Here is a 45913-nt window from a genome sequence, read left to right as displayed (position 1 = left end):
CCCAATACCTTTCTGGTGCACAAAACACCAAGGTGGTTCCATTCCTCCCTGGTGCACAAACCACCAAGGTGGTTCCATACCTCCCTGGCGCTCAAAACACCGAGGTGGTTCCTTACGGCTGGGAGCCCACCACCTAACGAACCCCGCCCCAAACACACGAAAAACCCCGCTCCCTAACAGGAGCGGGGCTTCTACAGCGAGCCTCTACTTCGGCTTGTCAGCCCAAACAGTAGTGCCGTCCGGCGCCTGCAGCACCTGCAGCAGCTCCAGGCCGGTCACAGCCATCACCGGCCCGCCGATGGCGATCATGCCGATGATGCCGCCCGCTGCCGCGCCGACCGTCAGGCCGGGCAGGCAGCCGAGCGGAATGGTGACGACGCAACCGATAACGGCGCCGATGGCGGTGCCGACGAAGGTGCCGATGGCGGTGCCGATGCTGAACTTCGAGGAGAAGTCGTTGATCGCCTTCTGGTTCTCCTGGGCGGAGGCGATCTCCTGGCCCTGCAGGACCGGCTTGACCGCGACCGGCTGGGCCGCGATTTCGACGCCCTGGGGACGCTCCGGCGTCAGTTCGAGCACCGTGGAGTCCTTGACGACCTCAGCCTTGGTCGGGATCTCCGTGCCGGAGATCGAGAAGGCGATCGGCATGGCCATCACGACAGCGCCGGTGCTGTCCTTGATCTCGGCAACCTGGGTCTTCGGCGCTTCGGGAGTCTCCCCCTCCTGCTCCACCAGCGAGAAGGTCCCGTTCTTCACGGTGGCGACCACGGTCTTGTCGACCAGCTTCACCGAGTACTTGATGCCCTCGGGCGCCACGGGCTCAGCATGCGACGTCCCAGCGGCCACCGTCATGGCCCCGATAACCAAGGCGGCACCCGCAACGGTTTTACGGATGTTCATTGAAGTTCCTATCCATCAGGTGTGGTGCGGCGTGCGATCAAGCGACACGCGAGACTCGTCAAGCGGACGCACCCTTGTGAGATGCTCCCAACTTCTCCCCGAGCAGTGTGAAGACCGGCACAGCAGACAGAACGTCTGGAGCCTAGTAGACCGAAACCCCTGATGCCAGCACAGTTTCCAGGGGCATGGGTGAGGCTGCCCTAACCCATGCCGCCGACAGACGAGGTTTCCCATGCTCAATCACAAACACGACCCAACCGGGGCAAACATGTCAGTGACATACATCACATAATCATCGGTACGTACGGCCGTTCAGGGACCGCCCCGGCAACCTGCCCGCAAGGAAATCGACGGCGAATCCGAGCACGCCGATCACCAGGATGATGGCGACCACCTGATCGTAGGCGAGCTGGTCACGGGCATTGAGGATCTGGTACCCGAGTCCCGATCGCACACCGAGCATCTCGGCGGGCACGAGCACGATCCAGGCCGTGCCGAGCCCGAGCCGCAGCCCGGTGCGGATGTGGTCGCGCACCGCCGGAATGATGACAACGCGCAGCTGCTCGGCCCGGGTCGCGTGGAACGAGCGCGCCACGTCGAGGAAGCCGCGGTCGATGGCGTGCACCCCCGCTACCGTGTTCAGCATGATCGGCCACACGGCCGCCGCGGCGACGAGGAAGTACACCGGCTGGTTGCCGATGCCGAACACGGCGATGGCGATCGGGGTCCACGACAGCGGCGAGATCATCCGCAGGAACTGCACCACCGGCGAGGCGGCCTGTTCGATCCGCGTGCTGAGCCCGATCAGCAACCCGATCGGCACACCGAGCACGGTGGCGATCGCGAGCCCGATCAGCAATCGCCACAGGCTGATTCCCGCGTCGGAGACGAGCACACCACGTTCGTGCAGATCGGCGATGGCGGGCAGCACGTGCTGGGGCGCGGTGCGGCGCAGCAGCGAGTGTTCCGGCGAGAGCACCGTGGTCGCCGTCCACCACAGCCCGACGGTGACGAGCACGGCGAGCACCGGCGGCCACACCCTGGCCAGGACCGTGCGCGAGACGGTCGAGCCGGTTTTCGGTGGGGCTTGGGTCGTTGTAGTCACAGCATGTGCACCTGTTCAGTTCGGTCGAGGCCGGTCAGCCCGAACGCTTGTCGTCCACCCTGTGCGGCAAGGGAATTCAGCACGAAGGTGTCGTCGACGAGCTCGCTGTGCGCGCGGGCCGGGTCGAGGGTGTCGAGGAAGCCGCGGTCGCCGTCGACGACGGTCTCGTGCATCTCCTCGACCAGCCGCCGGGTGAAGCTCGGGTACGGGTAGGGCTGGAATCCCACCAGCTGCGGCGACCAGTCGGGCCGCTGGAACTGGTAGGGCGGGTTGGGGTAGGCGAGCGCGGTCCGCACCGCGGGCAAGGGTTGCGGCAGGTAGCTGCCGGTGGTGAGCGCTTCGGCGGCGCGCGGCCGGTCGGTGCCGATGCGCAGCTGCGCCGCGACCACCGCGTCGGTCACGGCCTGGACGGCGTGCGGTCGTTCGGCGATCACGTCGTCGCGGGTCACCAGCACGCAGCAGGCGTGTTCACGCCACACGTCACCGAGGAACACGTGGATGCGCCCGATCTTCTTGATCTGGGCGATGGCGTTGAACGGGTCGGCGACCACATAGCCGGAGATGGACCTGTTGGCGAGGGCGGGAACCATGTCCGACGGACTCATCACGATGAGCTCGACGGTCCGTTTTGCACGCGACGCTGTCCGGCGCACCACAGGTGTGATGTCGTGGGCGCGCAGGAGTTTCTGCAGCACGATGTTGTGGATCGACCACCAGAACGGAATGGCCACCTGGGTGCCGATCAGCTGTTCCAGCTCGGTGATGTCGGGTGCGACGGTGAGCGCCGACCCGTTGGTGTGGTTCCACCCGAGCACCCGCACGTTCGCCCCGAGCACCTGCCGCAGCTGAATCGCCATGGGCATCAACAGGTGCGCCACATCCACCTGACGGGAGACGAACGCTTCCGCCAGCCCCGACCAGCTGCGGAACATCACCGGTTTGGCGCTGCTCACCGACCCCGCGGGGTAGAGGTGTGCCGAGTGCGCGATCAGCAGCGGTGCCGCGTCGGTGATCGGCAGGTACCCGATGCGCAGCGCCTGTTCGCGCCGTTGCCCGGCGCCTGCCGCGCTGCGGACCAGGTCGGCCGAGCCGTAGAGCCCGGCGGCCGCGGTGAGCCCGGCCGCCCCGGCGAGCAGGTGCCGTCGTGAAAGCCCGCTCACGACACCACTACTTCGTCCGGGTGGTACTGCCCGAGGATATCGGCGCGCAACGCGTCGCCGCCGTCGCGCACCTCGGTCCATTCGCGCCGGATGCGGCCCTTGTCGAGCAGCACGATGCGGTCGGCCAGATCCATCGCCTCGTCCACGTCGTGGGTGATGAGCACGACCGTCGCCTCGATCTCGGTGACGAGTTCGGCCAGCCATTTCCGCAGGTCCAGGCGGGTTGCTGGGTCGAGGGCGCTGAACGGTTCGTCGAGCAGCAGCAGCCGGGGCCGGGTGGCGGCCGCACGCAGCACGGCGACGCGCTGCGCCTGCCCGCCCGACAGCTCACCGGGGTACCGCTGCGCCAGCGACCCCAAACCGAAACGGGCGAGCAGGATTTCGGGGTAGTCCTTGTCGAACTCGCGCCGGTGCGCGGCGAACCGGCCGGCGAGCGAGATGTTGTCGATGACGGTGAGCCAGGGCAGCAGCAGCGCCTGCTGGAAAACCACCCCGGTGCGCGGCCGGGCACCGTCGGTGCTCCAGCTGATGGTTCCGGTAGTCAGCTGTTCGAGTCCGGCCAGCACGCGCAGCAGCGTCGATTTGCCGCTGCCGCTCGGGCCGAGCACGGCGAGGAATTCACCGCGGTCCACGTGGAAGTCCACGTCGTCGAGCACGGTGCTTTCGCCGAATGTCTTGCCACCGCCGTCGACTTTCAGTTCCCAGATACTCAATTCGGCCGTCTCTCGAGAAAAGTGTCACCAAGGGCCGCGCGCACCGACGTCGACGCCGGTGCGCGCGGAGTGCCTACGCGCCTTTGACGCCGGTCAGGCGGGTGTACATGCCGCCGTGCAGGTAGTCGACGACCACATCGGTCAGCCGGTCACGGAAGACCTGCTCGAACGGGTGCAGCTCCCGGAAATGCGATCCGACTATGCCCGACTTCACGAAGTTGTAGCCGTTGATCGGGTACCGGCTCAGCCCCGACGTGCGCGGCAGCGCGTCGATGATGCGCACCTGGGTGCCCGGCGTGAGGTTGCCGAGCAGTTCGGCCAGCTTGTCCGACGGGTGCGGCACACAGCTGAACGCGATGCAGCTGAACAGGACGTCCACGTCCTGGTTCACGGGCAGCTCGGCGATGTCCTCGGTGAGCAGAGTGACGTTGGGCCAGTGGTTCTCCTCGACCCGCTTCTGCGCCTTGGCCAGGATGGCGGCGTTGTTGTCCACCCCGATCACGTGCCCGGTCGGCCCGACGGCGGAGAGCAGCGCGGGGAAGGCGAGACCGGTGCCGCACCCGAGGTCGGCCACCTTCTTACCGGTGAGGTCGAGTCCTTCGACCAGGCCCGGATGCAGTTTGTCGATGCCACCGAGGGACAGGAACCACGCCGTCCGGTCGTAGATGGGGGCCGCGATGTCGTACCGCTCTGCGAATTTCATGCGAATCTCTCAGATCTCTCGTCGGTGGGTTATCGGGGGGTGAGCCGGACGTTGAAGCCGCCCTTGATCATCGGCGCGAGGCCGGGGTCTTCCACGAGCTGCCAGTTCGGCGGGAGCTCGATTTTGTAGCGGCTGAAGATGAGCGCGACCAGGTACGGCGCGATGAGGTAACCGAGCTGTGCGCCGGTGCAGCGGTGCGGGCCCGCGCCCCAGGCCAGGTAGTGCAGGACGCGCGGCTGGTCGACCCGCTTGCTCTGGTCGTAGAAGCGTTCCGGGTCGAACACATCGGGGTCGGTCCACCAGCGTGGGTCGCGGTGGATCGTCGAGATCGGCACGCCGAGCATGGTGTTGGGCGCGATGTCGTAGCCCTGGTAGTTCGCGCCCCTGGCGGTGAATCGCAGCAGCAGCGGAAGGCCCTGCATGCGCATGCCTTCCTCGAAGCACGCCTTCACCCAGTGCATGCCGCGCACCGATTCGATGGTCGGCTTGGACAGGTCGACCGAACTCGCCTCTTCGACCAGCCGGTTCTTGGCTTCCTCGGCCAGGCAGGTGCGCACGACGGTCTGGGTGATGGCGCCCGCCGTCGTGCCGTAGGAGGCGCTGGTCATGGTCGCCACGTCGAAGCACAAGTCCCAGAACGTCATCGGGGTCTTGAGTTTCTTGTAGCCGGCGAGCATGCCGTCGAGCACGTCGTTGTAGGTGCCGAGCGACGGCGAGTTCTGCCGTTCGACCACCCGGTCGCGCACGATCTTGCCCGCCGAGTACACCGCCCACGGCCGGATCTTGTACCGCCCCCAGGGGCGAACCAGATTCGGCGGATCCGCGATCTTCAGCGTGGAACCGAGGAACTTCGTGAACGTCGACAGACCGTCGTGCAGATCGTGAATTTCCTTGGGCGTGAACGGTTCCGTGAAGGTCTGGGCCAGCACGCCGCGCAGCAGCGTCTGGAAGATCGCCTCCTGCAGGTCGGTCACCCCGTCGGCGTCGGTCGCGGCCGCGATATTCGACTCGAGGCTTGCCAGGTAGGCATCGGCATTGGCGTGGAAGGTGCTCTTGAGACCGTCGCGGGTCACCAGCGGGCTGACGATGCGGCGGCGCTCGCGGAACAATTCGCCCTCGATGAAGGACAATCCGTTCTGCCGCTTGGCGATCGCGGGATGGTAGTTGCCGAATTTGCTGTAGTCGCCGGAGGTGTCGCCCATCGCCGCGTGTGCGTCTTCGGGATTGGCGATCACCACCAGGTCGCGCAGCGGCAATTTGATCCGTACGACATCCCCGTACCGGCGCACCGCGTCCCGCAGGAATTTGTTGCGGTCCTTGGCGTATTCCGGATAGGAGCCCATGATCCGGTGGCCGGGCGGGCCGGGCAGGTGCCGGTTGGAGAGCCTGCGACTGGTGATTCCGGTGACGGATGGCACCTTCTCCGCCGTGGCGTGGGGACATTTTTCGGTCATCACAAACCTTTCCTCTTACGGAAGACGTGGGCACGGACCAGCCCGCCGAGGTGCCGGGCCGTGGATTCCAGTTCCAGGCCGGCGTTCTCGCAGCGCGCGAGGGTGTGTTCGACGCCGCGATCGAGTTCGACTTCCCTGGTCATGTGGGCAACGGAATCCATGCCCGCGATGGCGGCGACACCGCGGATGAGTCGCAGCCGCAGCTTCAGCAGGTTGCGCAGCAGCGGGCTGTCGGGCATGGCGAGTTCGATCAGCAGGAAGCGCCCGTCGGCGCGCAGCACGCGGACCGTTTCGGCGAGGGCGGCGGCGGGGTCGTCCATGTCGTCGAGCGCGAAACACATCACTGCGGCGTCGAAACTCGACGACGGGAAGTCGAGCGATTCCGCGCTGCCGAGGGCGAGCTGCCAGTCGTTGCTCGGCCGCTTGCGGCGCAGCCGGGCGAATTTCCGCTCGGCGACGGCGAGCATCTGCTCGTTGAGGTCGACGGCCACATACGACAGGCGCAGCGGGTACACCGCCGCCAGGGCAGCGCCGATCTCGGCCGTCCCGGCGGCGATATCGAGCACTTCCGCACCCGGCCGCAGGTCGAGCGCGCGGACGGCGCGGCGGCGCAACCGTTTGTCGCCGCCGAGGGTGAGCAGCGAGTTCACCGCGTCGTAGCGCGGTGCGATTCGGGTGAACATGGCCTGCGGGGTGGCAGGGCGTGTTCCGGCCATCGCGATCTCCTCGGGTTTCACCGGCGCGGGTCGGCGCGGCGCGCGACGCGCACCGCCTTCTCCGCGCCGAAGGCCAGCAGGGTGGACAGGGCGCCGGTGCGGGCGTTCTTGCCGTCGCGGGCCCACCCGGTGAGCAGGCCGGCGAATTGGCGGATGTGCGCGCGTCCGGCGAGTACGGGCGCTTCGGCGGCGGGGATTCTGGCGTCGATCAGCGTCGGTCCGTCGCCTGCGAGTGCGGTGCGGAAGGCGTTGCCGAACTCCTTGGCGCTGCGCACGGTTGTCGCGCGCACGCCGCAGTGCCTGGCGAACCCGGCGAAGTCGATTTCGTGGAAGCCCGACGCACGGTCGGGCCAGCCCATGATCCAGCTCTCGAATTTGATCGCGGCCAGGGCGTTGTTGTTGAACACCACGATCACCAGCGGCGAACGTACGTCGGCGGCGTTGCGCAGTTCGGCCAGGGTGATGCCGATGCCGCCGTCGCCGACGATCGCCACGGACACCTCGTCGGGGTGGCGCACGGCCACGTCGACGGCGGCGGGCACCGCGAATCCCATGGTCGCGAACGAGGCCGTCCACAGGTAGCGGTGGGCCGAGCGCACGTAGCGGTAGGCCCAGAGCGTGTTGATGCCGACGTCGACGCTCAAGGTGGACGGCTTGTCGAGGCCCGCCAGTTCGTTGTCGATGATCTGGGCCACCGTGGCGGCGCGGAGTTTGCGTGCACTCTCTCTCGGCTTGCGGCGCGGCCGTTCGGCGACCTCGGGTGCGTCGCGTTCCTCGCCGAGCAGGCCGACCAGAGCTTCGATGGTTTCCCGCGCGTCACCGAGCAGCCCGACCGAATCCGACGGCAGACGAAGGAAGGTGAGCGGATCGGTGTTCACCGAGATCACCGGATTGTGCCCGACCATCTCGAAAGCCGAACCGCGCCAAGACACTCCGACAACGATGACCAGCCCGCTACGCCGGACCCGCTGCATGGCGTCGTCGGTCCCGGAGGTGCCGACCAGTCCGGCGCAGTGTTCGCCGACCACGTCGGCCGCCAGCGCACCCATCGTGCAGTAAAGCGGACTGCCTGTGCGAGCGGCTAATTCGACGAGTTCGCGTCGCGCGCCCGCCGCCCCGCGCCCGACGATGATGGAGATGTCCTCGGCGGCGGCGATGAGTTCGGCGGCCCGCACGATGTCCTCGGGTGCGGCGGTCGCGCGGCCGGGCAGCCCGATCAACGACGGCGGGATCGCGAACGACCGCGCGCTGTCCACGAGGGCGGCGCTGGTGCGGGCGGCGATCGCGGTTCGTGTCACGTGGATGTGGGTGACGCCGCGGCCACCACCGGCGATGGTCGTGAAGGCGTCGCGCAGCCGGACCGCGTCCTGCGCACCACCGTCGAGAACCACCGAGACGGCGGCGATATCGGCGAGCACGTCGACGGGATCGAGCAACCAGGGTGTGGTCTCGACGGAGACCAGCACCACGGAGGCGTCGTCGAAGGCGGCGTCGTAGAGCCCGTTGAGCTGGCCGAGGAGTTCGGCCGGTGAGGTCACCACAGCGCAGGAGGTCGTTCCGTCGGCCTTGTACGCCGCAGTCGCCCGCATAGCCGCGGCCTGGACATCGGCGACGACATGCAGGTCCAGCTCAGCGGTGGCACCGAGCCGCGCACGGCTGTTCTTCGACAGGTACGCGGAGCCGATACCCCGGCGCGCGAGTGCCGCGAAGAGATCGGTGACGTAGTCGACGACATCCACATCCGGCGCCGGAGCGGGTCGGTCGTCCGTGAGCGCCGAGGTGAGGACGAGGGCCGGACCGTGCCGGTCCTCGCTCAGGCACGACCGCAGTTCGGTGGCGTCGCCGGCCCAGAACACCCCGATACCGAACGCCTTGGCCAGGTCGCTCACCGGCACACCGGGCTCGGCCCGGCACACCACGGTCACCGGCACGTCGTACCGTGCGGCAGTGGAGAATTCGGAGATGTACTGGTCGAGCGAGTCCAGGTCGGTGAGCGCGTAGGAGCGAGCGCCGTTCGCGAGGGCCAGACCGATGGCCAGCGGCAGCGCCGAACCCTCAGCCTCGAAATTCCAGGAACTGTGCAGGTGCGCGCGTTCGCCGAGATAGCGGCGGGCGAGTTCCCTCGTCGCCCCGGGGTCGACCGCCACCGACGCACCGGCGAGCGCGTCGGCGAGCACATCCCAGCCCTCGGGCGCGCTCGGATCTGTCGGCGCGACAGGGGCGCTCGCCGCGGCCGGGGTACCGCGCCTGCTCCACACGGCCGACACCAGCGCGTGCAAGATCTGCGGAACCTCCCCCGCGATCCCGATCCGCCGACTCTCCTCGTCGAACCCCGACGTGGCCACATCGGTGATCTCGAGCAGCAGCTCGAGCGACGGAAAGTGCCGTGCCACACCGGCGGTCGGCCTGCCGATCAACAGCACCTGCCGGGCGTCGGACTCCTCGACCGGCGGCACCGACCAGTCCGGAATCCCCGCTTCGGGCAGGGCGACGATCGGCACATCCAGCGCGTCCGCGAGCAGCAACGCACAGTCCGCGACCACCCGGCCGCCCGCGCCGAGCACGATGACACCCGGTGTGGAGCACAGGTATTCGGCCAGGTCTTCGACGCGCTTCTTGTCCACGTCGGGCGTTGTCCGTGCGCCGAACCGGTACGGGCTCTGTTGCTCGAGCCCCTCGAGGGGCGAGTTGAGCACGTCGGACGGCACGGCCAGGTGCGCTGAGGTCTGTTCGAGCCGCACCGACAGCACTGTCTGATCGAAGACGGCGAGCTGATCGGGCGAGACGATGTCGGTGGACCGCCACGTTCCGTCACGGAACAGTCGCGCCGAGTCGATCTCCTGGAACGATTTCGTGCCGATCTCGGCGCGCGCCACCTGGCCGGAGATCGCCAGCACCGGCACCCGGTCGTAGAGCCCGCCGTACACGCCGGGCAACAGGTGCGTGGCACCCGGTCCGGCGGTGCCGAAGCACACCCCGACGGTGCCCGACCCCTGCGCGTAACCGACCGCCATCCAGGCGGCCGCACTCTCGTGCCGCACCGCGATCAGCTCGATCTCCGACCGCCGTCCTACCGCGTCGACCAGGCAGTTCACCGATTCGGCAGGCATGCCGAACAGGTAGCGCACATCGTGGCCGATCAGCCGGTCGACCAGGGCGTCGGCGAACCGTGGCCGCCCGAGCACGTCGGCGCCCAGATTGGTGTTCATCTGCATGTCAGTGCCTCCACTCGTCTGTATCCCCGCGCGAGTACGTCGACGACGTCGGCGAGGTGCCCCCTGGCAGGAACCGTGATTCGGACGCCCGCGTCCGGGTAGCAGCGCACCGCGATGCCCGACTCGGCGAGGTGCGCCACGAGTGCCGCCGGGTTCGGCGTCGGCACCCAGACGAAGTTGCCGGACGAATCGGGCACGTCGATGCCGTGTCCACGGATGGCCGCGACGAAGTCCGTCCGCACCGCGATCACCGAATCGACCTGTGCCTCCAGCTCGTTCACCACGCCGAGCGAGGCGACAGCCGCGGCCACCGCGAGCCGGTTCACCCCGAACGGCATGGCCATCGACCGGCAGGCGCCGATCAGGTCACCGTGCCCGACCGCGTAACCGACCCGCAGCCCTGCCAGCCCGTACGCCTTCGAAAACGTGCGAAGCACAACCAGATTGGGGTGCTCCTCGGCCATTCGCAGGGCCGCCGACCGGTCGTTGTCCCGGTCGAATTCGATATACGCCTCATCCACCACGACGACCGTGTGGTCCGGCACTCGTGCCAGTACCTGCTCGATCTCCTCGGGCGTCACCTGTTCACCGGTCGGGTTGTGCGGTGAGCAGATCAGGAGCGCGGCCGCGTCGTCGCCCGCCGCGGCGACCATCTGCGTCAAGGGCTGCCATCGGTTCGGTGTCCCGATCACCGGCACCGCGATACCGCCCGCACCGAGGACCACCCGTTCGTAGGCGTCGAAGGCGGGCACCGCGTAGACGACCCGCCCACCGTGTCCGGCGACCCAGCGCAGCAGATAGGCGAGCACACCGACACTGCCCGGCCCGACCACGACTTGATCCGGTGTGCAGCTGGCGAATTCGGCGATGGCGCTGCGCAAATCGCCGTACGCGGCGGCAGGGTAGGCGGCCGCGTGTTCGACCTCGTCGGCGATCGCGGTGCGCACGCTCGGCAGGGGCGCGAACGGCAGCGCGTTGTTGGACAGGTCGAGCGCGGCCGCCGAGGTATCGGCCTCCTCACCGGATCGATATTCGTTCAGCAACACCGTTTCGCGCACCGCTGTCGTCCTTTCCGCCGTCACCCGATGTCTTCCTTTTTCCGGGTATCGAGTTTCAGCGCGTCCATAGCGAAAATAACCACCAAAGATCCGGCTACGACAAGCAGTGAAGTAATAGATGGATCCGCAAGCAAAACCCAGGTAGACAGATATGCTGTCGATACGATCATGTCGAATCGAAGCATGTTGTTCGCCGATTGATTGTCGTCGCGCAGGATCATCCGTGCGCCCTGCGCACATGCCACAGGGAACCAGGCCAGCGCGAACAAATACTTCGCTTCGAATTGCCCGGCGACCACCAGGAAAAGCGGACCGAGATAAACGAGAACTGTGGCGACGGCAGCAGCGACAGCCGCCTGCTGCCGTGTCGCGAATATGGTGGCGGAGGTCGACAATCCGGCTTCGCGGTCACCCTCGAAATCCGGCAGGTTCTTTACGAATCCCTTGGCGACGAACCAGAGCAACAAATACGCGGCCATGCTGAGGAAGGGCCAATTTCCCGAGATCGCCGGACCGTTCTCCACGACGGCGGGCGCCATCAGGAACGGCAATGCCACATCGAGCGCGAAGAAGACGAGCGAACCCATCGGCCGCGCCTTCATCCGCAGCGGCGGCAACGAGTACTGGTGGGCGATGAGCAGGCACAGGGCCGTGAGCAGCAGGAATGCCGGGCTCACCACGGCTGCTGCCACCAGCATCACCGCACCGGCGGCGTAGCTGCTCCGCAGCAGTCGCCGGCGACCGTACAGGCCGAGCAGGTACAGCCGGGCCGGGATGTTCTGGTTGTCCTCCGCGATATCGGAATAGGCATTGAACAGATTCGCCACGGCGCTGTAGAGGAATGTGACGAAGAAGCCGAGCAGAACGTCGATACCCATCGGCACGTTCAGCAGTACACAACCCAGATAAAACGCGAGCATGCCGGGCAGACAGGTGCGCGGCCGCGCGAACGAGAGAAACAGGCCGACCCGTTCCACCGTGCCCGTGGTGAACCCGTCGGACGAGTTCACCCAGTCGATTCTTTTCTCCGCCGATTTATGCAGGAATTCGTCAAGCGTCGGTTCAGGAATTGTTCCAGTCACAATCAAAGCCCACTCGTCACCCGTTTGCGGCCCGGCCGCGGAAGAGGCGGCTGGGGCGACCATACCCGAGTTCGGAAAAGAGCGGCAGTGTGTGCAACCGGCGCTTTCTCCGGTTGCACACACCGGTCGTTTCACAAATGGGGTATAGGTTTCCCTATGCTGATCGACTTCGTGCCCGACAAGAACCTCTATCCCTTCGAGTCACGCTGGTTCGACTCGTCCGCAGGCCGTGTCCACTACATCGATGAGGGATCGGGGCCGACAATTCTGTTCTGCCACGGCGTCCCCGCCTGGAGCTTCCTCTACCGCCACGTCATCGCCGAGCTGCGCACCAGGTACCGGTGCGTCGCCGTCGACTATCTCGGCTTCGGCTTGTCCGAGCGGCCCGAGGGTTTCGGCTACACCGTCGCCGAGCACACCGGCATCCTCGGCGAGCTCATCGACCACCTCGGCCTCGACGACTACGTGCTGATGGGGCACGACTGGGGTGGCCCGATCGGCTTGGGCGCCAGCATCCCCCGAGCGGACCGCCTACGCGGAATCGTGCTGGGCAACACCATCTTCTGGCCCATCGAGGCGATGGCGAACCGCCTCTTCGCCCAGGCCATCCGCACCGGACCGATGCAGCGGCGGGTACTCGAGCAGAACTTCCTCGTCGAGCGCGTGTTGCTGTCGGAGCTCGGTAAGACGTTGACCCCGGCCGAGATCGACCACTACCGGTTGGTGCAGCCGTCGCCGCAGGCCCGCAAGGGTCTCGCGGTGATCGCCAAGCAGATCGTCGACGCCCGACCACTGATGACTCAACTCGCCCGCGACGTGCCGGCGGTCCTCGCCGACAAGCCGACGCTGCTGGTCTGGGGCATGCGCGACATGGTGTACCGACCCAAGGCCCACATCCCCCGCATGGTGTCGACCTTCACCGACGTGGAGGTCGTCGAGCTGCCGCAGGCCCGCCAGTTCATCCAGGAACACGCGCCCGTCGAGATCGCCGAAGCCATCGCCAAACGGTTCCCCTAGGGCAGTGCGGTCGCGGCGACCGGCGCGGGCGCATCCGATACCGCGCGGGATCGCCGCGCCAGCAGGAACGCCGCGACCGCCGCCGGCCCGCCCATCACGATCCCGTAGGTGGCGGCGGGCACCGCCATCGCCTCGCTGCCGAGCGCCGACACCGCGACCGCGATGGCCAGCGTCGCGTTGTGGATGCCGATCTCCATGGACGAGGCGATGGCCTGCCGGATATCGACCCCGAACCAGCGGGGCACGTAATAGCCGACTGCCAGGCTCAGCACCGACAGCAGCACGGTGATCGCGCCGAGCTTGCCGAAGTTCGCACGCAGCGTGTCGAATTCGGACCCGACGGCCACGCCCACCGCCATGACCAGCACCACCATGGAACCGAGTTTCACCGGTTTACCCATCCGGTCGGCGAACGCGGGCCGTGCGTGCCTGATCCACATCCCGACGGCCACCGGCACCAGCACGATGACGATCACCTGTACCAGCTTGGCCGGTTGCAGCCCGACCGAGGCGTCACCGTCCATGAACGCCGCCACCGACAGGGTGATCACGATCGGCATGGTGAACGCCGCGATCACCGAGTTGATCGCGGTGAGCATGATGTTGAGCGCCACATCGCCACCGGCGAGGTGGCTGAACAGGTTGGCCGAGGTGCCGCCCGGCGAGGCGACGAGCAGCATCATGCCGACCGCGAGCACTCCGGTGAGCCCGAAGGCGAGCACGAGCAGCACACAGATCAGCGGCAGCACCACGAGCTGGCAGACGAGGGCGACGGCCGCCGCTTTCGGATGGCGGACCACCCGCCGGAAGTCGTCCGGTGTCAGGGTGAGTCCGAGGCCGAGCATCACCACCACGAGCGCGATCGGCAGCACCACCGCGAATTGCGAAGAACCCATCATCACTCCTGTTTCGCCCGGTCGGCCACCAGCAACTGCCCGAGGGCGATCCCACCGTCGTTCGGCGGAACCTGCCGATGGCTGTACACCGCCAGTCCGGCGCGTTCGAGCATCACCATGCAGTTGACCAGCAGGAACTCATTGAGGAACACGCCGCCGGAGAGCACCACCTGCCGAATACCGTTGGTGTCGGCCAGGTTCCGGCACTGCCGGACGACCATGGCGACGACTCCGCTGTGGAACCGCCTGCTGATCTGTTCGAGCGGGGCCCCCACGGCCAGGTCGGCCGCGATCGCACGGATGACCGGCCGGTGGTCGACTTCTCCTGCGGTATAGCCGAATTCGTATCCGTCGACGAGCGTGAGGTCGCGATCGAGCAGACCCTCGAGTTCGATCGGGCCCTGCGCCTCGTATTCGGCGCGCGAACACACGCCGAGCAGAGCCGCTACCGCGTCGAACAACCGACCCATACTCGTCACCTCGGGCGAGTTGATGCCACGGGCGCACATGGTCGCGTAGACATGTCTGCGGTCGTCATCGAGCGTTGCGAGCACCGAAAAGGCCTGCACCGCAGCATCGATGGACCCGAACGCGTCGACAGCGACAGCGACGCCCGTCCGGATCGGTTCGCGCACAGCCTGATCGCCACCGATCAGGGCCACCCGCCGCAGACGCGCTGCCCGTTCGACCTTGCCGTAGTCACCGACCAGGAACTCACCACCCCAGATGGTGCCGTCCGTGCCGTACCCGGCGCCGTCGAACACCACACCGATCGCGGGTCCGTCGAGCTTGTTCTCCGCCATGCAGGCCGCCATGTGCGCATGATGGTGCTGCACCGCGATCGGTTCACCTGTCTCACCGATACCGCTGTGGCCCATATTGATCCGGAAGTCCGGGTGCATGTCGTACACCCCGGCCTCGGGTCGCAGGTCGTACAGCGAGGCCAGGTGAGCAGCGGTGCGGCGGTGCGATTCGAACGTCTCGTCGTTCTTCAGATCACCGATGTGCTGGCTCAGATACACCCGCGGGCCGGCCGACAGCGCGACCGTCGTCTTGAGTTCGGCGCCATAGGCGACCAGCGGCCGCAGCGGACGACCCACCTCCACCGGGTACGGCGCGTACCCGCGCGCTCGGCGCAGGAAGGTCAGCAGTGGCCCGTCCAGATCCGGGTGGATCGATACCCGGACCACGGAATCGTCCACCCTGGACTCGATGTCGCGGTCGTGGTACAGAATCGCGTCCGCGATCTCGAACAGGTGCGCCAGCGCGTCCTCATTGCGGTGCACGATGGGGTATCCCGACACATTGCCGCTGGTCATCACGAGCACGTCGGTGTCGGCCTCGTCGAGCAGCAGGTGGTGATGCGATGCCGAGGGCAGCATCACCCCCAGGTTCGGATTCCGTGGCGCGACACTCTCCGGTACCGCACCAGTACGCTTGCGTGCCAACAGGATCGGCCGAGCAGGCGAACGCAGCACCTGCTCCTCCGCAGGCGACAGTTCGACGATCCGGTGCGCCGTGTCCAGATCCCGCACCATCACCGCGAACGGTTTCGAATCGCGCCGCTTGCGCTTGCGCAGCAGCGCCACCGACGCGGCATTCATCGCATCGACGGCCAGATGGAAACCGCCGACACTCTTCACCGCGACGATCCGACCGTCCGACAGCTCACGCACACTCCGGCTCAACGCGTCCTCGTGCACCGTCCCGTCGGGGTAGGCGAGCAACAGCCTCGGCCCACAGTCCGCGCAGGCGTTCGGCTGTGCGTGGAACCGCCTGCTCATCGGATTCCGGTATTCCGCATCGCAATTCGCGCACATCGTGAACGCGTGCATGGTGGTCTGCGATCGGTCGTAGGGCAACGCCCGGATGATCGAATACCGTGGTCCGCAGTTGGTGCAGTTGATGAACGGGTAGCGATAGCGCCGATCGGCCGGGTCGCGCAGCTCGGCCAGACAGTCCGCACACACGTGGGTGTCGGCGGGGACGAGCGCCACCTTCTGCCCCGTGTGCTCGCTGTGCACGATCTCGAAACTCGACGCGTCCGACCCGCCCGCCACCCGGCTCAGCGTCAGCACCCGGTCCACCCGAGCCAGCTCGGGCGCCCGGTCGGCCAGCTCGGCGCAGAACAATTCCAGCGCGACCTCGGCGCCGCTCGCCTCGACGAGCACGCCCTCGGGATCGTTGCGCACCCAGCCCGAGAGCTGCCGTTCGCGGGCGAGTTTGTAGACGAACGGGCGGTAGCCCACGCCCTGCACGACCCCGGTGACCCTGATCTGCCAGGTGGCGGTCATGGCAACCCGGTCAGCACAGGCGGGGCAGCTCGGCGCCCCGCAGCGGTTGCAGTGTCGATTCGCGTCCGTCGGCGTCGCGCAACACGACCGCGGCGCCGTCCCGGCCGGTCACCTCGCCGATCACCGTGGCGTGCCTGCCGTACTCGTGCCCGCGCAGTGCGGCCACGATGTCGGGGGCGGCGGCCGGGTCGGCGAAGATCGCCAGGCAGCCCTCGTTGGCGCAGTTCAGCGGGTTGATGCCGAGCATGTCCGCCGCCATCGCGGTCTCGTGCTGGATGGGCAGCGACTGCTCATGGATGGTGATGGCCTTGCCCATGCGGCCCGCGTATTCGTGCAGCACCGCCGAGAGGCCACCGCGCGTCACGTCACGCATCGACCGCACCGCCTCACGCGGCACCGCCGCGAAGACGCTGTCGATCATCAGGTTGAGCGGCGCGCAGTCGCTGAGCACCCGGCTCTCGAAGCCGAGCCCCTCCCGGATGGAGAGCAGGTGCACCGTGTGGTTGCCGATCGGGCCCGACAGGATCACCGCGTCGCCGGGGCGGACCGCGTCCATCCGCAGCGGTTCGCGCAGGAAGAACCCGACACCACTGGTGTTGAGGTACAGCTGATCGGCCTCGCCCGCCCGCACCACCTTCGTGTCACCGCACACGATCTGCACCCTCGCCTCGCGCGCGGTCTCGCGCACCGACGTGAGCACGCGCTCGAGCTGGTCGAAGGACAATCCGGCCTCGAGAATGAGCCCGAGGGTGAGATAGCGCGGCACCGCACCCGAGACGGCCAGGTCGTTGACCGTGCCGCAGACCGCGATCTTGCCGATGTCGCCGTTGCCGAAGAACGGCGGGTCGACCACGAAACTGTCGGTGGTCATCGCGATCCGGTCGCCCTCCACGGGCAGGACCGCGCTGTCCTCCATCTCCCCCACGTACACATCGCCGAGGGTGCGGGCGATGAAGTCGACCAGCTCGCCCGACAGCACCGCGCCGGTGCCGTGGTCGAGCTGGATGTGCTGCGTGGCCACGGTCATGGTGTCTTGGTCTCCTTGCGCGGGATGCCGCCGGTGGTGTCGATGAGCCGCAGGATCTCGGCGGAGTCGGCGACGGTGGCGCAGTAGCTCTCCAGCCAGTCCAGCGCCCGCGCCCGGTCGGCCTCCTGCGCCGAGAACACGCAGTCGCCGGGCACCGCGACGATGTAGCCGCGGAAGAAGGCGTCGGCGGCGGTGGTCTGGATACAGATCTGGGTCTGCAGACCGATCAGCACCAGCGCTTCCACGCCCTCGGCTTGGAGCCGGTCGTGCAGGTCGGTTTCGTAGAAGCCGCTGTCCTTGCTGCGTTCCTGGATCACGTCGTCGGGGTCGACGAATTCGCGGATCACCTCGGCGCCGGGAGTTCCGCGCAGTGCCGGTACGCGGCCGTCGTAACGCTCGGCCAGCGGGTCGTCGGGCTGATTCAAAAGTTGCAGGTGATAAACCGTGCAGCCCCGCTTGCGCATCTCGGTCAGGAATTCGTTCACCCGCGGCGTCGCAGCCGCGATAGCGGCTTCCCGCTCGGGATTCTTCCCGACGATGTCGTATTGCAATCCACTGGTGACAACGGCGATTTTGGACATGCCGATCCTTAGGTCCGTAAGAATGGGAAACAGTTCGGAAATTCAGGCCGAACGGGCGCCCGGCGAATTACCGTACGCATTATCGGAAGCGGCTTGCAGGGCCTGGGCGATATTCGCCCAATTGGCCGCGCATTGATTGGCGAGTTCGATCACATGGTAGGAGGAATGGGGTCGCACGAATTCGACGATCTTCTCGGCGTCGCCCGCGTTCACCGCGTGCTGATGCAGCCACCGCAGCAATTCGCGCCCGCCGACGCTCATCCGCAGCGCCGGGTCGCGCGAGAGCACGGCGAGCAGGGCGTCGAGGTCCACCTGCTTCTTGTGCGGTGTCGGCGCGAGCCGGTCGTTGTCCGGCGGTCCACCGGGCACCGGAGCCCTGGTGTCGTCGGGTTGGACGAGCGGGCCCATGCCGCTTTCCAGCCGGGCCCGGACATCGCGAACGGTCGACGGTGAGAGGCCCACTTCGCGGGCGATGGAACGCAGCGAGGCATCGGGGCGGGCCAGCAGGAGTTCGGCGGCCGTTTTGCGCGCCGAATTCGTGTCGACCGGCCGGAGCCTGCCGTCACTGCCGAGCCGATGACTCGCTTGCGACGTATCACCGGTACCGCTTCTGATCGACGCCACAGTTTTCGCGGAGAGCCCCGCAGCGGTGGCGATCGACCGATTCGACCAGTGCGGATGGGAACGGATGATGCGTTCCGCCGCGGCCCGGCGATCGGCCAGCGACAGGGGCAGGCCGTGCCGCACATTCTCCTGCACGCCGAGAATGAACGCCAATTCTTCGGAACCATCGACCATATACGCGTCGATGTGCGTGAGGCCTTTACGTAGCGCCGCATTCGTCCGGTGAAATCCGTCGATGATCCGATTCGTCGGACGATGGACGAGAATGGGCGGCAAAGGCCATTCTGCCTCGACCAGCCGCTCGATATGAGCGGGGTCCTCCCCTTCGAATCGGGGGGAGCCCGCCATGACGAGCGAGGCGATTTCCACAGACTGTTTTACCCGGTTGGATTTCAGCGGGCGATTCACCTATCAAGCCCCCCAGTCTTTCAAGCTGTGCATCGATATCAAGATCAAGAGCCGCGTAAAAAAATATCGCAGTGAGTCAATTCGGGCAAGTGTTCGATCCGAGACCCTCGCCCACGGTCGACGCGCCGGTCAGGGCCCCGCGGCGCTCCGCCCGACCGACCGGTAACCAACCGACCTGACGGTGTCCAACTGGTGAAACCCACAGTTGGACAAGCCCCTTCGTGCCTCGATGTCACGATCCGTCCGGCTGGCGCGCCGAGAATAGAATGGTCTATGCAACTCACAGCCGTGAGCACCCTCAGGTGAGAATGCGAATTCGCCGGGAAATTATTTCCGCAGACCGAACAAACTGGACGATAGATTAATTCCATCTTGTTTCACATCGCGGCCGAGCGCAGACCCCCGCCCACGAACCCCGGCCGTCGCGCCCGTCGCCATGCAAGCCCCATCGACACGCGGGCCGTTTCGCGTCGATCCCGGAACGGGCCGTAACAGGCATGCGCCAAATCAACCCCTGAACTGCAACGTTAGGATGATCCTCAGCTCCGGGAAGACATCGAAGCTACCCACCGGTAACATAGAATCCATACCCCTACTGGCGGGTAACTTGGACCGTACTATGATGCGACCTGGGACGAGCGGCACCGCGTCGCTTCGTGAACGAAAGGCCACAGCATGAGCCCCATATCTTTGACGTTGGGCATCATCTCCATTCTGGTCGGTGTCCCCGCGTGGATCGGGTTCGGCCTCGCCATCCGGAAGATGGCTCGGACGATCATGCTCGGGCAGCCCGCCCCCGACCGGTTCACTCCGTTCGTGCCGCGGTTCGCCACCATGATCAAGGAGTTCGCCGCGCACACGCGCATGGTGAAATTCCGGACCGTCGGCTGGGCGCACTGGCTCGTCATGGTCGGCTTCATGCTCGGCTTCGTCACGGTCTTCCAGGCGCAGGGGCAGATCTTCAGCCCCACGTTCACCTGGCCGCTGGTCGGTAACACCTTCGTCTACCACCTGCTCGACGAACTGCTCGCCCTCGGCACCATCATCGGTGCGATCGTGCTGATCGTCATCCGTCAGCTGAACCACCCCCGCGTCCCCGCCCGGCAGTCGCGCTTCTCCGGCTCCAACTTCTTCGCCGCCTACTTCGTCGAGCTCATCGTGCTCGTCGAGGGCATCAGCATGCTCGGCGCGAAGTCCCTCGTCCTGGCCTACACCGGCGAATCCCACGCCAGCAGCGACTTCGTCAGCATGCACATCGCCTCGGTGCTGCCCGCCAGCGCGGAAGCGGTGTCGGTGTTCGCCTTCTTCAAGCTGATGGCCGCGCTGGTCTGGGTCGTCGTGGTCAGCCGCAACGTCAACTGGGGCGTCGCCTGGCACCGTTTCGCCGCGTTCCCCAACATCTACTTCAAGCGTGAGGCCGACGGCGGCGTCGCCCTCGGCGCCGCCAAGCCGATGATGTCGGACGGCAAGGTCCTCACCATCGAGAACGTCGACCCCGACACCGACACCCTCGGCGCGGGCAAGATGGAGGACTTCTCCTGGAAGGGCTGGCTGGACTTCACCACCTGCACCGAGTGTGGTCGCTGCCAGTCGCAGTGCCCCGCCTGGAACACCGGTAAGCCGCTCTCGCCCAAGCTGCTCATCATGTCGCTGCGCGACCACGGCTACGCCAAGGCGCCCTACCTGCTGGCCGGCGGCCGCAAGGACATGGGCGGCGACGAGATCGGCCTGGTCGACGCCGACGGCAAGCCCGACGAGGCCAAGCTGGCCGAGATCACCGAGGAAGCCCGCGCCGAGGCCGAGCGCCCGCTCGTCGGCGGCGAGGACGTGCACGGTGTGATCGACCCCGAGGTGCTGTGGAGCTGCACCACCTGTGGTGCCTGCGTGGAGCAGTGCCCCGTCGACATCGAGCACGTCGACCACATCATCGACATGCGCCGCTACCAGGTGCTGATCGAGTCGGAGTTCCCCTCCGAGCTCGCCGGTCTGTTCAAGAACCTGGAGAACAAGGGCAACCCGTGGGGTCAGAACTCCAAGGACCGCCTGAACTGGATCAAGGAAGTCGACTTCGACATCCCGGTCTTCGGTAAGGACGCCGACAGCTTCGACGGCTACGAATACCTGTTCTGGGTCGGTTGCGCCGGCGCCTACGAGGACCGCGCCAAGAAGACCACCAAGGCCGTCGCCGAACTCCTCGCCACCGCGGGCACCAAGTTCATGGTGCTCGGCGCCGAGGAGACCTGCACCGGTGACTCGGCTCGACGCGCGGGCAACGAGTTCCTGTTCCAGCAGCTGGCGATGCAGAACATCGAGGTCATCAACTCGGTGTTCGAGGGTGTCGAGCAGTCGAAGAAGAAGATCGTCGTCACCTGTGCGCACTGCTTCAACGCGCTCAACAACGAGTACCCGCAGGTCGGTGGCACCTACGAGGTCGTGCACCACACCCAGCTGCTGAACCGCCTGGTGCGGCAGAAGAAGCTGGTCCCGGTGGCCACGGTGTCGCAGAACATCACCTACCACGACCCCTGCTACCTCGGTCGCCACAACAAGATCTACAACGCGCCGCGTGAGCTGATGGAAGCCTCCGGTTCGACCCTGGTCGAAATGCCGCGCCACGGCGAACGTTCCATGTGCTGTGGTGCCGGTGGCGCCCGCATGTGGATGGAGGAGCAGCTCGGCAAGCGCATCAACGTCGACCGTGTCGACGAGGCGCTGTCCACCAACCCGACCAAGATCGCCACGGGTTGCCCGTTCTGCCGCGTCATGCTCAACGACGGCGTCACCGCGCGGCAGGAGCAGGGCCAAGGCGAGGGCGTCGAGGTCGTCGACGTGTCGCAGCTGATGCTCGACTCGATCACCCGCATCGACGCCGCCGAGCTGTCGGCGAACCTGCTCGTCGTCCAGGAGCCGAAGGCCGAACCCGAGCCGGAGCCCGAACCCGAGCCGGAGCCGGTCGCCGAAGCCCCCGCCGAAGCTGCCCCCAAGGCCGCGCCGGCCGGTGGCGGACTCGGCATGAAGGGTGCTGCCAAGGCTCCCGGTGGTGGACTCGGCATGAAGGGTGCCGCCAAGGCTCCCGGTGGCGGTCTCGGCATGAAGGGTGCCGCCAAGGCGCCCGGTGCGAAGGCCCCTGCCGCCGAAGCGGAGTCGGCCCCGGCCGCGCCCGCCAAGGGTCTCGGCATGAAGGGCGGGGCGAAGGCTCCCGGTGGCGGACTCGGCATGAAGGGCGGCGCCAAGGCTCCGGGTGCGAAGGCGCCCGCTACCGATGCTCCGGCTGCCGAATCGGCCCCCGAGACCACCGCTCCCCCGGTCAAGGGCCTCGGCATGAAGGGTGGCGCCAAGGCACCCGGTGGCGGACTCGGCATGAAGGGCGGCGCGAAGGCGCCCGGTGCCAAGGCTCCTGCCGCTCCGGCCGCCGATGCGGCTCCGGCTGCTGATGCGGCTCCGGCTGCAGAAGCGCCCGCCGAAGCTGCTGCCACGGAGACCAAGCCCACGGTCGCCGCCAAGGGACTCGCGATGAAGTCCGGCTTCAAGCGCCCCGGCCCCAAGGCTCCGGGCGCCCCGAAGCCCGCGGAATCGGCACAGGCCCCCGCCGCCCCGGCCGCGGAGCCCGCGACCGAGTCCGCAGCGGCCCCCGAAGCCCCTGCCGCCGAATCGGTTTCGGCCCCCACCGAAACCAAGCCGACCGTCGCCGCCAAGGGACTCGCCATGAAGTCGGGCTTCAAGCGCCCCGGCCCGAAGGCCCCCGGCACCCCCAAGCCGGCGGAACCGGCAGCGGCCCCCGCCGAACCGGAAGCCCCGGCTGAGCCCAACGCCCAGGAAGACACGGCCCCCGAGCCCACACCTTCCAACGGCAACGGCACCCCACCGGTGGCCCCGCCGACCGCCAAGCCCGGCGGCCTCGGCTTCAAGTCCGGAGCAAAGGCCCCCGGCCGCAAGAACTGACAACTGAACACCCAGTGAGGCGCGGATTCCAAGAATCCGCGCCTCACTGCTGTTTACGGGGCACTGCCAGGCCCTGATATCATCGAAGTCAGAGTTTTGATATCTGGAGGTTGCTGTATGTCCCGAACCTTGATCGACATCGACGACCATGCCTTGAGCCTGGCCGCAGAAGAGTTGGGGACGAAAACCAAGGTGGCGACGGTCAACGCCGCACTACGCGAGGTCGCGAACCGACGTGCCGTGGCGAAGATGCTCCAGCATCTGCGCGATACCGGCACCGACTTGTCACCGGAGGGAATGCAGGCGGCCTGGCGCTGAGGACGACGTTCATGTTGGCGGACAAGTCCGCCTTCGAGTGGGTCCTCCGGGACCCCGCAGCCGCAGCGGATTTCCACGCTGTCACAAGCACGCCGGGAGCACTTGTCGCCGCATGCCATCTCACCGCCCTCGAGATCGGGTATTCGGCGCGAACGCTGTCCGATTACAACGAACGGATCGGCCTGCAGAAGTCGCTGGTATGGCTGCCGGTCACCGAGGAAGTAATGGATCGCGCACTTGCCGTGCAGGGTCTGCTGGCCGAACGTGGTGCCCATCGAATTCCTATCCCGGACTTGATCATCGCAGCGACAGCGGAGGTCCACGGAGCGACCGTGATGCATGTGGACAACAACTATCAGACGATCGCCGAGGTAACAGATCAGCCGCATCACCGGCTGTCGACCAGTTGATTCAGCAGTCGGCGAACCAGGCCTTGACGTAGCCCGCGGATTGGTAGACGTAGTCCCAGGCCCAGCGGGCGGGTGACAGGTGGGGGCGTGGGTCGACGAAGAGGAGTTCGCCGGGCCAGCATTTGCCGAGGATGTAGCGTGCGCGGGAGATGTGGGGTGTGAAGGTGACGACGATGACGCGATCCCAGTCGGCACCGAGACGGGCGAGGGCGCGGCCTTCCCCGAGTGTGGTCCGCGGACTCGGATCGAAACAGATCACCTCGAACGAATAACCCCCGTGGCAGATCCGATTCACCATCGCACTGCGCTCATACGGATCCGATATCAACACCCGCGGCGCGAATCCCTCTGCGGCCAACCGCAACCCGAGCTCTTCCCGCCCGTCATGCGCCCCACCGAGCACAAGAATCGCATCGGCCCCCCTAGGTTCGTCCACCCGAGGACGCACATACACCGGCCACAACACCACTACAACCAGCATCACGGCAACCAGCCCACCCACCACCAGCTTCCGGCGCATCCGCCGATGGTACGGCGAACCTCCGTTCCGCCTGGACAACCCGGGTCGAGGCTCAGGTGCCCGCGTCGACCATGACATCAATGCACACCCGCGAACCGAAGCATGCACAGTCCACCGACCAGTCACCGCAGGTAGAAGCCCCGTGAAGCGGGAGAGCGAACTCACGTTCCCCCCTGTACACCAGATGTTGCGCCCGCTCTTGCCTCGCTGACGCGGCGTAGCCACGCGCGCCGCTTACCAACGAGAGTATGCGATGCACAGTCTTCGGAACGGGGTACCTGGGGGCCACGCACGCAGCGTGTATGGCCGAGCTGGGGCACGATGTGGTCGGGGTCGATGTCGATCCCGGCAAGGTGGCCAAACTGGCCGACGGGGTGGTGCCGTTCTACGAACCGGGGCTGGACGAGGTGCTGCAACGCAACCTCGCGGCGGGCAGGCTGCGGTTCACCACCGACTACGAGGACGCGGCCGCGCACGCCGATGTCCACTTCCTCGGTGTCGGCACACCGCAGAAGAAGGGTGAGTACGGCGCCGACCTGAAGTACGTGCACGCCGTGGTCGACACCCTTGTCCCGATGCTGGAACGTCCGGCGATGATCGTCGGCAAGTCGACCGTCCCGGTGGGAACCGCCGCCGCCCTCGGTGCCCGGGCCCGCGCACTCACCGACGTCGACGTGGAGGTGGCCTGGAACCCCGAGTTCCTGCGCGAGGGCTTCGCGGTGCAGGACACCCTGCGCCCCGACCGCCTCGTCCTCGGCCTCGACCGCACCCGTGAGCGCGCCGATTGGGTCGAACAACACATTCGCGACATCTATGCCGATCTCATCGATGCCGAAATTCCTTTCCTGCTCACCGATTTGGCCACCGCCGAATTGGTGAAAGTTTCGGCGAATGCCTTTCTGGCCACAAAGATTTCGTTCATCAACGCCGTTTCCGAAGTCTGTGAGGCAACGGGCGCCGATGTCACGATGCTCGCCGACGCGCTCGGTTACGACGCGCGCATCGGCCGCCGATTCCTCAATGCCGGACTGGGTTTCGGCGGCGGCTGCTTACCGAAGGACATTCGCGCTTTCATGGCCCGCTCGGGCGAACTCGGCGCCGATCATGCGGTCGCATTCTTGCGCGAGGTCGACAACATCAATATGCGCCGCCGCACCAAAGTGGTCGACATGGCCGCCCGCGCCTGCGGTGGCTCCCTGCTCGGCGCGAACGTCGCCGTCCTCGGCGCGGCGTTCAAGCCGGAGTCCGATGACGTGCGCGATTCGCCCGCGCTCAACGTGGCCGGGATGATCCAGCTGCACGGCGCCGTGGTCACCGTGTACGACCCGAAAGCGGTGGAGAATTCGCGTCGCGTCTTCCCCACACTGAACTACGCGACATCCGTCGCCGAGGCGTGTGATCGCGCCGATGTGGTTCTGGTCCTTACCGAATGGAATGAATTCACGGATTTGACGCCGGCCGACCTGGAACCGGTGGTACGTTCCCGTTCGATCATCGACGGTCGCAATTGTCTGGATCGTCACGCCTGGCGTGATGCCGGGTGGGTGTACGCCGGACTCGGCACCCCGTAGAGTTACGGCGGGCGGGGGCTGGCAGGTTGTGCAGGCTCCGCATGTCGTGCAACGAGATGGGCAGCTGATGAGTGCGGTTTTGGGAGTTTCCGTCGGAGCGGCGACGGTGCGCCTGGCGCGCCCGCAGCCCGGGGGTGCACCGAATTCCTTTCAGGTGCATACCCTTCCCGTCCCCGAACAACACGCGGAAGAATCGGCGGCCGACGCGATCGCGGCCACCCTCGCCGCGGGCCCCGAGGTCGCGGCGACCACCGTCACCTTCCGCAGCGAACCGCAGGCTCGTGCCATCCGCGCCGCCATGGCCCGCAGGCAGCTCACCAACTATCAGCTGATTCCCGAAGCCGTTGCCGCCGTGCATTTCGCGCACGCCACCGCCGACCTGCGTGAAGTGTCCACGCTGGCCGTCTACGACCTGGGCAGTTCCGGTCTCACGGTGAGCGTGGTCGACGCGCGAACCAGCGATGTGCACCAGTGTGAACGCATCAGCGACATCAGCGGCGACTACCTCGATTCGCTGATCCGCGAGCAGCAGATCGCGTCGGGCCGGATCGCCCACCCCGCCGATCCGGCCGGCCTGGCCGCGCTCGACGCGTTGTGCCGGGCGGCCAAGGAGCAGCTGTCGAGCAGCAACGCGGTAGCGCTGCCCAGTGAGCAGGGGCTGGTGCTGCTCACCCAGGAGAACTTCGAAGCGCTGATGATGCTGGCGATCGAGTCGTCGGCGCGGATGACCCGCGATGTCATCATCCGGGCCCAGCATCCGGTACAGGCGGTGCTGGTGATCGGTGGCGGCGCCCGGATTCCGCTGATCGCACGGGTGCTCGAGCGCACGATCGGCGTTCCGGTGATCGTTCCGGTCGAACCGGAGACGGCGTTGGCGCGCGGTGCCGCATTGCTCGCCAGGCCCGCACAGGTGGCGCAGGCGCCGGTCGCGCCGCCGATCGCACCCATCGAGCAGCTCGACGATGTGACGCCCGCCTGGCTCACCGCCCCGACCCGTGGCAGGCGTCCGCTCGCCGCGCTGACCGGTCGCGGCCACAGTCGCCGGGAGTTGAACGGCGCGTTGCTCACGGTGAGTTCGCTCGCGGTGGTCGCGGCGATCGGTATCGGCCTCGGCTACGGCACCGAGGTGCTCGAGAGCGGTAATTCCAGCGACGGTTCGCAGGCGGTACCGGCCAGTTCGACGCCGCGCTCGACCGTACCGACCACGGCGCCGCCGTCGACCACCGAAGCGGTGCACGGCACAGTGGCAGCTCCGCCCGTCCAGCTTCCGCCGAACACCCCGACGGAGGAACCGGCGCCGACGCAGGGCCCCAACACCTTCACCGTGGTGCCGGGCCTGCCGCCGATCGTCGTGCCGACGTTGCCGCCGGTGGTGCTGCCCGGTATGCCGCCGCCCGGGCGGTAGTTCAGTTCCTGGCGTGCCGGGCGCGTGGCGGCGCGACGGTCGCCTTCTGCGCCCCGAAGGGCCGGGCGAGCAGCACCGCGATGCCGGTGGTCAACGGCACCGACAGGGCGAGGGCGATACCGCCGACCGCGGATCGGGTGATCTCGATGGCGACGGCATCACCGGTGAGCACGTCGGTGATGGATCGTCCGGCGACGCTGAACAGCAGCAGCAGCGGTAGCGCGCCACCGGCGTAGGCGAGCACGAGGGTGTAGACGGTGCTGGCGATGTGGTCGCGGCCGACGCGCATGGCTGCGGTGAAGATCTCGCGCCGCGAAGCCCCTTCGTCGAGTGCGGCGAGTTCGAAGGCGGCCGAGGCCTGGGTGATGGTGACGTCGTTGAGCACGCCGAGCGAGCCGATGATGAACCCCGCGAGCAGCAGCCCGGTGATGCTGACGTGCTGAATGTAGGTGGCCACGTTGGTGTTCTGTTCTTCGGACAGCCCGGTGAGGTGGGTGACTTTCAACGTCAGCCACGACAATGCCGCCGCCACGAGCATCGATGCCAGCGTGCCGAGCAGGGCCGAACTGGTCCGCAGATTCAGTCCGTGCGCCAGATAGAGCACCACGTAGAGGATCAGCGCTCCCGATACGAGCGCGACCGGGATCGCCGGTTTCCCGTCGAGCAGCGCCGGCAGCAGGAAGATCACCACGACGCCGAAGGCGAAACACAGCCCGACGAGCGCCCGGAACCCGCGCCACCGCGCGACGATGCAGATCACCGCGACGAACGCGATTACGATCAATGTCAGCGGCAACCCGCGCGAGTAGTCCTCGAACCCGTAGATGGTCCCGCCGCTCGGGTCGGCCGCGCGCACGATCCGGATCTCGTCGCCCACCCGCAGATCGGGTTGTCCCGGCCCCGGCGCGATTTCGAACAGCGTCTTCTTACCCTCGTCGGGCCCCGACCGGATGTCGATGATGCTGCGCTGACACGAGTACCCCACCTGCGGCTGCACCGGCTTGTCGGGAAACGCCTTCCCGTGCGAGGGACTACCGCACAGCCCGACTTCCTGCATGACGACGGTCCCGGCCTCAGTCTGCACCGCCCCACCACTGACGGTCCCCATCGGCGCGGGAATATCGATCTCGGGCTTACTCGGCCACAACAGCGCGGTAGCAATCAACACTGCCACCCCGATAACCGCCAACAGCCCGACAACAACCTTGGCCGCGGTAGCCCCGATAGCGATGGGCCCCGAATGATCGTGGTGATGGTGGTGATGATGATCGCTCACCCGAGAGAGCTTAAGGGAATCCGTTTTCAAGAACGACTTGCTGACCCGCCACTCCGAGAACTTCTTGCCAGATCTAGATGCGGGGAGATTTATCCGGGCGGCCAGACCATGGCGGTCGGTACGTCAGCCCGTTCCCGATGAGTTACCCATGTACTCACCCCCGGTACAGGGCGGCGGAGAGCAGGGGGTTGTCTCCGCCGCCCTCAGGCAGGCGCCCAGGGGGGTAGGCGCGCGTACCTAGGGCTCTCGGTCGTCCAGGGGGGGTAGACGACCGGGCCGGGGCGCCGAAGCGCCGATGCCCACTGTACACAAAAGTTGGACTTTTGCGCTAGTGCATCTTCAAAATCCCCAGATTTCCCAACCCCGAGTTGGTTTCAGCCGGTCTAACCCTATGCCCTCCCCGTCAAGGCCCCTGACACAGTGACACTCACTGTCGGTAACTGGACAGGAAGTTACCGAACCTTTCGATCGCCACCGCGAGGTCCCGTGCCCACGGCAGCGTCACGATCCGCAGGTGGTCGGTGGCGGGCCAGTTGAAGCCCGTGCCCTGCACCATGAGGATCTTCTCTTGTAACAACAGATCGAGCACAAGCTTCCCGTCGTCGTGGATCTCGTGCACATTCGGATCCAGACGGGGGAAGGCGTACAGCGCGCCGCGCGGCTTCACGCACGACACACCGGGGATCATGTTCAGCCGCTCCCACGCCACATCGCGCTGCTCGAGCAACCGTCCGCCGGGCAGGATCAGGTCCTCGATGCTCTGATGGCCGCCCAGCGCCACCTGGATGGCGTGCTGAGCGGGCACATTCGGGCACAACCGGGACGAGGCGAGCAGATCGATCCCCTCGAGGAATCCGGCAGCGTGGTCCTTGGGCCCGGTGATCGCCAGCCAGCCCGAGCGGTACCCGGCCACCCGGTAGGCTTTGGACAAGCCGTTGAACGTCAGGCACAGCAGGTCGGGAGCCAGCGAGGCCAGCGAGATGTGCTTGGCGTCGTCGTAGAGGATCTTGTCGTAGATCTCGTCGGCGAGCAGCAGCAACCGATGCTTACGCGCCAGGTCGACGATCTGCTGCAGCACCTCCGCCGAGTACACCGCGCCGGTCGGGTTGTTCGGGTTGATCACCAGCAGCGCCTTGGTGCGGTCGGTGATCTTCGATTCGATATCGGCGATATCGGGCTGCCAGCCGTTCTCCTCGTCGCACAGGTAGTGCACCGGGGTGCCGCCGGCGAGGCTGGTCATGGCCGTCCACAGCGGGTAGTCCGGCGCCGGGATGAGTACCTCGTCGCCGTTGTCGAGCAGCGCCTGCATGGTGACGGTGATGAGCTCCGACACGCCGTTGCCCAGGTAGACGTCGTCCACGTCGAGTTCGGGGAAGCCCGGCACCAGCTCGTAGCGGGTGACGATCGCGCGCCGCGCCGACAGGATGCCCTTGGACTCGGAGTACCCCTGCGCGTACGGCAGCGCCGCGATCATGTCGCGCATGATCACGTCGGGCGCTTCGAACCCGAACGGGGCCGGGTTGCCGATGTTGAGCTTGAGGATGCGATGGCCCTCGGCCTCCAGGCGTGCTGCCTGCGCGTGTACCGGCCCACGGATCTCGTAGACCACGTCCTGCAGTTTCTTCGACTGCTCGAGGACGCGCGGGGCGACATGCGGATGCTGTGGACTCACCCACCCCATGTTAGGGATGGTTGCCGACAACATTCACAGCCGGGGTTTGCCCGCCTGAGCCGCCGTTTCCAGGCAGAACTCCTCGATACGCTCGTCGAGCCCACGCGCTTCGACCGCATTGCGGTAGTTCGGGGCGGCGATCCGGCGGCGCAGACCGACCAGCCGTTCGCCCAGCTGAGCGATGCGCCGGTCCTCCGGCAGGCCGAGCACCGGACGCAGCGCGTCGGCCGCGCCGTCGATACTTCCGTTGATGAGGTGCGCGGCCGCGTTGTCGACGCGCGCCAGCGACTCGGCACCGTAGGAACGCTGCAGCGGTGGTCCGCTCGAGTACAGCGCGATCGCGCGTTCGGTGGCCGCGAGCGCCTGTTCGGCACGGCCGAGCTGGATGCAGGTGGCGCCCGCGTAGTAAGCGGCCTTGGCCGTCGGGAAGCCGAACACCCCGCCGATCTCGTCGTGCAGTTCCTCGCGCCGGTCCGGATCGACCGACTCGGCCGTGCGTAGGCATCGGTCGGTCTCGGAGTCGTTCCCCAGCCGCGCCCACACCCGCGCCTCGATATTGAGCAACCGCACGCGTGCCAACCCGCCCGGGGCGAATTCCTGCCCGCCACGGGCTAATTGGACGGCATTGCGCGGGCGATCCGACCAGTTCTCGATCAACGCGTGCATGCCGCGCGTCCATGCCCGCAACCCGTTGTGCCCGCTGAGTTCGGCGTAAGCCCAAGCGGCCCTGATCTGTTCGCCCGCGGCATCGAGATAGCCGAGGTCGGTGCTCGCGTTGGCGAGCAACCCGGACAGGGTGCCCGCCAGTAAATACAGGTGCGAGGTGTCGACCGGTTTCTGCTGTCCGTCGAGCAGCCGGTACACCCGCCGCCGCACCCGCAGCATCTCCACCATCATGGGAGCCGGTGCGGCATAGACGTATTCGGTGGCGATCCGTCGCACGTCGGCATCGAGCTGGGCCAACGTTGTCGGTCCGACATTGGTGCTCTCCGCGGCGGCCGCGTGTTCGCTGGCCTCGTGCGCAGCCGCCATGATCAACTCCCTCTCCGACATCAACTCGGGCACAGCGCTTTTGCTTACCCCCGCGTCGACGAAGGCGAGCAGGTCGGTCTCGCCCGCCGGGGCGAGCAGCGCCGTGAATCTGGCGCGGACCACCTCGTCGGAGCGGGCCAGCGACGTATCGAGTGCCGCCTGGTTCACCGGCCGCGGCTTCACCCGCGACCCACCGGCTTCCCATTTCGACACCAGCCGTTCGTGCACGCCCAGATGAGCCGCGAACTCCCGGATGCTCATTCGTTTGGCATCGCGAAGAGCTCTGGCCTCTCTACCCGTCCACTCCCCGACCACGACGTCACCTCATCCGATGGACAACATCTTCCAGAGTACGAGCGCGACAGTGAGACACACCACATGTTCGCCGAATCGGTTGTCTGAGGCAGCGAAAGGGCGGTGCGGGGCAGTGGTCACCGACCGTCGTGCGGGGTGATCCTGAAGGGGTGGAAGCCAGGACTGTCGATGACTGGGTGCGTTGCTACCAGCGCGAATTCGGGCTGCCCGTGCGCGAGCGTGGTGGCTTCGTGATGTTGCCGATCACCGATCGGCTGTGTGTGGTCCATCTGCCGACCGCACGCGCCGAGAAGGTGTTCGCGCGGTTACACGAGCAACGGACGGAAGGTCCCGTGCTCGCCCGTCAGATCCGCTGGAGCGTGCTCGCCACACCCGATGCCAGACCCACCGACGATCTCGCCGCCGAACTGTCGGGCCTCGATATCGACGTCCCCGGCATCGGCAGCGCCGTGATGCTCCCGACCAGCCTCGGCCGCTGGAGCCGCGAGGGCTGCCACTGGGTGCGCCCGCCGTGCCCCGGCGACGTGTTCCCGCCGCTCACGAACGTGCTGCGGATCGCGCTGGAAGTCGGTCCTCAGCGCGTCTCGACCGCGTTGAGCGAATCGGGCGACAGGGGAAAATTCAGGTACGACCGCGACGGCGTCGGCCCCCGCTGGCCCTGATACTTCGACCCGGCCGCCGCACTCCCGTACGGATGCTCGGCCGGGCTCGTCAACCGGATCAGGCACAACTGCCCGATCTTCATCCCCGGCCACAGCGTGATCGGCAGGTTCGCCACATTCGACAGCTCGAGCGTGATGTGCCCACTGAACCCGGGGTCGATGAACCCCGCCGTCGAATGCGTGAGCAATCCGAGCCTGCCCAGACTCGACTTGCCCTCCAACCGCCCCGCCAGGTCGTCGGGCAAGGTGCACATCTCCAGCGTCGACCCCAGCACGAACTCCCCCGGATGCAGCACGAACGGCTCCCCCGGCTTCGGCTCGACCAGGCTGGTCAGCTCGTCCTGCTGCTGGGCCGGATCGATATGGGTGTACCGGCTGTTGTCGAACACCCGGAACAGCCCGTCGAGCCGAACATCGATACTCGACGGCTGAACCATCGACTCGAGCATCGGCTCGACCCCGAGCCGCCCAGCGGCGATCTCGGCGCGAATGTCACGATCGGAGAGCAGCACCGGCCCAGTTTAAGCAGGTGACGCCCCCGCCACCCGACCGAGCCCCCGAAGACTTGCATCCCCGCACGCCAGTTCTGATAGAGTCGCGATCGCACAACTGCCGATGTAGTTCAATGGTAGAACTCCTGCTTCCCAAGCAGGTAGCGCGGGTTCGATTCCCGTCATCGGCTCTTCTGCCTCCCCGCGAGCTAGGTCAGACCTAGATCCGGGGAGGCTTTTTTGTGCGGTCCTCGCCACGCGAGCGCCGCGAGCAGACCAGGGAACACACCCCAGACGGTGACCAGCACGAGCCAGAACACCGGTGGTTGCGCGACCGGGCCGGGCTCGGGGTGCTCGTAGCTCGGCAGCCTGAAAACTCCCGAATACCACACAAGCCAGAGCGCGAAATCGGCGGCGAACAACAAGCAACCGCCGAGAACCGCCCACCTCCACCCACTCACCGCACCAACGAGCAACGCCACCCCCGCGAGACCCGCGACGACCAGCTTGGTGACGAGCAGAGCGTGACTACCCGCCGAAACCTCCTCGTCAGGCATACCTTCGACCAGCAGCAGGAACGAGTAGACCAAAACCAGAACAGCGGCGACAGAGGCCCCGAGCCCGGAGAAGACGCGCGCCCAGAGGCTCGATGACGACATGACTGGCATGGTAGTCAAATTGGTTCTCCAGGCGGATGCCCTCCGCCCGACTCGACCACCACGTCTCCGCAGCCGACGAGCCGTCTCCCGAACGGCTCGGGCTCGGCTGGGGTCGAAACCTCGAAGGAGTATCGGTGCGTGCTCGTAAACGGATGAGTTGCCTGTTGCTGGCGTTGGTAGCCATCACCCCGGTCGCCGGATGTAGTTCCTCGGGCGGTGAACAAATCGCCGTCCAGGACGGAAGTCCCGCATTGACAGCAGCTTTCGCTCGGCTCTTGGAAGAAAAGCGAAGCGCACGATTGGGCGATATCGTCGCGTCATCCGGCGCTCAGATCGGTCCGTGGGACCGCATGTACAGCTTCAGCTCCCCCAACACCAGCGACGAACTCAATCGGGCGTTGGGGACCGACGGAGCGAAATGGACCGGGTTGCACACCCACTCCGAATCTACGACGCAGGTGTTCGTACATGCCGGCAAAGTGGTCCTTGCCTACGACGACAGGGAACGGGGCCCGATTGTCAAGAGGCTGACCTACGCCACTCCGGACTCCCTCGTGAGTCCGAAGTCGGCTGTGACCAAGGGGATTGGCGGCGAACAAACAATCTGGTACCTGGAAGTGCAGGGATTCTCATGATCGAGCACTCAGGTGAGTAGGTCCGTCCGCTGCTGCCGCGACCTGCGGGAATCGCGCAGGCCGCGGCGGGATGCTCGACACCGGCGATGATCACCGGCGTGGTAGCAGCAAGGCCGGGATCAACGCGAGGGCGATCATGATCGGAGCGATCAAATAGGTGTGCTGGAACGCTTCGGCCAGGGCGGGAGCGAGTTCGGCGCGCTGGGTCGGAGCCATGTCGTGTAGGGCTTGCAGCCCGCCGGTTACCGGGAGCAGTGCGCCGAGGGTGACCGAGGAGACCGCGGTGCCGACCGCCAGGGCGGTGGTGCTGATCATGTTCAGCACCGTCGAGCCCGCCGGCTGATCCGCGCGGTTCAGGGACCGGGTGGCGGTGGTCATGACCGGCATCATGGTGCCGCCGCCACCGGCGCCCATCAGCAGCATGCTCGCGGCGAGTGCCCAGTACGACGCGTCCGCGTCCAGCTGGACGATGAACAGTACGAAACCGGTGAGTGCCACCGTGATCGATAGCGGCAGGTAGCGGCCGGGTGGAATCCGATCGATCAATCGGCCCGCCACCTGCATGGTGAGGCCGGAGGCCAGCGCGAACGGGATGCCCAGCGCGCCTGCCACCAGTGCGGATTCGCCACGGACGACTTGGAAATACAAGGGCAGCAACAGCATCGACCCGAAGTAGCCGCCGGCGAACAGGGCAAGCAGCAGCGCGGCGGGGCCGCTGATCCGGTTGCCGAGGACCCGCAGGTTCAGCAGCGGATCCTCGATGGTCAGGGACCGGCGCACGAAGGCGGCGATGAGCACGGCCCCGGCCACCAGCGGGACAAGCACGGCGGGCGTGGCGAAGCCGGCCTGCTCACCGGCCGCGGTCACCCCGTATATCAGCAGGGCCAGACCTGGCGACATCAACAGGAGTCCGGGTACGTCTAGTGCGTGCCGCGGTTCCGGCAGATCGTCGGGCACGATCCGTGCGGCCAGCACCAGCACCAGCACACCCATCGGCAGGTTGATGAAGAACATCCACCTCCACGACACCTCGTCGATCAGGTATCCGCCGATCACGGGCCCGAGCAAGGGGCCGACCAGAATGGCCAGGCCAAGGGTACTCATCAACCGCCCGAGCCCGTCCGGCCCGGCCGCGCGCAGCAGGATCGTCATCGCGACCGGCATGAGCAGCCCACCACTGGCGCCCTGCACGACCCGGAAAGCGATGAGCGACTCCATGTTCCAGGCCAGCCCGGCCAGCACGGAACCGATCGCGAACGCGGCGACCGCGGTCAGGTACAGCCGTTTGGCGCCGAACCGGCCGACCAGCCACGCCGAGGCAGGAACCACGGCGCCGAGCGCGAGCGAGTAACCGGTCGCCACCCACTGGATGGTGTTCAGACCCGCGTCGAATTCCGCGGACAACGTGTTGATCGAGACATTGACGATGGTCTGGTCCAGCGTGGCCATGATCGTGCCGAGCACCAGCACCAGGGCGATCGTCATGGGGTTGCGGGCGGCGACGGGCGACGCGGCAGCCTTCGCGGTAGTAGTCACGACCCTCACGCCCCGTACGGGTTCACGGCACGGGCGGAACGCAATGCCTCACCCCACCAAGTCAATTGCTTCAGCATGGTCTTGGTGGCGGTGACCGCGTCGGACGGATCGGCCAGCTCACCCGCGTCATCGAATCGGCGCCACGGATTCGCGAAGCTGACCGTGTCACGGATGGTGACCGCATGCAGTTCGGCGAAGACCGGCCGCAGATGTTCCACCGCGCGCAGACCACCGGAGATCCCACCGTAGGAGACGAAACCCACCGGCTTGGCCTGCCATTCGACGTGATGCTCGTCGATCAGATTCTTCAGCGCACCCGGGTAGCTGTGGTTGTACTCGGGCGTCACCACCACGAAAGCGTCGGCACGGGAGAGCTTTTCGGTGGCCTCTGCCCGCGACGGGTGATCGATGACCGCACCGAAGGCGTGCGACAGCGCGACCTGTCGGGTATCGACGATCTCCACTTCGAGGGTGCCGTGGCGCCGGAGCTCACCGACGAACCAGTCCGCTACGGTCGTACCGAACCGACCCTCCCGGGTGCTGCCGACAACCACCGCGACGCGCAGCGGAGCCGCACCCACACCGCCTCGCGACCCTTCGGAATCGACATGCCATTTGCTCATTGAGGCCCTCCTCTGGACGATCGCACCAGCATTGGCGCTGCCCACAGCCTCCAACCTCAACTTAAATTCAGGTCAACCCCTGTGATCGAAGCCATATCCCCTCTGTCCCCGACCATTCCGCGTCAGTGGCTTTCCGAATACGCCACTGCCGCGCCGAGATTCCCTGCCGCCAGGTCCGCCGGTGCGATGAAGCAGTAAAACATCCCCATGTCACCGAACCCGATGCCATTGCCACCGTCGTGGTCGATCTGGGCAAGCAACAGCTGCCCCTCCGGCAGATCCCGGTGCGAGTAGAAGCGCTGTTCCGCCGCGCTACCGGGCAGAACTCCGCGGTCGTTCTCACCCTGAATCTGGTACGACCAGCCGCCGATCTGATGCCAGGGCTCAGTAACGGCCGACCGTGCCGCGTCGAATTTCTCCGCCGCCTCGAACAGCAACTCGTCGAACTCGTCTTCCCAATCGTCGAGGGCAGGCAGCGGCATCTCATAGCAAGTGGGCAGCGTGGGGATGATCCGGCAGGTCAACGGTATGCGCGGGTACGCCCTGCGCTGGTCGACCAGTCGAGACGGGACATCTGCTTCGGTGGTCGCCACCCCGGCGGGGAACCAGCAGACGATCCCACCGCCGTCATGAAACAGCGAAATGGTACCGGCATCAGGCAAATTCAGATCTATCGCGGGTAGCTTGCCCAGATCGATGGTGGCGACGTGCTCGTAGTAGTGCCCCTCGGTTCTCGGCCAGTCGAAGCCCTCCGGCAACACCGGTGCGCCACCGAGCCATCCGACGATCTCGTCGCCGTCCTTCGCATGCTGGAGACGGATCGCGTAGCGCACGGCGAGCCGATAATCATCCTGGTATCGCTCCGGGATGTGTTCGCGGATCAAGGTGTACAGATCGGGCTCGCTCATGAGCACATCGAATCAGCTACCACCGACAACGCTCCGAACGCAGGACCGTCCCGGCGTCAGCCGCCCAGCTTCACGCACTCGGCGGCGATCTTCGCCTGAGCCGCACCCACTTTGGCCGCGTCTTCCTCGTTGAGCTCCTTGGCCTGGTCGCCGGCCTGGCCGTTGGCGACCATCACGCGCAGGCCGTCTTGGGACATGCCCGAGTCGAGGAAGACCTGGGCGGCGCAGTCGGCGAGCGACACGTCCTTCAAACCCTTGTCCTGCAGGGATTTCGACAGTTCCGCCTGGGTTACCGCAGGCTCGTCGCTGCCGCAGGCCGACAGTGCCGGCAGCGCGATGAGCGCTGCGGCGATCAGACAGATCCGCACTCTGTGTGTCCTCCCGGTCGACACGCATCGGCCGATGCGTGGCCGAGTTGGATCATGCCCGAACGGCGGCGGATGGGCCACACCCTCGAACTGACTCACGAGTAAGATCGGGTCATGGGAGAGCACATCGATCTGCGGTTCGAGAACGCACGCGCTTATGTCACGCTGAATCGTCCGGCGAAACACAATGGACTGACGCTGGAAATGTTGCGTGACCTAGTCACGGCGGCCGATGCGGTGTCCGGGCACAAGGAAATTCGCGCGGTCATCGTGACAGGTAACGGCCCGAGTTTCAGTAGCGGACTCGATATAGCCGCCGCGACCCGCGACCCGATCGCCATTGTGCGGGAATTCCTGCCGCGACCGTGGCGGGGCACCAATACTTTCCAGGAAGCCTGCTGGGCATGGCGTCGCCTCGACGTCCCGGTGATCGCCGCGGTGCACGGCCGCTGCTTCGGCGGCGGGCTGCAACTCGCCCTAGCCGCCGACTTCCGCATCGCCGCTCCGGACGCCGAGTTCTCGGTGATGGAAGCCGCGCACGGCCTCATTCCCGACATGTCGGGCACCGCATCGTTGTCGCAGCTCATCGGCATCGATCAGGCCCTGCTGCTCACCATGACCGCCGAACGCGTCGACGCCGATCACGCCAGAAGGATCGGTCTGGTCACCGATATCGCCGACAGTCCGGTGGCCGCCGCCGAGTCCCTGGCCGACCGGATCGCGGCCCGCGATCCCCGCGCGGTCGCCGCCGCCAAGCGCCTGTTCGACCGGTCCTGGCACCGGCCCGCACGCGGCAGTTTCGCCGCCGAGCGTGCCGCGCAAATTCCGCTGCTGCTCCGTAAGGCAATTATTCGCTGACGGAGACAAGTAGACGCCGCCCCAACACTAGGTCGCCTCACAGTACTTCGGCCCGCGTCCGGCTGTTAGTTTCAGTTCACCAATCCGACGGAAAAAGTGCACCGAATCAAACAGGTGCGCTTATTCCCGTGTGCCCGGAGGCTGACGTGAACGAATCCGGCTCGCTCGCCATGACCGTATTGGCGGGGGCCGCGGCGGTACTGCTCGTCGGGACGGCGCCCGCCGCGGCCGACCCGAACGCCATCAACCCGATCCCGGTCCTCAACGGCACCTACGGCCTGCCGGTCCTGCACGGCCGGGCGCAGGCCGTGTTCCAGGTGACCGGCATGGCGAGCCCGAACGCCACCCACACCTACAACGTCCTCGGCACCGACCTGGGGATCATGTGGGACAACGGGCACGGCGAGATGCTCACCGCGTTCGGTGACACCGCGGGCGTCGGTCTCCCGAACCTGTTGCGCGACAGCAAATGGGCTTGGCGTTCGAACTTCCTGGCCCGCAGTTTCAGCCGCAACCCGGCCGAGGGCATCCATTTCCACAGTGTGGTGCGCGACGGTATCGGCCAGGCCCGCGAACTCGTCTTCAGCCCGAAGGACGGCGAGGAGATCAGCCGGATCCCCACGGCTGGCGTGTCGGTCGGCGGCGTGCAGTACATGTCGTTGATGTCGGTGCGCAGCTGGGACGCGCCCGGCGAGTGGACCACGAACTATTCGGGATTGGCTGTGTCGTCGGACAACGGCGAGACATGGACGGACCTTGCCCACACCCGGAGGCCCAACGACAACGGCCACCACAAGTTCCAGATGAATGCCTTCCTGAAGGACGGCGGCTTCGTCTACGAATTCGGCACCCCGCCGGGCCGCGACAACGAAGCCTTCCTCGCCCGCGTGCCCGAGGGCGAGATCGAGAATCTGGACGCCTACGAGTACTGGGACGGCGGCGGCTGGAAGCGCGGCGACGCGAACGCCGCGGCCCCCATCATGGCCGGGGCAGCCGAACTGTCGGTGATGTACAACGAGCACCTCGGCCAGTTCGTCTCCCTCACCACCGACCCCGCCAATTCGGTGGTGCTGCGCCGCGCACCGTCACCGGAAGGCCCGTGGAGCCCGCCCGAAGTCCTCATCGATGCCCGCGAACTGCCCACCGCCTACGCCCCGCAGATCTTCCCGTACCAGACCGGCCGCGACCTCTATTTCCTCACCACCGTCCACACCCAGTACAACGTCATCCTCATGCGCACATCCCTCTGACAGTTCGATCACGGGCTACCATGACAGCGACATCCCGCCAGCCGCGTCGCAACCGAGAACGCACCTGAGTCTGGCCGAAATTCGCGGGGAGGCGGAACAGCATGGACGCGGCGGAGTGGGACGCACGCTATGCCCGCAGCGAATTGGTCTGGGGCGCACCGCCCAACAGCACGGTCGTCGAATACGTCCACGGCCTCGACCGCAGGCTCCCGCTGCAAGCCGACGGCACCGCCGCCCCGATGCGCGCCCTCGACCTGGCCTGCGGTGAAGGCCGTCACGCACTGTGGCTGGCCACGCACGGCTGGCAGGTGCAGGCCGTCGACTTCGCCCAGGTGGGTATCGACAAGGGGCGAACGGTCGCCGCGCGCCTGTCGCGTTCGGTACGTTCGCGCGTCGAGTGGACCTGCGCCGACATCACCGACCTCGACGCGGCGGGCGTCAGCGGTCCGTTCGAACTGATCCTGATGGTCTTCGTCCACCTGCCACCGCAGGAGCGCCGCCAACTCCTTCACCAACTCGCGTCGATGCTCGCCCCCGGCGGCATGCTGCTGGTCCTGGGGCACGCCACCCGCAACATCACCGACGGTTACGGCGGCCCCCAGGATCCGACGATCCTGTTCGCTCCCGACGACATCCGCGCCGATCTCGACGGCACCGGCGTCACCGTCACCACCGCCCGCGAGGTATTCCGGCCCACCGAGGGCGCCGATGCCATCGATGCCCTTGTCGTGGCCGAGTCAGTCGAACCGACCGCGTAGCTGCTCGGCGAAAGCCCTGGCCGAGGCCAGATCGTCCGCGCTCGGCCGACCCTTGTTGAGCCCGCCCATCAGCGCGAGCGGTCCCATGGTGTCGAGCCCACGGCAGGAGAACCCGCCCACCAGCTCGAATCCTTTGTCTTCGAGCTGATCACCGAGATTGCGCAGGTACGGACGCACACGCAGCTCGGGCAGCCCACTGGTCGCGAAGATGAACGCGTCGCGGTTCTGGCCGGCGGGCAGCGCGTCGACGAAGGCGCGCAGCCGGGCGTCGAGCGACATCCAGTACACCCCCGACCCGAAACCGATCAGGTCGTAGTCGCCCAGCTCGGCGGCGCTGATCTCGGCCGGATCCACCACCCGCGCGTCGAGCACCGTGCCGATGGCGTCGGCGACCTTCCTGGTATTGCCGAGCGCCTTGGACGTGCACACGATGAGCGCTTTCATTGGCTCCCCCTACCTGGTCCGATGTGCCGAAAGCCTAACTCCACCGGCCGAACCACGGTTGCACTGTCGCCGCGATCACGTCGAATCCGGTGCGGAAGGAGTGGGGTTGCTTGGGAATGACGCGCACCTCGGCGGCATCGGCCGGGTCGGGGATCCCGAACGGGTCGCTGCCACCGTTGATGACGACCACCTGCGCGTCACCCACCGACACCAGCTCGTCGCGCCGTGACTTCTCGGGCTTTCCGGGCGGGTGCAACGGGAAAGACAGGGCGATCACCCCGCGCGCGCCCAGTTCGACGGCGGTCCGGCACGCCACCCGCGCACCATTGCTCCGGCCGCCCTGCACGAGCGACACACCGGGGAATCGATCGCGCAACGCCGTGACGATCTCGACCCATGCCTGGTCCTGGGCCACCGCATTGCCCGGCGCCCGCCGCCCGGCAACCCGGTACGGCTGCACCACACGGGCTACCGCGGCACCGGCGGCGAGGGCCGAATCACGCACGGTGAGAATGTCTTTCGCATCGACGCCGCCGCCCGCCCCATGGGTCATCACCAGCAGGAATGCCAGGTCGGCCACCTCGTCGAGCTCGATCTCGGCCGGTCCGGCTGACGTCTCGATGCGCACACCTCACGGTAGCCCCGCGGTCGCCGCGAGCAACGTCTCGGCACGCGCGCGTGTTTTTCACGTCACATTGCGTGCGAACCCCTTTGCCGAGAGCCTTACCCATCGGTAATATGGTCAATAAGTTACCCGCGAGTAGCATGCGGAAAACCGGTCAGCTACCCGGTGGACGACCTGACGGGCGGGAACGGCACACAACCGACCGCACCAGAACTCAACGGAGAGTGAGTACTCACATGGGCCACTACAAGGCAAACGTTCGCGACCTCGAGTTCAACCTCTTCGAGGTTCTCGGCGTCGGCAAGGTGCTCGACGCGGGCGCCTTCGGCGACCTCGACACCGACACCGTCAAGGAAATGCTCTCCGAGGTCCGCCGCCTGGCCGAGGGCCCGCTGGCCGAGTCGTTCGCCGACGCCGACCGCAACCCGCCGGTCTTCGACCCGAACACCCACACCGTCACCATCCCCGAGTCCTTCAAGAAGTCCTACAAGGCGCTCGAGGACGGCGAGTGGGTCAAGGTTCCGCTGCGCGAGGAGCTCGGTGGCCTCGGTGCCCCGTCGGTCATCGGCTGGGCGCTGGCCGAGATGGTGCTCGGCGCCAACCCGCCCATCCAGATGTACGCCGCAGGCGCGGGCTTCGCTCAGGTGTTCTACAACAACGGCACCGATGAGCAGAAGGAATGGGCGAAGAAGATCGCCGACCGCAACTGGGGCGCCACCATGGTGCTGACCGAGCCCGACGCGGGCTCCGACGTCGGCGCCGGCCGCACCAAGGCGATCAAGCAGGAGGACGGCTCCTGGCACATCGAAGGTGTGAAGCGCTTCATCACCTCGGCCGACTCCGACGACATGTTCGAGAACATCATGCACCTGGTGCTGGCCCGCCCCGAGGGCGCCGGACCGGGCACCAAGGGCCTGTCGCTGTTCTACGTCCCGAAGACCCACTTCGACTTCGAGACCGAGACCTTCGGCGACCGCAACGGTGTGTTCGTCACCAACGTCGAGCACAAGATGGGCATCAAGGCCTCGGCCACCTGCGAGCTGACCTTCGGTGGCCACGGCGTGCCCGCCAAGGGCTGGCTGGTCGGCGAGGTGCACAACGGCATCGCCCAGATGTTCGACGTCATCGAGAACGCGCGAATGATGGTGGGCACCAAGGCCATCGCGACCCTGTCGACCGGTTACCTGAACGCGCTCGAGTACGCCAAGACCCGCGTGCAGGGTGCCGACCTCACCCAGATGACCGACAAGACCGCGCCGCGTGTGACCATCACCCACCACCCGGACGTGCGTCGCGCGCTGGCCATGCAGAAGGCCTACGCCGAGGGCCTGCGTGCCATCTACCTCTACACCGCCGCGCACCAGAACCCGGAGATCGCCGAGGCCGTCTCGGGTGCCGACAAGGACGTCGCGTTCCGCGTGAACGACCTGCTGCTCCCGATCGTCAAGGGTGTCGGTTCCGAGCGCGCCTACCAGTACCTGACCGATTCGCTGCAGACCTTCGGAGGCTCGGGCTTCCTGCAGGACTACCCGATCGAGCAGTACATCCGCGACGCGAAGATCGACTCGCTGTACGAGGGCACCACCGCCATCCAGGCGCAGGACTTCTTCTTCCGCAAGATCGCCCGCGACCGCGGTGTGGCCCTGGCCCACGTGGCGGGCCAGATCCAGAAGTTCCTGGACGCCGACAACGCCAACGAGCGCCTCAAGGGTGAGCGCAAGCTGCTCGCCACCGCGCTCGAGGACGTGCAGGCCATGGCCGCCACCCTGACCGGCCACCTGATGGGTGCCCAGGAGCAGCCGTCCGAGCTGTACAAGGTCGGCCTGGGTTCGGTCCGCTTCCTGATGGCCGTCGGCGACCTGTTCATCGGCTGGATGCTGCTGAACCAGGCCGAGATCGCCCTGGCCGCCCTCGACAACGGCGCCACCGGTTCCGACGTGCCGTTCTACACCGGCAAGGTCGCCTCGGCCCAGTTCTTCGCCCGCAACGTCCTGCCGGAGCTGACCGCCACCCGTCAGATCCTCACCACGCTGGACAACGACATCATGGAACTGGACGAAGCCGCCTTCTAGTCCGCCTCCCCGCGTATTTTGGCCGGACTCAGGTGCTGGGCGAGATGCGTTGGCGGCCAGACGGAGGTCGTGGGTGAGTTAGCCGGTGCCCGGTGAGTTACCCATGTGCTTGCGAGATCTGTTGAACGGCCCGGAGCTTTTGCTCCGGGCCGTTTTTCTATTCGGTGTGGCCCGGTGCGAAGTAGTGTTCGGCGCCGCGCTGCTCGACCGTCTCGAGGAGCATCTGCACGAAGGCTCGTAAGCGCGCCGTTTCCGCGCCGGGCAGCCATACTGGGCGCCACACGTGGCCTTGTCCGTCGCTGAACGGCACGTAGACCGTTCCGCGACGGGGGTAATGCCGCTCGGCATGCGCACCGGCCGGGTGGACCCCGGCGCCGAAAGCGACGGCGGTCAGTACGTCTTCGAAGGTTTGCGCACCGTTCGGGCCTGCCGGGCTGATGTGCCAGGTTTCGTCGAGGTAGCGGTGCCAGTACGCGCTTGCGGGTCCGCCGATGGCGATCACCTCGAGACCCGCGGCGGTGCTGTCGATCGAACTTCTGCGGGCGAGGGCGTGATCGCGCGGAACCACCAGGCCCGTGGGCTCGGTGAGCAGGACCGGCCCGGCGACCACGTCGTTTTCGCCGACCGGGGAGTGGCTGATGACCAGGTCGAGTTCGTCGCGGCGTAGCGGGCCGAAGACATCGCCCAGGTGGACCTCGCGGGCGTGTACCTCGCATTCGGGATGGCGGTTGCGGAACTCCAGGACGGTGTCGACCAGCAGGCTCGCCGCCAAACCGCCGAGGTAGCCCACGCGCAGCGTCCCTTCCACGCTGCGTGCCGCCGCCTGTGCGCGTTCGATGGCCCTGTTCAGCTGCGTGCGGATCGGAATCAGGTCGTCGCGCAGCATCCGGCCGACCGGCGTGAGCCGCACCTGGCGGCTGGTGCGTTCGAAAAGCTGTGCGCCGAAGTGTCGTTCGAGCTTCTTGATCGTTTGGCTGACCCGCGCCTGCGTCAGATACAGACGTTCGGCGGCCCGTCCGAAGTGCAGTTCCTCGCATAGAGCCAGGAAGATCTCGATCTCCTGCCGTTCCATAACTCCCGCTAATCGACCGTGTCGGCGACGGCCGTTGATGCACGTGAACGCGACCGGCAGTCTGAAATCACTCCATTCGAAACCGTACGTCCGGGTACCGACACGAATGGCCTTAACGGAACAATTTTCCCACTAAGGGAGTTGCACACTCACATGACAACGACACTGACCGCCCCACCCCGGGCGGGGACCGACCGGCCGACCCTCGCCCTGGGCGCGCTTGCGCTGGGCGCCTTCGGAATCGGCCTCACCGAATTCGTCATCGTCGGCCTGCTGGGCGTGATCGGCGACGACCTGTCCATCTCCGTCCCGACCGCAGGCCTGCTGGTCTCCGGTTATGCCGCAGGCGTCGCGGTCGGCGCGCCGCTGATGACCGCGCTGGGTTCGCGGGTCCCTCGCAAGACCATGCTCGCGACACTCATGGGCCTCTTCATCGCGGGCAACCTGCTGTCGGCCCTGGCCCCGACCTATGAACTGCTGCTTACCGGCCGGATCGTCGCCGCGCTCACCCACGGCGCGTTCTTCGGCATCGGTTCGGTGGTGGCGGCGAGCCTGGTGGCACCCGACCGCCGGGCCGCCGCCATCGCCACGATGTTCACCGGGCTCACCCTGGCCAATGTCGCCGGCGTGCCGCTGGGCACGGCGCTCGGCCAGGCATTCGGCTGGCGGTCGACCTTCTGGGCTGTGACCGCCGTCGGGGTGGCCGCGCTGCTCGCCGTCCTCATGCTGGTCCCGCATCAGCCACGCGGCGAATCCATCTCTCTGACAGAGCAATTGGCTGTGTTCGCTCGCCCGCAGGTGTGGCTGGCGCTGTCGATCACCGCGCTCGGATTCGGTGCCGTTTTCGCGGCGTTCACCTTCTTCGAACCGATCCTGACCGAGGTGACCGGCCTGCCCGACGGTGCCGTCCCGTGGCTGCTCGTCGTTTTCGGCGTCGGCCTGTTCGCGGGCAATATCGTCGGCGGCAGGCTGGCCGACCGCGCCCTGCTGCCTACGCTGATCGGCGCGCTCGCCGCACTGACCGTGGTGCTGATGATCTTCGCGGTAGTCGCCGGGCATCCGGTCGGCGCGGCCGTCGGCATCCTCGCGCTCGGCGCGACCGGTTTCGCCATCGTGCCCGCTGTCCAGATGCGCGTACTCGACACCGCGGGCGGCGAATCGGCGCTCGGCTCGGCCGCCAACATCTCCGCCTTCAATATCGGCATCGCGGTCGCCTCCTGGCTCGGCGCCGCCGCCATCGACGCCGGGTTCGGCCTAACCGCGCCCGCCTGGATCGGCGCGGCTCTGGCCGCCGCCGCCCTGCTCACCACCCTGTTCGCCCGCGCGCTCGAGCGCCGCGGCTAGACCGACTACCGAGAATCGACGAACCCATGCACGTCTGGAAGAAGATGATGACCGCCGCCATCGCGATCACCGCCACCCTCACCGCGGCCTGCACCAACACCCAGGCCGCCGCCGCCGACACCGCGAGCACCGCCTGGTCGGTGCCGATGCAGCAGCCGAGCACCGGTTTCGAGCCGAACTGGTCGCTCGACGGA

42 protein-coding genes and 1 tRNA gene (1 of these 43 running past the window's edge) are annotated in these 45913 nt (G+C 66.8%); 15 read left to right on the top strand and 28 right to left on the bottom strand.

Annotation, left to right across the window (positions count from 1 at the left end; all coding sequences use genetic code 11):
• Positions 1-204: 204 nt before the first annotated feature.
• From NCO8_RS27490 to NCO8_RS27445, 10 genes are all read right to left on the bottom strand, one after another.
• Positions 205-816, bottom strand: a complete 612-nt coding sequence (locus tag NCO8_RS27490; protein ID WP_245655526.1) for a DUF8020 domain-containing protein — start codon at positions 814-816, stop codon at positions 205-207.
• A 376-nt stretch (positions 817-1192) separates the two neighbouring features.
• Positions 1193-2005, bottom strand: coding sequence for an ABC transporter permease (locus NCO8_RS27485; RefSeq protein WP_167353347.1), 813 nt, complete (start codon positions 2003-2005; stop codon positions 1193-1195).
• Positions 2002-3165: an ABC transporter substrate-binding protein gene (locus tag NCO8_RS27480; RefSeq protein WP_067643806.1), complete on the bottom strand. Its 1164-nt coding sequence runs from the start codon at positions 3163-3165 to the stop codon at positions 2002-2004. The genes NCO8_RS27485 and NCO8_RS27480 overlap by 4 nt, the downstream gene beginning before the upstream one ends.
• The gene (locus NCO8_RS27475; RefSeq protein ID WP_067497076.1) at positions 3162-3878 is read right to left on the bottom strand and encodes an ABC transporter ATP-binding protein; all 717 of its coding nucleotides are present in this window, start codon (positions 3876-3878) and stop codon (positions 3162-3164) included. The genes NCO8_RS27480 and NCO8_RS27475 overlap by 4 nt, the downstream gene beginning before the upstream one ends.
• Before the next feature lie 73 nt (positions 3879-3951).
• Entirely contained in the window at positions 3952-4581 is a 630-nt protein-coding gene (locus tag NCO8_RS27470; RefSeq protein ID WP_067497078.1) for a class I SAM-dependent methyltransferase, read from the bottom strand.
• Between the two features lie 29 nt (positions 4582-4610).
• Complete coding sequence (locus NCO8_RS27465) at positions 4611-6035, bottom strand: cytochrome P450 (RefSeq protein WP_067643803.1); 1425 nt, start codon at positions 6033-6035, stop codon at positions 4611-4613.
• Complete coding sequence (locus tag NCO8_RS27460) at positions 6035-6751, bottom strand: class I SAM-dependent methyltransferase (RefSeq protein WP_157105148.1); 717 nt, start codon at positions 6749-6751, stop codon at positions 6035-6037. The genes NCO8_RS27465 and NCO8_RS27460 overlap by 1 nt, the downstream gene beginning before the upstream one ends.
• A 17-nt stretch (positions 6752-6768) precedes the next feature.
• On the bottom strand, positions 6769-9960 hold the full coding sequence (locus NCO8_RS27455) for a thiamine pyrophosphate-dependent enzyme (protein WP_167353346.1): 3192 nt from the start codon (positions 9958-9960) through the stop codon (positions 6769-6771).
• Entirely contained in the window at positions 9957-11024 is a 1068-nt protein-coding gene (locus NCO8_RS27450; RefSeq protein ID WP_067643794.1) for an aminotransferase class I/II-fold pyridoxal phosphate-dependent enzyme, read from the bottom strand. Before NCO8_RS27450 ends, NCO8_RS27455 begins: the two co-directional genes overlap by 4 nt.
• A gap of 20 nt (positions 11025-11044) precedes the next feature.
• Positions 11045-12169 carry a UbiA family prenyltransferase gene (locus NCO8_RS27445; protein ID WP_084457533.1) on the bottom strand — a complete coding sequence of 375 codons (1125 nt, stop codon included), beginning with the start codon at positions 12167-12169 and terminating at the stop codon, positions 11045-11047.
• A gap of 93 nt (positions 12170-12262) precedes the next feature.
• Here NCO8_RS27445 and NCO8_RS27440 point away from each other — a divergent pair, with 93 nt between their 5' ends.
• The gene (locus NCO8_RS27440; protein WP_067643788.1) at positions 12263-13123 is read left to right on the top strand and encodes a haloalkane dehalogenase; all 861 of its coding nucleotides are present in this window, start codon (positions 12263-12265) and stop codon (positions 13121-13123) included.
• On the opposite strand, the gene NCO8_RS27435 is transcribed toward NCO8_RS27440, so the two are convergent.
• The 5 genes from NCO8_RS27435 to NCO8_RS27415 are packed head-to-tail and all read right to left on the bottom strand — an operon-like array spanning position 13120 to position 18719.
• Positions 13120-14019, bottom strand: coding sequence for a bile acid:sodium symporter family protein (locus NCO8_RS27435; RefSeq protein ID WP_067643784.1), 900 nt, complete (start codon positions 14017-14019; stop codon positions 13120-13122). The genes NCO8_RS27440 and NCO8_RS27435 overlap by 4 nt on opposite strands.
• A 2-nt stretch (positions 14020-14021) precedes the next feature.
• Positions 14022-16313, bottom strand: coding sequence for a carbamoyltransferase HypF (gene hypF, locus NCO8_RS27430; RefSeq protein WP_067643781.1), 2292 nt, complete (start codon positions 16311-16313; stop codon positions 14022-14024).
• Positions 16314-16323: 10 nt separating this feature from the next.
• Positions 16324-17340 carry a hydrogenase expression/formation protein HypE gene (gene hypE / locus NCO8_RS27425; RefSeq protein WP_067643778.1) on the bottom strand — a complete coding sequence of 339 codons (1017 nt, stop codon included), beginning with the start codon at positions 17338-17340 and terminating at the stop codon, positions 16324-16326.
• Positions 17337-17921, bottom strand: coding sequence for a cysteine hydrolase family protein (locus NCO8_RS27420; RefSeq protein WP_067643775.1), 585 nt, complete (start codon positions 17919-17921; stop codon positions 17337-17339). The genes hypE and NCO8_RS27420 overlap by 4 nt, the downstream gene beginning before the upstream one ends.
• 42 nt (positions 17922-17963) lie before the next feature.
• Positions 17964-18719, bottom strand: coding sequence for an Lrp/AsnC family transcriptional regulator (locus NCO8_RS27415; protein WP_245655525.1), 756 nt, complete (start codon positions 18717-18719; stop codon positions 17964-17966).
• Between the two features lie 909 nt (positions 18720-19628).
• Here NCO8_RS27415 and NCO8_RS27410 point away from each other — a divergent pair.
• The 3 genes from NCO8_RS27410 (at position 19629) to NCO8_RS27400 (ending at position 23623) form a co-directional block, all read left to right on the top strand.
• The gene (locus NCO8_RS27410) at positions 19629-22895 is read left to right on the top strand and encodes a (Fe-S)-binding protein (protein WP_067643771.1); all 3267 of its coding nucleotides are present in this window, start codon (positions 19629-19631) and stop codon (positions 22893-22895) included.
• 117 nt (positions 22896-23012) lie between these two features.
• The gene (locus NCO8_RS27405) at positions 23013-23213 is read left to right on the top strand and encodes a type II toxin-antitoxin system VapB family antitoxin (protein ID WP_067643768.1); all 201 of its coding nucleotides are present in this window, start codon (positions 23013-23015) and stop codon (positions 23211-23213) included.
• An 11-nt stretch (positions 23214-23224) separates the two neighbouring features.
• A complete protein-coding gene (locus NCO8_RS27400; protein WP_174550370.1) occupies positions 23225-23623 on the top strand; it encodes a PIN domain nuclease in 399 nt (132 codons plus the stop codon).
• Between the two features lies 1 nt (position 23624).
• Here the strand turns inward: NCO8_RS27400 and NCO8_RS27395 are convergent, their stop codons facing one another.
• Positions 23625-24143 (bottom strand): YdcF family protein, encoded by a 519-nt coding sequence (locus tag NCO8_RS27395; protein WP_067497103.1) that lies wholly within the window; start codon positions 24141-24143, stop codon positions 23625-23627.
• A 248-nt stretch (positions 24144-24391) separates the two neighbouring features.
• Between NCO8_RS27395 and NCO8_RS27390 the strand changes: the two genes are divergently transcribed.
• Both NCO8_RS27390 and NCO8_RS27385 read left to right on the top strand, forming a co-directional pair.
• Positions 24392-25714, top strand: a complete 1323-nt coding sequence (locus tag NCO8_RS27390) for a UDP-glucose dehydrogenase family protein (protein ID WP_067643765.1) — start codon at positions 24392-24394, stop codon at positions 25712-25714.
• Positions 25677-27119, top strand: coding sequence for a DUF7159 family protein (locus NCO8_RS27385; RefSeq protein ID WP_501193584.1), 1443 nt, complete (start codon positions 25677-25679; stop codon positions 27117-27119). The genes NCO8_RS27390 and NCO8_RS27385 overlap by 38 nt, the downstream gene beginning before the upstream one ends.
• 1 nt (position 27120) lies before the next feature.
• Here the strand turns inward: NCO8_RS27385 and NCO8_RS27380 are convergent, their stop codons facing one another.
• The 3 genes from NCO8_RS27380 to NCO8_RS27370 all read right to left on the bottom strand — a co-directional run bounded on the left by NCO8_RS27380 (position 27121) and on the right by NCO8_RS27370 (position 31360).
• Complete coding sequence (locus NCO8_RS27380; protein ID WP_067643761.1) at positions 27121-28395, bottom strand: YibE/F family protein; 1275 nt, start codon at positions 28393-28395, stop codon at positions 27121-27123.
• Between the two features lie 427 nt (positions 28396-28822).
• Entirely contained in the window at positions 28823-30076 is a 1254-nt protein-coding gene (locus NCO8_RS27375; protein WP_067643759.1) for a pyridoxal phosphate-dependent aminotransferase, read from the bottom strand.
• A gap of 24 nt (positions 30077-30100) precedes the next feature.
• Positions 30101-31360, bottom strand: a complete 1260-nt coding sequence (locus tag NCO8_RS27370; protein WP_166655743.1) for an NsdA family TPR-like regulatory protein — start codon at positions 31358-31360, stop codon at positions 30101-30103.
• A gap of 203 nt (positions 31361-31563) precedes the next feature.
• Between NCO8_RS27370 and NCO8_RS27365 the strand changes: the two genes are divergently transcribed.
• Positions 31564-32076 carry a hypothetical protein gene (locus NCO8_RS27365; protein WP_245655523.1) on the top strand — a complete coding sequence of 171 codons (513 nt, stop codon included), beginning with the start codon at positions 31564-31566 and terminating at the stop codon, positions 32074-32076.
• Here NCO8_RS27365 and dcd read toward each other — a convergent pair.
• On the bottom strand, positions 31989-32588 hold the full coding sequence (dcd, locus tag NCO8_RS27360) for a dCTP deaminase (RefSeq protein WP_067497111.1): 600 nt from the start codon (positions 32586-32588) through the stop codon (positions 31989-31991). The genes NCO8_RS27365 and dcd overlap by 88 nt on opposite strands.
• A 99-nt stretch (positions 32589-32687) precedes the next feature.
• Here dcd and NCO8_RS27355 point away from each other — a divergent pair.
• A tRNA-Gly gene (locus NCO8_RS27355) sits at positions 32688-32758 on the top strand.
• An 18-nt stretch (positions 32759-32776) separates the two neighbouring features.
• Here the strand turns inward: NCO8_RS27355 and NCO8_RS27350 are convergent.
• The gene (locus tag NCO8_RS27350; protein ID WP_067643757.1) at positions 32777-33226 is read right to left on the bottom strand and encodes a hypothetical protein; all 450 of its coding nucleotides are present in this window, start codon (positions 33224-33226) and stop codon (positions 32777-32779) included.
• Positions 33227-33360: 134 nt separating this feature from the next.
• On the opposite strand from NCO8_RS27350, the gene NCO8_RS31690 reads away from it, so the two are divergent.
• The gene (locus NCO8_RS31690) at positions 33361-33861 is read left to right on the top strand and encodes a hypothetical protein (RefSeq protein WP_157105146.1); all 501 of its coding nucleotides are present in this window, start codon (positions 33361-33363) and stop codon (positions 33859-33861) included.
• A 90-nt stretch (positions 33862-33951) separates the two neighbouring features.
• On the opposite strand, the gene NCO8_RS27340 is transcribed toward NCO8_RS31690, so the two are convergent.
• The 4 genes from NCO8_RS27340 to NCO8_RS27325 all read right to left on the bottom strand — a co-directional run bounded on the left by NCO8_RS27340 (position 33952) and on the right by NCO8_RS27325 (position 37296).
• Entirely contained in the window at positions 33952-35397 is a 1446-nt protein-coding gene (locus NCO8_RS27340) for a DHA2 family efflux MFS transporter permease subunit (protein WP_245655522.1), read from the bottom strand.
• Positions 35398-35402: 5 nt separating this feature from the next.
• On the bottom strand, positions 35403-36020 hold the full coding sequence (locus tag NCO8_RS27335) for an NADPH-dependent FMN reductase (RefSeq protein WP_067643750.1): 618 nt from the start codon (positions 36018-36020) through the stop codon (positions 35403-35405).
• A gap of 122 nt (positions 36021-36142) precedes the next feature.
• Positions 36143-36928, bottom strand: a complete 786-nt coding sequence (locus tag NCO8_RS27330) for a DUF1963 domain-containing protein (RefSeq protein ID WP_157105145.1) — start codon at positions 36926-36928, stop codon at positions 36143-36145.
• A 56-nt stretch (positions 36929-36984) separates the two neighbouring features.
• Entirely contained in the window at positions 36985-37296 is a 312-nt protein-coding gene (locus NCO8_RS27325) for a hypothetical protein (RefSeq protein WP_067643744.1), read from the bottom strand.
• A gap of 114 nt (positions 37297-37410) precedes the next feature.
• Between NCO8_RS27325 and NCO8_RS27320 the strand changes: the two genes are divergently transcribed.
• The 3 genes from NCO8_RS27320 to NCO8_RS27310 all read left to right on the top strand — a co-directional run bounded on the left by NCO8_RS27320 (position 37411) and on the right by NCO8_RS27310 (position 40162).
• Positions 37411-38154 carry a crotonase/enoyl-CoA hydratase family protein gene (locus NCO8_RS27320; RefSeq protein WP_067643741.1) on the top strand — a complete coding sequence of 248 codons (744 nt, stop codon included), beginning with the start codon at positions 37411-37413 and terminating at the stop codon, positions 38152-38154.
• A gap of 170 nt (positions 38155-38324) precedes the next feature.
• Positions 38325-39404: a glycoside hydrolase family 183 protein gene (locus NCO8_RS27315; protein WP_067643883.1), complete on the top strand. Its 1080-nt coding sequence runs from the start codon at positions 38325-38327 to the stop codon at positions 39402-39404.
• Between the two features lie 101 nt (positions 39405-39505).
• The gene (locus NCO8_RS27310) at positions 39506-40162 is read left to right on the top strand and encodes a class I SAM-dependent methyltransferase (protein ID WP_067643738.1); all 657 of its coding nucleotides are present in this window, start codon (positions 39506-39508) and stop codon (positions 40160-40162) included.
• Here the strand turns inward: NCO8_RS27310 and NCO8_RS27305 are convergent.
• Positions 40142-40606: a flavodoxin family protein gene (locus tag NCO8_RS27305; protein ID WP_067643735.1), complete on the bottom strand. Its 465-nt coding sequence runs from the start codon at positions 40604-40606 to the stop codon at positions 40142-40144. The genes NCO8_RS27310 and NCO8_RS27305 overlap by 21 nt on opposite strands.
• A 34-nt stretch (positions 40607-40640) precedes the next feature.
• Positions 40641-41234, bottom strand: coding sequence for an alpha/beta hydrolase family protein (locus NCO8_RS27300; protein ID WP_067643732.1), 594 nt, complete (start codon positions 41232-41234; stop codon positions 40641-40643).
• 233 nt (positions 41235-41467) lie between these two features.
• On the opposite strand from NCO8_RS27300, the gene NCO8_RS27295 reads away from it, so the two are divergent.
• Positions 41468-43303: an acyl-CoA dehydrogenase gene (locus tag NCO8_RS27295; RefSeq protein WP_067643730.1), complete on the top strand. Its 1836-nt coding sequence runs from the start codon at positions 41468-41470 to the stop codon at positions 43301-43303.
• Positions 43304-43460: 157 nt separating this feature from the next.
• Here NCO8_RS27295 and NCO8_RS27290 read toward each other — a convergent pair whose 3' ends face one another.
• Positions 43461-44375 (bottom strand): LysR family transcriptional regulator, encoded by a 915-nt coding sequence (locus NCO8_RS27290; RefSeq protein WP_067643727.1) that lies wholly within the window; start codon positions 44373-44375, stop codon positions 43461-43463.
• A gap of 153 nt (positions 44376-44528) precedes the next feature.
• On the opposite strand from NCO8_RS27290, the gene NCO8_RS27285 reads away from it, so the two are divergent.
• Positions 44529-45719 carry an MFS transporter gene (locus tag NCO8_RS27285; protein WP_067643724.1) on the top strand — a complete coding sequence of 397 codons (1191 nt, stop codon included), beginning with the start codon at positions 44529-44531 and terminating at the stop codon, positions 45717-45719.
• A 26-nt stretch (positions 45720-45745) separates the two neighbouring features.
• Positions 45746-45913, top strand: the 5' portion of a protein-coding gene (locus NCO8_RS27280; RefSeq protein WP_157105144.1) for an SGNH/GDSL hydrolase family protein. Its footprint extends 1074 nt past the window's final position; only the first 168 of its 1242 coding nucleotides appear in the window; its start codon is at positions 45746-45748; its stop codon lies beyond the right edge, outside the window.

This window comes from Nocardia coubleae NBRC 108252 (genome assembly GCF_001612805.1).
Lineage (GTDB): Bacteria > Actinomycetota > Actinomycetes > Mycobacteriales > Mycobacteriaceae > Nocardia > Nocardia coubleae.
The sequence above is the reverse complement of the archived record's forward strand: the minus strand, read 5'-3'. Positions and strand labels throughout refer to the sequence as shown.

Coding starts and splice junctions, on each gene's coding strand:
- NCO8_RS27470 (WP_067497078.1), bottom strand. CDS start 4,581: ATGAAATTCGCAGAGCGGTACGACATCGCGGCCCCCATCTACGACCGG.
- NCO8_RS27465 (WP_067643803.1), bottom strand. CDS start 6,035: ATGACCGAAAAATGTCCCCACGCCACGGCGGAGAAGGTGCCATCCGTC.
- NCO8_RS27460 (WP_157105148.1), bottom strand. CDS start 6,751: ATGGCCGGAACACGCCCTGCCACCCCGCAGGCCATGTTCACCCGAATC.
- NCO8_RS27455 (WP_167353346.1), bottom strand. CDS start 9,960: ATGAACACCAATCTGGGCGCCGACGTGCTCGGGCGGCCACGGTTCGCC.
- NCO8_RS27445 (WP_084457533.1), bottom strand. CDS start 12,169: ATGGTCGCCCCAGCCGCCTCTTCCGCGGCCGGGCCGCAAACGGGTGAC.
- NCO8_RS27440 (WP_067643788.1), top strand. CDS start 12,263: ATGCTGATCGACTTCGTGCCCGACAAGAACCTCTATCCCTTCGAGTCA.
- NCO8_RS27435 (WP_067643784.1), bottom strand. CDS start 14,019: ATGGGTTCTTCGCAATTCGCGGTGGTGCTGCCGATCGCGCTCGTGGTG.
- hypF (WP_067643781.1), bottom strand. CDS start 16,313: ATGACCGCCACCTGGCAGATCAGGGTCACCGGGGTCGTGCAGGGCGTG.
- hypE (WP_067643778.1), bottom strand. CDS start 17,340: ATGACCGTGGCCACGCAGCACATCCAGCTCGACCACGGCACCGGCGCG.
- NCO8_RS27420 (WP_067643775.1), bottom strand. CDS start 17,921: ATGTCCAAAATCGCCGTTGTCACCAGTGGATTGCAATACGACATCGTC.
- NCO8_RS27415 (WP_245655525.1), bottom strand. CDS start 18,719: ATGGTCGATGGTTCCGAAGAATTGGCGTTCATTCTCGGCGTGCAGGAG.
- NCO8_RS27410 (WP_067643771.1), top strand. CDS start 19,629: ATGAGCCCCATATCTTTGACGTTGGGCATCATCTCCATTCTGGTCGGT.
- NCO8_RS27405 (WP_067643768.1), top strand. CDS start 23,013: ATGTCCCGAACCTTGATCGACATCGACGACCATGCCTTGAGCCTGGCC.
- NCO8_RS27400 (WP_174550370.1), top strand. CDS start 23,225: ATGTTGGCGGACAAGTCCGCCTTCGAGTGGGTCCTCCGGGACCCCGCA.
- NCO8_RS27395 (WP_067497103.1), bottom strand. CDS start 24,143: ATGCGCCGGAAGCTGGTGGTGGGTGGGCTGGTTGCCGTGATGCTGGTT.
- NCO8_RS27390 (WP_067643765.1), top strand. CDS start 24,392: ATGCGATGCACAGTCTTCGGAACGGGGTACCTGGGGGCCACGCACGCA.
- NCO8_RS27385 (WP_501193584.1), top strand. CDS start 25,677: ATGCCGGGTGGGTGTACGCCGGACTCGGCACCCCGTAGAGTTACGGCG.
- NCO8_RS27375 (WP_067643759.1), bottom strand. CDS start 30,076: ATGGGGTGGGTGAGTCCACAGCATCCGCATGTCGCCCCGCGCGTCCTC.
- NCO8_RS27370 (WP_166655743.1), bottom strand. CDS start 31,360: ATGAGCATCCGGGAGTTCGCGGCTCATCTGGGCGTGCACGAACGGCTG.
- NCO8_RS27350 (WP_067643757.1), bottom strand. CDS start 33,226: ATGTCGTCATCGAGCCTCTGGGCGCGCGTCTTCTCCGGGCTCGGGGCC.
- NCO8_RS27335 (WP_067643750.1), bottom strand. CDS start 36,020: ATGAGCAAATGGCATGTCGATTCCGAAGGGTCGCGAGGCGGTGTGGGT.
- NCO8_RS27330 (WP_157105145.1), bottom strand. CDS start 36,928: ATGAGCGAGCCCGATCTGTACACCTTGATCCGCGAACACATCCCGGAG.
- NCO8_RS27320 (WP_067643741.1), top strand. CDS start 37,411: ATGGGAGAGCACATCGATCTGCGGTTCGAGAACGCACGCGCTTATGTC.
- NCO8_RS27315 (WP_067643883.1), top strand. CDS start 38,325: ATGACCGTATTGGCGGGGGCCGCGGCGGTACTGCTCGTCGGGACGGCG.
- NCO8_RS27310 (WP_067643738.1), top strand. CDS start 39,506: ATGGACGCGGCGGAGTGGGACGCACGCTATGCCCGCAGCGAATTGGTC.
- NCO8_RS27305 (WP_067643735.1), bottom strand. CDS start 40,606: ATGAAAGCGCTCATCGTGTGCACGTCCAAGGCGCTCGGCAATACCAGG.
- NCO8_RS27295 (WP_067643730.1), top strand. CDS start 41,468: ATGGGCCACTACAAGGCAAACGTTCGCGACCTCGAGTTCAACCTCTTC.
- NCO8_RS27290 (WP_067643727.1), bottom strand. CDS start 44,375: ATGGAACGGCAGGAGATCGAGATCTTCCTGGCTCTATGCGAGGAACTG.
- NCO8_RS27285 (WP_067643724.1), top strand. CDS start 44,529: ATGACAACGACACTGACCGCCCCACCCCGGGCGGGGACCGACCGGCCG.